The 47,600-nt window shown below is 53.0% G+C and carries 34 protein-coding genes and 2 pseudogenes; 12 read left to right on the top strand and 24 right to left on the bottom strand.

Features of this window, described 5'->3' with window-relative positions; genetic code table 11:
* Positions 1-73: 73 nt before the first annotated feature.
* From ACSZPU_RS02780 to ACSZPU_RS02730, 11 genes and pseudogenes are all read right to left on the bottom strand, one after another.
* A pseudogene (locus tag ACSZPU_RS02780) lies at positions 74-850 on the bottom strand (winged helix-turn-helix domain-containing protein); the annotation flags it as partial.
* Positions 851-892: 42 nt separating this feature from the next.
* Complete coding sequence (gene lpxK, locus ACSZPU_RS02775) at positions 893-1,870, bottom strand: tetraacyldisaccharide 4'-kinase (RefSeq protein ID WP_498995244.1); 978 nt, start codon at positions 1,868-1,870, stop codon at positions 893-895.
* Positions 1,867-3,615: a lipid A ABC transporter ATP-binding protein/permease MsbA gene (msbA, locus tag ACSZPU_RS02770; RefSeq protein WP_498995243.1), complete on the bottom strand. Its 1,749-nt coding sequence runs from the start codon at positions 3,613-3,615 to the stop codon at positions 1,867-1,869. Before msbA ends, lpxK begins: the two co-directional genes overlap by 4 nt.
* Before the next feature lie 36 nt (positions 3,616-3,651).
* Entirely contained in the window at positions 3,652-5,934 is a 2,283-nt protein-coding gene (locus ACSZPU_RS02765; RefSeq protein ID WP_498995241.1) for a ComEC family protein, read from the bottom strand.
* Positions 5,935-6,144: 210 nt separating this feature from the next.
* Positions 6,145-6,432, bottom strand: coding sequence for an integration host factor subunit beta (gene ihfB, locus ACSZPU_RS02760; protein WP_296438398.1), 288 nt, complete (start codon positions 6,430-6,432; stop codon positions 6,145-6,147).
* A 217-nt stretch (positions 6,433-6,649) separates the two neighbouring features.
* Positions 6,650-8,323 carry a 30S ribosomal protein S1 gene (gene rpsA / locus ACSZPU_RS02755; protein ID WP_498995238.1) on the bottom strand — a complete coding sequence of 558 codons (1,674 nt, stop codon included), beginning with the start codon at positions 8,321-8,323 and terminating at the stop codon, positions 6,650-6,652.
* 111 nt (positions 8,324-8,434) lie between these two features.
* Positions 8,435-9,118: a (d)CMP kinase gene (gene cmk / locus ACSZPU_RS02750; protein ID WP_498995235.1), complete on the bottom strand. Its 684-nt coding sequence runs from the start codon at positions 9,116-9,118 to the stop codon at positions 8,435-8,437.
* A gap of 172 nt (positions 9,119-9,290) precedes the next feature.
* Complete coding sequence (gene loiP / locus ACSZPU_RS02745) at positions 9,291-10,049, bottom strand: metalloprotease LoiP (RefSeq protein WP_498995246.1); 759 nt, start codon at positions 10,047-10,049, stop codon at positions 9,291-9,293.
* Between the two features lie 154 nt (positions 10,050-10,203).
* A complete protein-coding gene (gene aroA, locus ACSZPU_RS02740; RefSeq protein ID WP_498995233.1) occupies positions 10,204-11,487 on the bottom strand; it encodes a 3-phosphoshikimate 1-carboxyvinyltransferase in 1,284 nt (427 codons plus the stop codon).
* Positions 11,488-11,558: 71 nt separating this feature from the next.
* Positions 11,559-12,647 (bottom strand): 3-phosphoserine/phosphohydroxythreonine transaminase, encoded by a 1,089-nt coding sequence (gene serC / locus ACSZPU_RS02735; protein WP_498995231.1) that lies wholly within the window; start codon positions 12,645-12,647, stop codon positions 11,559-11,561.
* A 162-nt stretch (positions 12,648-12,809) separates the two neighbouring features.
* Complete coding sequence (locus ACSZPU_RS02730) at positions 12,810-13,502, bottom strand: DUF421 domain-containing protein (protein WP_498995230.1); 693 nt, start codon at positions 13,500-13,502, stop codon at positions 12,810-12,812.
* Between the two features lie 140 nt (positions 13,503-13,642).
* Here ACSZPU_RS02730 and ycaO point away from each other — a divergent pair, with 140 nt between their 5' ends.
* The 5 genes from ycaO (at position 13,643) to ACSZPU_RS02705 (ending at position 20,704) form a co-directional block, all read left to right on the top strand.
* Positions 13,643-15,403 (top strand): 30S ribosomal protein S12 methylthiotransferase accessory factor YcaO, encoded by a 1,761-nt coding sequence (gene ycaO, locus ACSZPU_RS02725; protein ID WP_498995228.1) that lies wholly within the window; start codon positions 13,643-13,645, stop codon positions 15,401-15,403.
* 407 nt (positions 15,404-15,810) lie between these two features.
* Complete coding sequence (gene focA / locus ACSZPU_RS02720) at positions 15,811-16,668, top strand: formate transporter FocA (RefSeq protein ID WP_498995225.1); 858 nt, start codon at positions 15,811-15,813, stop codon at positions 16,666-16,668.
* Between the two features lie 55 nt (positions 16,669-16,723).
* The gene (gene pflB, locus ACSZPU_RS02715; protein WP_498995222.1) at positions 16,724-19,006 is read left to right on the top strand and encodes a formate C-acetyltransferase; all 2,283 of its coding nucleotides are present in this window, start codon (positions 16,724-16,726) and stop codon (positions 19,004-19,006) included.
* A gap of 196 nt (positions 19,007-19,202) precedes the next feature.
* Entirely contained in the window at positions 19,203-19,943 is a 741-nt protein-coding gene (gene pflA / locus ACSZPU_RS02710) for a pyruvate formate lyase 1-activating protein (protein WP_498995221.1), read from the top strand.
* A 26-nt stretch (positions 19,944-19,969) separates the two neighbouring features.
* Positions 19,970-20,704, top strand: a complete 735-nt coding sequence (locus ACSZPU_RS02705) for a hypothetical protein (RefSeq protein ID WP_498995219.1) — start codon at positions 19,970-19,972, stop codon at positions 20,702-20,704.
* Between the two features lie 180 nt (positions 20,705-20,884).
* Here ACSZPU_RS02705 and ACSZPU_RS02700 read toward each other — a convergent pair whose 3' ends face one another.
* From ACSZPU_RS02700 to lrp, 9 genes are all read right to left on the bottom strand, one after another.
* Positions 20,885-22,033, bottom strand: a complete 1,149-nt coding sequence (locus ACSZPU_RS02700; RefSeq protein ID WP_498995218.1) for an MFS transporter — start codon at positions 22,031-22,033, stop codon at positions 20,885-20,887.
* A gap of 278 nt (positions 22,034-22,311) precedes the next feature.
* Complete coding sequence (locus ACSZPU_RS02695) at positions 22,312-23,175, bottom strand: dimethyl sulfoxide reductase anchor subunit family protein (RefSeq protein WP_498995216.1); 864 nt, start codon at positions 23,173-23,175, stop codon at positions 22,312-22,314.
* A 1-nt stretch (position 23,176) separates the two neighbouring features.
* Positions 23,177-23,794, bottom strand: a complete 618-nt coding sequence (locus ACSZPU_RS02690; protein WP_498995214.1) for a DMSO/selenate family reductase complex B subunit — start codon at positions 23,792-23,794, stop codon at positions 23,177-23,179.
* A gap of 10 nt (positions 23,795-23,804) precedes the next feature.
* On the bottom strand, positions 23,805-26,246 hold the full coding sequence (dmsA, locus tag ACSZPU_RS02685) for a dimethylsulfoxide reductase subunit A (RefSeq protein ID WP_498995212.1): 2,442 nt from the start codon (positions 26,244-26,246) through the stop codon (positions 23,805-23,807).
* Positions 26,247-26,439: 193 nt separating this feature from the next.
* Entirely contained in the window at positions 26,440-27,732 is a 1,293-nt protein-coding gene (serS, locus tag ACSZPU_RS02680) for a serine--tRNA ligase (RefSeq protein WP_498995211.1), read from the bottom strand.
* A gap of 93 nt (positions 27,733-27,825) precedes the next feature.
* Positions 27,826-29,169 (bottom strand): replication-associated recombination protein RarA, encoded by a 1,344-nt coding sequence (rarA, locus tag ACSZPU_RS02675; RefSeq protein ID WP_498995208.1) that lies wholly within the window; start codon positions 29,167-29,169, stop codon positions 27,826-27,828.
* A 9-nt stretch (positions 29,170-29,178) separates the two neighbouring features.
* Complete coding sequence (lolA, locus tag ACSZPU_RS02670) at positions 29,179-29,790, bottom strand: outer membrane lipoprotein periplasmic chaperone LolA (RefSeq protein ID WP_498995206.1); 612 nt, start codon at positions 29,788-29,790, stop codon at positions 29,179-29,181.
* A gap of 119 nt (positions 29,791-29,909) precedes the next feature.
* Positions 29,910-33,578, bottom strand: a complete 3,669-nt coding sequence (locus tag ACSZPU_RS02665; RefSeq protein WP_498995204.1) for a DNA translocase FtsK 4TM domain-containing protein — start codon at positions 33,576-33,578, stop codon at positions 29,910-29,912.
* A gap of 110 nt (positions 33,579-33,688) precedes the next feature.
* Complete coding sequence (gene lrp, locus ACSZPU_RS02660; RefSeq protein WP_000228469.1) at positions 33,689-34,183, bottom strand: leucine-responsive transcriptional regulator Lrp; 495 nt, start codon at positions 34,181-34,183, stop codon at positions 33,689-33,691.
* A 552-nt stretch (positions 34,184-34,735) separates the two neighbouring features.
* On the opposite strand from lrp, the gene trxB reads away from it, so the two are divergent.
* From trxB to infA, 5 genes are all read left to right on the top strand, one after another.
* Positions 34,736-35,701 (top strand): thioredoxin-disulfide reductase, encoded by a 966-nt coding sequence (gene trxB, locus ACSZPU_RS02655; protein WP_498995198.1) that lies wholly within the window; start codon positions 34,736-34,738, stop codon positions 35,699-35,701.
* A 116-nt stretch (positions 35,702-35,817) separates the two neighbouring features.
* On the top strand, positions 35,818-37,584 hold the full coding sequence (gene cydD / locus ACSZPU_RS02650) for a heme ABC transporter permease/ATP-binding protein CydD (protein WP_498995195.1): 1,767 nt from the start codon (positions 35,818-35,820) through the stop codon (positions 37,582-37,584).
* Positions 37,585-39,306, top strand: coding sequence for a heme ABC transporter ATP-binding protein/permease CydC (cydC, locus tag ACSZPU_RS02645; protein ID WP_498995193.1), 1,722 nt, complete (start codon positions 37,585-37,587; stop codon positions 39,304-39,306).
* 113 nt (positions 39,307-39,419) lie between these two features.
* Positions 39,420-40,121 carry a leucyl/phenylalanyl-tRNA--protein transferase gene (aat, locus tag ACSZPU_RS02640; RefSeq protein WP_498995191.1) on the top strand — a complete coding sequence of 234 codons (702 nt, stop codon included), beginning with the start codon at positions 39,420-39,422 and terminating at the stop codon, positions 40,119-40,121.
* A gap of 288 nt (positions 40,122-40,409) precedes the next feature.
* Complete coding sequence (gene infA, locus ACSZPU_RS02635; protein WP_001040187.1) at positions 40,410-40,628, top strand: translation initiation factor IF-1; 219 nt, start codon at positions 40,410-40,412, stop codon at positions 40,626-40,628.
* A 172-nt stretch (positions 40,629-40,800) separates the two neighbouring features.
* Here infA and clpA read toward each other — a convergent pair whose 3' ends face one another.
* Complete coding sequence (clpA, locus tag ACSZPU_RS02630; RefSeq protein WP_498995180.1) at positions 40,801-43,080, bottom strand: ATP-dependent Clp protease ATP-binding subunit ClpA; 2,280 nt, start codon at positions 43,078-43,080, stop codon at positions 40,801-40,803.
* 30 nt (positions 43,081-43,110) lie between these two features.
* Entirely contained in the window at positions 43,111-43,431 is a 321-nt protein-coding gene (clpS, locus tag ACSZPU_RS02625; RefSeq protein WP_498995179.1) for an ATP-dependent Clp protease adapter ClpS, read from the bottom strand.
* 326 nt (positions 43,432-43,757) lie between these two features.
* Here clpS and cspD point away from each other — a divergent pair, with 326 nt between their 5' ends.
* Positions 43,758-43,979, top strand: a complete 222-nt coding sequence (gene cspD / locus ACSZPU_RS02620; protein ID WP_044178000.1) for a cold shock-like protein CspD — start codon at positions 43,758-43,760, stop codon at positions 43,977-43,979.
* A gap of 65 nt (positions 43,980-44,044) precedes the next feature.
* Here cspD and macB read toward each other — a convergent pair whose 3' ends face one another.
* Both macB and macA read right to left on the bottom strand, forming a co-directional pair.
* Positions 44,045-45,988 (bottom strand): macrolide ABC transporter ATP-binding protein/permease MacB, encoded by a 1,944-nt coding sequence (gene macB / locus ACSZPU_RS02615; RefSeq protein WP_498995178.1) that lies wholly within the window; start codon positions 45,986-45,988, stop codon positions 44,045-44,047.
* Entirely contained in the window at positions 45,985-47,100 is a 1,116-nt protein-coding gene (gene macA, locus ACSZPU_RS02610) for a macrolide transporter subunit MacA (protein ID WP_498995176.1), read from the bottom strand. The genes macB and macA overlap by 4 nt, the downstream gene beginning before the upstream one ends.
* Positions 47,101-47,260: 160 nt before the next feature.
* Between macA and ACSZPU_RS02605 the strand changes: the two are divergent.
* Positions 47,261-47,530, top strand: a pseudogene (locus ACSZPU_RS02605) (VirK/YbjX family protein); the annotation flags it as partial.
* Between the last annotated feature and the right edge of the window lie 70 nt (positions 47,531-47,600).

Genomic DNA, 47,600 nt, shown 5'->3' with positions numbered 1-47,600 from the left:
TAGTCATGATAATAGGGCCTTCTGATTAGAAGGCCCTATTATCAATGATTTTTATCCTCGTGACGACACTATCTAGCTGTTCGACGTTTACAGGAACAACCTGCCCCTCTTCCTGCAGGCGCTCAAGCAGCAGAGGCAATGCAGGCTGGCGCAGGCGATAATAATCCGCGAGCCATTCAGCACGAAAGAGGCCCAGGCTGCGCGCACTGTTTGCCAGCATGATGTGTTCAGCCTGCGTCTGTGTCAGTAAATCACGCTCATCATCCCAGTGCGGCATCACCCGATGGGTAAGATCATAAACGCGCTGAAAGTTACGCCGTTCGATGACCATGACTTTACCTGCAGTAAATAGCCCTTCCAGATGACGCTTATGCGGCTTCCATTCCCACCAGCCGCTTGCCCCTTTGCGTGGATGCTCAAAATCTGCGGAACGCACGTGGCCATTTTGCTGAATATGCACAATAAGCGCCTCAATTTCCTCGGCGTGCTCCTGCATCCACTCCTGGCGGTACTTCCACCCCATCTTGTCGGGGGAGAGCATACGGTGGCGAAACAGTGCAAAATCGCTGCGCGGTAGAAAGCAGGCTTCGTGCGCCCAGTACTCCATCAGTTCACCCTATTTCAGCGCATCATCCAGCCAATGCTGGCTATATTTGCCAAGGCGGCTAAACAGCACCAGATAAGGGCTGCGCGCTACAATGTTGATGGTATCAATTTGCAGCAGCGACATGCGCTGAATGGCAGTCAATATGTCACTTGATGTTGCGCGACGAGATGGCTTTCTCAGTAAACCCTGAGCGGCAAGATGGAGGTGACGGGCAGTTTGCAGCGTGATGTGTGGCACAGACATAGGCTTCCCGGTTGTAGAACACGGCGCGCCGTGACAAGAACGTCAGCGCACCAGAATTAACAGCTCCTGCAACAACTTCTCTGCTTGCTCATCCTCAAGATGCGCATCCACAGGCAAATACCACCAGGTTTCTTCCGCGAAGGAACGGCATTTGACGGCATCTTTCTCGGTCATGATAAGGGTCTGACCAGGTTCCAGCAACGCGGCAACATCCGGATGGGTGAGCGCCTGATGATCGGCGAGCGCGACGGTTTTGACCGGCTGCACGCCGCTTTCATGCAGCGTAGCAAAAAAGCGCGGTGGATGACCAATACCCGCCATTGCCACCAGATTTTGTAACGTATTGACATTACATCGCTCACCGGTGACCAGGTTCACCGCCAGCCCAGGCTGCAATCGCATGGCGATTTCACCAGGATGAGCAACACCGCCATTGGTGATGATCGCGTCGACGGTTTTGAGCCGTGACGCCCGCTCTCGCATAGGCCCTGCCGGAAGCCACCAGCCGTTGCCGAAACGCCGTACGCCATCAATCACGACAATTTCTTTATCGCGATGCAGGCGATAGTGCTGCAAGCCGTCATCGGTAACAATTAGCTGAACAGGCGTCTTTGCAAGAAGCGCTTTTACTGCCTCAACTCTGGCGGGAGAAACGGCGACGGGTGCGCCCGTGCGCTGAAAAATAAGCACCGGCTCATCACCCGCCTCTGAAGTAGTGGTGTCAGGGGTGAGGAAGAGCGGATAGCGTGCAGCTTTACCACCGTATCCTCTGGAGACTACCCCCACCCGGATACCGCGCTGCTGTAACTGCTCAACCAGCCAGACCACCACCGGCGTTTTACCATTACCGCCTGCGGTCAGATTACCGACTACGACCACGGGCACCGGTGCGCGCCAGGCCTTCTTCAACCCTAAGCGCCAGCACAGACGAATGATGCCGCTGACCAGGCCATACAGCCATGACAGCGGCAATAGCAGTAGCCACAGCGGTGATTCGCCGGACCAGATGCGGGCAATCATTCGCCAAACTGCATTTTATGTAACTGTGCGTAGACACCGCGGTGCGCCAGAAGCTCACTATGGCTCCCACGCTCGACAATGCGGCCATCTTCCACTACCACGATTTCATCTGCCTGTTCAATCGTCGACAGTCGATGAGCAATCACCAGTGAGGTACGGTTTTTCTGCAACTCATTGAGTGCAGCCTGAATCGCACGTTCCGATTCCGTATCCAGCGCCGATGTTGCTTCATCCAGAATAAGGATTGGGCTGTCACGCAGCAATGCACGGGCAATCGCGATACGCTGACGCTGGCCGCCAGAAAGCAGCACGCCGTTTTCACCGATAATGGTGTCCAGGCCATTGTCCATCTTGTTGATGAAATCCATGGCATAGGCCATTTTCGCCGCCTGCTCGATTTGCTCACGGCTGTACTCTTCGGTACGGGCATAGGCAATGTTATTCGCTACGGTATCGTTGAAGAGGTGCACATTCTGTGAGACCAGCGCGACCTGGTTACGCAGCGAGGTCAGCTTATATTCACGCAGGTCATGACCATCCATCAGGATCTGGCCTTCATCGATATCATAGAAACGCGTGATGAGGCTCGCCATGGTCGATTTACCCGAACCAGAACGCCCAACCAGCGCCACCGTTTTTCCTGCCGGTATGCTCAGGTTGATTTTACGCAGCGCAGGCGTCTCGCGCCCCGGATAGGTAAAGGTGACATCGCGGAACTCAACGTCGCCTTTCGCGCGTTCAATCACCAGGGTGCCTTCGTCTTTTTCCTGTTCGCTATCCAGAATCGCGAACAACGTCTGGCAAGCTGCCATCCCGCGCTGGAACTGGGCATTAACGTTGGTCAGTGATTTCAACGGGCGCATCAGTGCAATCATGGACGAGAAGACCACGGTGATGGTCCCTGCCGTCAGCGTGTCCATCACGCTTGGGAAACTTGCCGCATAAAGCACAAATGCCAGTGCCAGCGAAGCGATAAGCTGGATGATTGGGTCAGAAATCGATGATGCAGAGACCATTTTCATGCCCTGCAGACGCATCTTATTGCTGACTTTCTCAAAGCGGCTGGTCTCGACTTCCTGACCACCAAACATCAACACTTCTTTATGCCCTTTCAGCATCTGCTCAGCACTGGTGGTCACCTGCCCCATCGTGTTTTGCATATTTTTGCTGATATTGCGGAAGCGTTTTGACACAACTCGGATGGCATATGAAACGATAGGCGCAAGCACAATCAGGATCGCGGACAGCTGCCAGCTGTAATAGAACATCATCACAAACAGACCGATGATGGATGCCCCTTCACGTACCACGGTGATCAGTGCACTGGAAGAGGATGACGCAACCTGTTCGGAGTCATAAGTAATGCGAGAAAGAAGTGTTCCGGTAGATTGTTTGTCAAAGAAGGAGACGGGCATCCCCATCATATGACCAAACAGTCGGCGGCGCATGGTCATTACCACTTTGCCGGAAACCCATGAAATACAATAGCTAGAGATATAGCTGGTGATGCCGCGTAAAATCATCAGCCCGATAACCACCAGTGGCATCCACAGCAACACTGAACGGTCCGTTTTACCAAAACCATCATCCAATAATGGTTTGAGGAGCGATAACATGAATGTATCGCTGGCTGCGTTGAGGATTAACGCTACTCCCGACACGATCAAACCCGTTTTGAACGGCGCAATGATGGGCCAAAGTCGGCGGAATGTCTGCCATGTTGAGAGATCTTTGTCGTTATGCATTCAAAAAACCAGCACTTGTTGAAATAGCCGCATATTCTACCCGTTATCTCCAGGTACGCCAAACCACTGATGATACCAACGTGGGAAAATTTGCTCACGTAAGCTCAAGATTTTCCAACCCTGCTGCGAGAATAAGACCGTTATTTGCCCATGATGCGGTGTATCAAACCACTGGTAGGCCTGCTGCCGATACCGTTTTTGCACTTTTGCCGACGGTAAACGCCAGTTGTTGTAACGCGATGCGGACGCCAGAGCTGCTTTCCCATTCACTCTCTGAATAAAGGGGAGCGTGGACGATGTGTTACTGCCGTGATGCGGTACCTGGATAAGTGTAGCCTGGAGATGCTGCCAGTAATGGCGCATCATCGCCAGTTCACCTGCTGTTTCAATATCTCCGGTCAGCAGAATACTCTGTTGCCCGTCATCAACTTTCACCACACACGACCGGTTGTTTCCCTGCCCTGGCGCGTCTCTGAGCGGCCAATGCGCAGTGAAGGTTAGCCCCTGCCATTCCCAGCGTTCACCGCGAAAGCAAGGCTGGTGCCCGACCCAGCCTAATGGGCTTTTAACCCACAATGAGGGCCAGTCGCTAAGAAGCGTATTAAGCCCGCCCCGATGGTCAAGATGATCGTGGCTGAGAATTATGCCCTCCGGTTGCAAGTGATGCCAACGCAGCCAGGGGGTAATCAACTGCTGTGCGCTATCGCCCCCCGGCCAGGCGAGCCCGGTATCGTACAAAATGGCCTTGCCATTGCGCTCAATGACCATTGCCAGCCCCTGCCCTATATCAAGCATATGTGCCGCCCAATCACCGGCACGCTGGTTCTGGCGAAAAGGAAACAGCAACAAAATTGCTGCCGTACAGCCTGCGGCGGGGAACGTGCGCCAGCAACGTAATTTTCCCATGATAAGCAACAGCCACGGCAGCCAGGCTAGCCCAAGCCAGCGCGCATCAACATTAATCCAGCCGTGCGGCAATAAACGCAAAAACCAGAACAAAATCCCCAGAGAACCATCAGCCAGATACCAAAGTAGTGACTCGACGCTTTGTGGGCCGACTAAATGCAATAACATTCCTGACAAAATCAGCGGAACGGTAACAAAGGTCACCAGCGGCACAGCGACTAAATTTGCAATCATCGAACTCAGACTGATGCCGTGAAACGACAAGATCTGCAGTGGCATCAATAACAGAGTCATACCGGCCTGAATATAGAGCAGGTCAATTAACACTCTGCTCCACCAGGGTAGATTCCGTATCCGCAATGGCAGCCATTGGTACCAAAAAATCAGCGCTGCGACGGCAAAAGCAGAAAGCCATAAACTTTGCGACAAGACAGCAACAGGGTCGATAAACAGGATACCAGCAATGCAGCACATCCATACCTGCCAGGGCGTCCAGAGACGTCCCGACAGCCGTAGCGCAGTCCATATTCCAATCGAAATGGCCGTTCGAAAAGCGGGCGGCTGCATTCCCGTTAATCCGGCATAGCCAAAGGCGCAGGCTAAGCCGATAAGTAATGGCAAGCGCCAGTTAATCCGACCTGCGGGGAAAAAACGCTGCACACCTCTGGTCAGCAGCACGCCAAGCATTGCCGTTAGCGCAATATGCAGGCCGGATATCGCCATCAGATGAGCAGTACCCGTCTGACGCAGAATATCTTTGACCTCCCGATCCAGCGCGGAGCGTTCACCAAGCCCCAGAGCCAGAATGACCTCCCGCCAGGAATACGCTTTTAGATGTGTACTCAACGAATCCAGATATCGACCACGCCAGCTACATCCGGCATCCACGATCTGCGCGTTCATGAAGCGGCCGGTCAAGGGTAAATGTGACGATAACGCGTGACGCTGAGTATCAGACCCCCCGTTATTCAGTTGCCCATGTATGGCCCGTGCTCTGATGGTCATTTCCCAGTGCTGACCAACGCAAACGGCCTGCGGCAGATATTCACCATAAAATGTAATACCCGGTGCGGGAATAAGGCGCTTACCGTCCAGATGAGTGATATCGGCATAGTGCGTCGTTGCACGATCGGTTCCGGTAATGACCACTCTTACCTGCCGATTTGCCCCCGACAAATGTTGTGTCGGCCAAATAACCTGCAATGCGGCCAGCAATCCCCAGACGAAAAACAGAACGGAAAAACCGACATACCGGACGTACCGGACGTACCGGACATACAGCTGACGCCGGCTGGCCAGTACGCCACCAACAATCGCTATCATCCAGACATAATGAATTTCAGGTAATACCGGGAGAAATAGCAGCGGCAGCATCCCTAAATTCAGGCAAAACGCTAACACAGGTAATGACATTCCCACCTCCTTGTTGCGGCAAGTGTGAATGGCATTGCGCAAGCCGTCTGGCATGATTTTCTTGTTTTGCGGCGAAGCTGGGCGAATTTAGGCGGGCTTGCATCCGGCAACACGCGTTTTGCGAGCGGCTATCCAGAATGCTGAGAGCAGAAATGAAAAAAGCACCTGTCGGTGCTTTTCACGATGATGAGGTTTTAACGGGGTTAAAACTCAATCTTCATAAATATTGGCGCGGTCACGTAATTCTTTGCCCGGCTTAAAGTGCGGAACGTATTTTCCTTCCAGATCCACTTTATCGCCCGTTTTCGGATTACGTCCGGTGCGAGGTGCACGATAGTGCAGAGAAAAACTGCCGAAACCGCGGATCTCAATACGCTCACCCTGGGCAAGAGTAGAGGCCATATGCTCCAGCATCTCTTTGACCGCATCTTCCACGGCTTTCGCGGGAATGTGCGATTGCTGGCTGGCAAGTCTTTCAATCAATTCTGACTTGGTCATGATTCCTCCGGTTTCCTTCAAGGCAAATTAGCTTAACAACTTGAACAAGGGCGGCCGTAGCCGCCCTTTGTGCTTGATTACAGGACGAAATCTGTAATCTGTCAAGTATACTCGTCATACTTCGCGTGCCTGACACGTTTGCTTCGCAATATCGCTCCGGTAATTTACCAAGGCGATGTACTTACAGACGTCTGGCAGTCCAAAGTATTGCGGAGAATTACTCGCCTTTAGCTGCTTTGAAGGCTTCTGCCATAGCGTTGGAGAAGTTGCCGTCTTCCTGTTTGTTGTTAACAGTAGCGATTGCATCTTTCTCGTCAGCTTCGTCTTTAGCACGAACAGACAGGCTGATTGCACGGTTCTTACGATCAACGCCGGTGAATTTAGCTTCAACGTCGTCGCCTACGCTCAGAACCAGAGTTGCATCTTCAACGCGGTCACGTGAAGCTTCAGAAGCGCGCAGGTAACCTTCAACGCCATCAGCCAGTTCTACGGTTGCGCCTTTAGCGTCAACTGCAGTCACTTTACCGTTTACGATCGCGCCTTTCTTGTTCAGTGCAACCCAGTTGTTGAACGGATCTTCTGCGAGCTGTTTAACGCCCAGAGAGATACGCTCGCGCTCTGCGTCAACCTGCAGAACAACTGCAGCGATTTCGTCGCCTTTTTTGTATTCACGAACTGCTTCTTCGCCTGCAACGTTCCAGGAGATGTCAGACAGGTGAACCAGGCCGTCGATGCCGCCGTCCAGGCCGATGAAGATACCAAAATCAGTGATAGACTTGATTTTACCTTCAACACGGTCGCCCTTGTTGTGGGTTTCCGCAAACTGCTGCCACGGGTTAGATTTGCACTGTTTCAGGCCCAGGGAGATACGACGACGTTCTTCGTCGATATCCAGAACCATAACTTCCACTACGTCGCCAACGTTAACAACTTTGGACGGGTGGATGTTTTTGTTGGTCCAGTCCATTTCGGAAACGTGAACCAGGCCTTCAACGCCTTCTTCGATTTCAACGAAGCAGCCGTAGTCGGTCAGGTTGGTTACGCGACCGGTCAGTTTGGTACCTTCCGGGTAACGTTTAGCGATAGCAACCCACGGATCTTCGCCCAGCTGTTTCAGGCCCAGAGATACACGGGTACGCTCGCGGTCGAACTTCAGCACTTTAACAGTGATTTCGTCGCCCACGTTCACGATTTCGCTCGGATGCTTAACGCGTTTCCAGGCCATGTCAGTGATGTGCAGCAGGCCGTCAACGCCACCCAGATCAACGAACGCACCGTAGTCAGTGAGGTTCTTAACGATACCTTTAACTTCCATGCCTTCCTGCAGGTTTTCCAGCAGTTGATCGCGTTCTGCGCTGTTCTCGGATTCGATAACGGCACGACGGGAAACAACAACGTTGTTACGCTTCTGGTCCAGCTTGATTACTTTGAACTCAAGCTCTTTGCCTTCCAGGTGCAGCGTGTCGCGAACCGGACGAACGTCTACCAGGGAACCCGGCAGGAACGCACGAATACCGTTCAGCTCAACAGTGAAGCCACCCTTGACTTTGCCGTTGATAACACCGGTAACAGTTTCAGCTTCTTCGTACGCTTTTTCCAGCGTGATCCAAGCTTCGTGACGTTTAGCTTTCTCACGGGACAGCAGAGTTTCACCGAAGCCGTCTTCTACTGCATCCAGAGCAACGTCAACTTCGTCACCAACCTGGATTTCCAGTTCGCCCTGGGCGTTTTTGAACTGCTCAGCCGGAATGGCGGACTCAGATTTCAGACCGGCGTCAACCAGTACTACGTCTTTGTCGATAGCAACAACAACACCACGAACGATGGAACCCGGGCGGGTTTCGATTTCTTTTAAGGATTCTTCAAACAGTTGAGCAAAAGATTCAGTCATGTTTAATCTTCAGGTTAATATTAACGTCCACCTGGCTTCATGCCAGATGGGGTTGTTTCACATACCCGCTGTCAATCCATTGCAACGGGGGTACTGCAAATTCGGTCGCACTTAAGCGAGTGCCAATTTTTGGCGCGCGTATTGTAACGCTTTTTCAATCACTTGCTCAATACTTAAACTGGTGGAATCCAGAACTAAAGCATCAGCAGCGGGGACAAGCGGCGCGACGGCTCGGTTACGGTCACGATCGTCACGTTCTTTGATCTCGGCCAAAAGGCGCTCAAAGTTAACACTAAAGCCCTTCTCCTGCAACTGTAGCATACGGCGATGCGCACGCTCCTCAGAGGAGGCGTCAAGGAAAATTTTAACTGGCGCATCAGGGAATACCACCGTGCCCATGTCACGTCCATCGGCGATAAGACCCGGCGCTTCACGAAACGCGCGCTGGCGACGAAGCAGGGCCTCACGCACACGCGGGAAAGCCGCAACCTGAGAAGCCGCATTGGCCACTTCTTGCGTGCGAATTTCTCCACTTACGTCTTCGCCTTCCAGGATAACTTCAAGGTTGCCATCCGTGGAGATGAAACGCACATCAAGATGCGCCGCCAGCGGAACCAGAACCTCTTCGGAGGTGACGTCAACATGGTGATGCAGCGCGGCCAGCGCCAGCACACGATAAATTGCGCCTGAATCCAGCAGATGCCATTGCAACGCTTCCGCCATTGCTTTGCACAGAGTGCCTTTCCCCGCACCGCTTGGGCCATCAATGGTGATTACCGGGGCAATTGCCGTCATCTTTTTCTCCTTCATTAAGGCATACCGTTAACGTGAACGCCGCGCATTATACGCTGCAACGTCAATGACCGTTACTCCCGCGTGCAAATAACGGGATTAATCGTATTGAGTGGAGAAGGTTTGCGCAATTATAGAAGGGCTGGAAGCAGACCAGCCCGAAAGTGACAATTATTTACTTTTTGTCAGCGGCGATACGGTCACGAATATGCTGCGCGCGTTCCGCTGATGGAGGGTGAGAATCGAACATTGATTTTTCTGAACTTCCACTCAGCTTCGCCAGCTTCTCGAAACTGGTCACCAGACCAGATGTTTTGATGCCGCGTTTTTTCAGCAGATCATACGAATAGTCATCGGAATCAGATTCCTGGCTACGGGAGAATGCTGAATTAACAACCCCGTTGGCCAGGTCTCCAAGTTGAGATTTTGACAGCTGAGCTGCAACGCCGCTGGTGGCGGATATCGCATCACGTGCGGCAAGCGTCGCGTATTCAGCCTGCATCGCTTTCTTCGAGTGCCCCAGCGCCACGTGCCCCAGTTCGTGACCAAGAACCGCTTCAACCTCGTTATCCGTCATCAGATCCATCAGACCACTGTAAACACGCACACAGCCATTCGCCATTGCCCACGCGTTCACATCCGACGTCAAATAGACTTTGTAGTTAACGGGCGTGCCATCAGCGCTATTACCCAGTGCATTGGCAATTTTGTTTAAACGCTGAGTGTATTTACTTGATGTGTCTGCCACTTTATTAGTTGCATCCATTTGCTTACAGGCATCATTTGACAGGGCTTTTACATCAGCATCTGACAAGGTAGCCGCTTTGAAGGCGGAGACGCCAGAACTGGCAAGCATATTGGCGTCCATATTTTTACAACCTACCAGCACTACTGCTGCCACGGCTAACGCCAGAAGTTTCTTCGTATTTGTCATGTGAATCATCCGTTGATTAAACATATAAAATATATATAAATCATCAGCTTGATTTAAACTGATGCGCAAAAATAGCATTCAACGGGGAAGTCAACAAGGATGAAAAAACAACAACGCCGACACGATGTCGGCGTCAGATACAGCAGGAGGAGGATCAGGCCAGCGTACTAATACGTGCCAGTTGCTCGAAATAATCAGGGAAGGTTTTGGCCGTACATTTCGGATCCAAAATCGTAACCGGGGTATCCGACAGCGCCACCAGCGAGAAACACATCGCCATACGGTGGTCGTTATAGGTGCCGATTTCCGCATACTGGATGTGTGCAGGTGGGGTTACGCGAATGTAATCTTCGCCCTCTTCCACCTCAGCGCCCACTTTACGCAGTTCGGTTGCCATCGCAAAAAGGCGGTCAGTTTCTTTCACACGCCAGTTGTAGATGTTACGCATTGTGGTGGTACCGCGGGCAAACAACGCCGCCGTCGCAATCGTCATCGCCGCATCCGGAATATGGTTCATATCCATATCAATGGCGTTCAACTCGCCGTGCGTACAAGAGATGAAGTCATCACCCCAGACAACCTGCGCGCCCATTTTTTCCAGCACGTCGGCAAAACGAATATCGCCCTGCACGCTGTTACGCCCGATGCCGGTCACTTTAACCGTACCGCCTTTAATTGCGCCTGCGGCGAGGAAATAGGACGCTGACGACGCATCGCCTTCTACCAGATAGTGCCCCGCAGAGATGTACTGCTGATTGCCGCGCACAACAAAACGCTGATATTGCTGGTTTTCAACCTCAACACCAAAGGTTTTCATCAGGTGCAGCGTAATGTCGATATAGGGTTTGGAAACCAGATCGCCCTTGATGGAGATAACGGTGTCTTGCGTCGCCAGCGGTGCCGTCATCAGCAGCGCGGTTAAAAACTGGCTCGATACGCTACCGTCAACCTCAACGCTACCGCCGCTAAAACCACCGCGCAGACGCAGAGGCGGATAGTTTTCCTGTTCCAGATAGTCTATCTGCGCGCCGCCCTGGCGCAGTGAATCCACCAGATGACCAATCGGACGTTCTTTCATACGCAGTTCGCCAGTCAGCACAATATCATTGCTGCCAAGACACAGGGCTGCCGCCAGCGGGCGCATTGCCGTGCCAGCGTTCCCAAGGAATAATTCCAGCGGTTTGTCTGCTGTCAGCGGTCCGCCGACACCGGTTACTTCACAGCGTGTACGATCCGCAGATAACGTAAAGGAAACTCCCAACGCACTGAGCGCATTGAGCATATGGCGCACATCGTCGCTGTCCAGCAGATTGGTCAGAACGGTGGTGCCCTGTGCGAAGGCGGCCAGCAACAAGGCGCGGTTGGAAACACTTTTTGAACCAGGCAGATTAATGGTGCCATCTACCCGCGCGATGGGTTGTAACGTCAGGGATTCCATGAAACTCAACTCTCAACAAACAGAATAAAAACCCCCGCAGCCAGGCCACGGGGGTACGAGACAAGCTGAAATTAACCGTGGCGACGTTCGAAGTCAGCCATAAAGTCGGTCAGCACTTTTACGCCTTCCAGAGGCATGGCGTTATAGATAGAGGCGCGCATACCACCGACTACACGGTGGCCTTTCAGTGCATGCAGCCCGGCCGCCAGAGATTCTTCGAGGAAAACTTTGTCCAGCGCACTGTCTGCCAGCTGGAACGGGATGTTCATGCGGGAACGGTTGGCTGTAGCAACATCGTTACGGTAGAAATCGCTCTTATCAATCACACCGTACAGCAGATCGGCTTTCTGCTGATTCACGCGGTCCATCGCTGCGACGCCACCGTTGTTTTTCAGCCATTTGAACACCAGACCCGCCAGATACCAGGCAAAGGTCGGCGGCGTGTTAAACATGGAGTCATTTTCCGCCAGAATGGTGTAATCCAGAATTGACGGGCAGGACTGATGCGCTTTACCCAGCAGATCCTCGCGAACGATAACCAGCGTTAAGCCAGCCGGGCCAATATTTTTCTGCGCACCGGCATAAATCACACCGTAGCGGGAAACATCCAACGGAGTAGACAGAATCGTGGAGGAGAGGTCCGCCGTCACAACAACATCGGATGCGAAATTCGGCGTTTCATTGATGGCAATACCGTCAATGGTTTCATTCGGGCAGTAGTGCAAATAGGCGCTATTGTCGCTTAATTGCCACTCGCTCATCGGCTTCACGCCGCGCAGACCCTCTACGGAGATTTTTGCGTCAATGACATTCGGAGAGCAGTATTTTTTGGCTTCTTTAATTGCGCTCGCCGCCCAGTAGCCGGCATCAACATAATCTGCAGTGGTTTTATCACCCAGGATATTCAGCGGGATACCCGCAAACTGACCACGGCCGCCGCCATGGCAGAACAATACTTTGTAATTCGAGGGGATGTTCAGCAGATCGCGAAAATCCTTTTCTGCTTCTTCTGCCACCTGAATAAATTCTTTACCACGGTGGCTGATTTCCATCACCGATGTGCCAAGACCATGCCAGTCACAAAGTTCCTGTTGAGCCTGTTTAAGCACATCTGCCGGTAACATTGCCGGACCTGAACTGAAATTAAAGACCTGAGCCATTTCCCCTCACCACGCTAAAAGCAATAAGTTATAACAGTGGATATCGGTTTTATCATTCAGTGACACGCGCCGCAATGTCTAAAACTTATGACCCGAAAAATGCGGCCGTTGTCACACAAAACATTCTTCCGCCAAAGCGTCATAAAACCGACATAATGGCTATCAGGTCACTCGAATTTCCCGGCTGGCCTTCGACCATTCTGGATTTGCACAGCGTGGACATAATTGATGTTCCCCGGCCTGCATTACCATGATTTTGCTGCAGTGAACACACGCATAATCCCCCGCGTCCGGCACCGTGATAAAACGCGGAGAAAATTCTTCCGGAAGAATACACAAACCGGGTTTCACTTCGTCATCCGGGTAGTAATAGACGCTGAGCTGGCCGTTGGTTTCCAGTAGGGCCAGCCGCACCTGCCCGAGATGCTCCACGCTGCCCTGACGCAGCTCCATAAAGAACTCATATTCCGTGATATTTTCGGCTTCAAGCTTTTCCCACGCCAGTTGACCATTTTCGACTGCCACGACAGGTTTGCCTTCCAGTAAATCTCCCAGTCTTTCACTGTGTGCCATTAACCACATGACCAGCCGATACAGTAGCCCCAGCGTAATGAAGACCACCAGCACAGGTAGCATAGGAACATTATCGTAAAACGCCACGTCACCCGCCGCCGACCCCAACGTCAAAATGATGAGTACTTCAAAGAGTGACATCTGACGTACACCGCGCCGCCCGGTAATTTTCAGAAATAAGAAGACCAAAACGAAGGTATAGAGACAACGAAGCGCGACTTCCCAGAGAAACTCAGGTGGCACCTTATCAAGCGCCATACGATGTAGATCGAAGGCTTTCATTTTTCATGCCTGAACAATCATTTAGATTCATTAATCATAGCCAAAAGTTTTATTTTCGTAGACCGGGCCCCGAAGATAGCGTCAGTCACATAAAACTCGTATGATCGCCCGCTTTACGTACAAAAAAAGTGACTGCTGCTATGACGCAAACCTATATCCCCGGCAAAGACGCCGCACTGGAAGATTCCATCGCTCGCTTCCAGCAAAAACTGCTCGACCTCGGCTTCAATATTGAAGAAGCCTCCTGGCTGAACCCGGTGCCTAACGTCTGGTCCGTGCATATTCGTGATAAAGACAGTGCGCTGTGCTTTACCAACGGCAAAGGTGCCACCAAAAAGGCGGCTCTGGCTTCCGCGCTGGGTGAATATTTTGAGCGTCTGTCCACCAACTATTTCTTTGCGGATTTCTGGCTGGGCGACACCGTTGCGAATGGCCCGTTCGTGCACTATCCAAATGAGAAGTGGTTCCCGCTGACCGAAGACGACGAACTGCCGGAAGGCATTCTGGATCCGCGTCTGCGCGCCTTTTACGACCCGGAAAACGAACTGACGGCAGGCATGCTGGTTGATCTGCAGTCCGGTAATGAAGATCGCGGGATCTGCGCCCTTCCCTTTACCCGCCAGTCAGACGAACAAACCGTCTATATTCCGATGAACATCGTCGGCAACCTGTATGTCTCCAACGGCATGTCCGCTGGCAACACCCGCAATGAAGCGCGCGTGCAGGGGCTGTCGGAAGTATTCGAACGTCACATCAAAAACCGTATCATCAGCGAACGTATTAGCCTGCCTGAAATCCCGGCAGACGTGCTTGCGCGCTACCCGGGCGTGGTGGCCTCCATTGAGAAACTGGAAGCAGAAGGTTTCCCGATTTTCGCCTACGACGGCTCGCTGGGCGGTCAGTATCCGGTGATTTGCGTCGTTCTGTTCAACCCGACTAACGGCACCTGTTTTGCCTCTTTCGGCGCCCACCCGGACTTTGGTGTCGCACTGGAGCGTACCGTCACTGAACTGCTGCAGGGTCGTAGCCTGAAAGATCTGGACGTTTTCACCCCGCCGACGTTCGATGATGAAGAAGTGGCAGAGCACACTAACCTCGAAACCCACTTTATTGATTCCAGCGGTTCGATCTCCTGGGATCTGTTCAAACAGGATGCAGACTACCCGTTTGCTGACTGGAGCTTTGCCGGCACCACCGAAGAAGAGTTCGCCACCCTGATGGCCATCTTCAGCGCCGAAGATAAAGAAGTGTATATTGCCGACTACGAACACCTGGGCGTTTACGCCTGCCGTATCCTGGTGCCGGGTATGTCCGACATCTATCCGGCAGAAGATCTGTGGCTGGCAAATAATGCGATGGGCAGCCATCTGCGCGAAACGATCCTCTCTCTGCCTGGCAGTGAGTGGGAGCAAGAAGATTACTTGAACCTTATCGATCAGCTTGATGATGAAGGCCACGACGATGTAACCCGCGTGCGTGAACTGCTCGGTATCGCCACCGGTAAAGATAATGGCTGGTTTACGCTACGCATTGGCGAGCTGAAATCCATGCTCGCGCTGGCAGGCGGCGATCTTGAGCAGGCGCTTTCCTGGGTTGAGTGGACCATGGAGTTCAACGGTTCCGTCTTCAGCGCTGAACGTGCCAATTATTACCGCTGCCTGCAGACCCTGCTGCTGCTGGCGCAGGAAGAAGAGCGCCAGCCGCTTCAGTATTTGAACGCTTTCGTGCGGATGTACGGTTCAGATGCTGTTGAAGCAGCAAGTGCAGCCTTAAGTGGTGAAGCACCGTTCTATGGCCTGCAGCCTGCGGATGGCACGCTGGAAGCCTTCCCGGCACACCAGGCACTGTTAGCGGCTTACGAAAAATTACAACGTGCTAAACGGACTTTCTGGTCGAAATAACGACAAATAGTACGACAATATGTAGGCTTAATGACAGGTCTACGTTATATTACGGGGCAATTTCATTGCCCCTTTTTATTTATATTTCGGCAATGAGTGCCAATTGTAATAATTAAGTTAAACATGGGTGAATATAATTATATAAACCCAGGGCTTAGTGTTACTTTTTATGGCAATTACCCCATTTTAATTAACTGTTGTTTGGGAGGCCGTATAAAAAAATTCAACACTATTTGCAAATTTTAAAATTTATTTTTATTATTACAATCAATAAATTACCCCGCTTTTGCAGAAAAGCCATGCACTTTGCGGTCCCATAAGCCAGGCGAGATATGATCCATATCAAATTCTCTTCTATAATGCTTTGTTAGTATCTCGTCGCCGACTTAAATAAAGAGAGAGTTAGTGTGAAAGCTGACAACCCTTTTGATCTAATACTTCCAGCTGCGATGGCAAAAGTTGCCGAAGAAGCAGGTGTCTACAAAGCAACTAAGAAACCGCTGACCACGTTCTTTTTGGCGATTACAGCGGGTGTCTTTATCTCCATCGCGTTTGTTTTCTACATTACTGCCACCACAGGGACAGCCTCAATGCCGTACGGCATGGCTAAACTGGTTGGTGGGATATGCTTCTCATTAGGGCTGATCCTTTGCGTCATCTGTGGCGCTGACCTCTTCACGTCAACCGTGTTGATCGTGGTGGCGAAAGCCAGCGGACGTATTACCTGGGGCCAACTGGCTCGCAACTGGATAAACGTCTATATCGGTAACCTGATCGGTGCATTGCTGTTCGTGCTGCTGATGTGGTTGTCCGGGGAGTATATGGTAGCGAATGGCGGCTGGGGCCTGAACGTCCTGCAAACAGCCGACCATAAACTGCACCATACCTTTATTGAAGCTGTTGCACTGGGTATTCTGGCGAACCTGATGGTCTGTCTGGCCGTCTGGATGAGCTACTCAGGTCGCAGCCTGACCGATAAAGCGTTGATTATGGTGCTGCCGGTGGCCATGTTTGTTGCCAGCGGTTTTGAGCACAGTATCGCAAACATGTTTATGATCCCAATGGGTATTGTAATCCGCAACTTTGCGAGCCCGGAGTTCTGGACCGCTATCGGTTCCAGCCCGGAAAGTTTTTCTCACCTGACTATTGCAAATTTCATCACCGATAACCTGATTCCTGTAACAATTGGGAATATCATTGGTGGAGGATTGTTAGTTGGGTTGACATACTGGGTCATTTACCTGCGTGGCGATGATCATCATTGATTGATGGTTGTCTCAGGCAGTAAATAAAAAATCCACTTAAGAAGGTAGGTGTTACATGTCCGAGCTTAATGAAAAGTTAGCCACAGCCTGGGAAGGTTTTGCGAAAGGTGACTGGCAGAAAGAAGTCAACGTACGCGACTTTATCCAGAAAAACTATACCCCTTACGAGGGTGACGAGTCCTTCCTGGCGGGCGCAACTGATGCGACCACCACGCTGTGGGACAAAGTAATGGAAGGCGTTAAACAGGAAAACCGCACTCACGCGCCTGTTGACTTCGACACCTCTGTTGCTTCTACCATCACCTCTCACGACGCTGGCTACATCAACAAAGCGCTGGAGAAAATCGTCGGTCTGCAGACCGAAGCCCCGCTGAAACGTGCGATCATCCCGTTCGGCGGTATTAAAATGGTTGAAGGTTCCTGCAAAGCGTACAACCGCGAGCTGGACCCCGCTCTGAAAAAAATCTTCACTGATTACCGCAAAACTCACAACCAGGGCGTGTTTGATGTTTACACCAAAGACATCCTGAACTGCCGTAAATCTGGTGTGCTGACCGGTCTGCCAGATGCTTACGGTCGTGGCCGTATCATCGGTGACTATCGTCGCGTTGCTCTGTACGGTATCGACTTCCTGTTGAAAGACAAATACGCCCAGTTCCTGTCTCTGCAAGCTGACATGGAAAACGGCGTAAACCTGGAAGCGACTATCCGTCTGCGTGAAGAAATCGCTGACCAGCACCGCGCTCTGGGTCAGATCAAAGAAATGGCAGCGAAATACGGTTGCGATATCTCTGGTCCGGCTACCAGCGCTCAGGAAGCGATTCAGTGGACTTACTTCGGCTACCTGGCTGCAGTGAAATCCCAGAACGGTGCAGCAATGTCCTTCGGTCGTACCGCTACTTTCCTGGACGTGTTCATTGAACGCGACCTGAAAGCAGGCAAAATCACTGAACAAGAAGCGCAGGAAATGGTCGACCACCTGGTCATGAAACTGCGTATGGTCCGCTTCCTGCGTACTCCTGAGTATGATGAACTGTTCTCCGGTGACCCGATCTGGGCAACTGAATCCATCGCCGGTATGGGCGTGGATGGCCGTACTCTGGTTACCAAAAACAGCTTCCGTTTCCTGAACACCCTGTACACCATGGGGCCGTCTCCGGAGCCGAACATCACTATTCTGTGGTCTGAAAAACTGCCACTGAACTTCAAAAAATATGCGGCTAAAGTCTCCATCGATACCTCTTCTCTGCAATATGAGAACGATGATCTGATGCGTCCTGACTTTAACAACGATGACTACGCTATCGCTTGCTGCGTAAGCCCGATGATCGTTGGTAAACAAATGCAGTTCTTCGGTGCTCGCGCTAACCTGGCGAAAACCATGCTGTACGCAATCAACGGCGGCGTTGATGAAAAACTGAAAATCCAAGTTGGTCCGAAAACAGAAGGGATCAAAGGCGACGTTCTGAACTTCGACGAAGTGATGGACCGCATGGATCACTTCATGGACTGGCTGGCTAAACAGTACGTCACCGCGCTGAACGTTATCCACTACATGCACGACAAATACAGCTACGAAGCCTCTCTGATGGCTCTGCATGACCGTGACGTTATCCGCACCATGGCGTGTGGTATCGCAGGTCTGTCTGTTGCGGCTGACTCCCTGTCTGCTATCAAATATGCGAAAGTTAAACCGATTCGTGATGAAGACGGTCTGGCTACTGACTTCGAAATCGAAGGCGAATACCCGCAGTTTGGTAACAACGATGCACGTGTAGATGACCTGGCCGTTGACCTGGTTGAACGTTTCATGAAGAAAATTCAGAAACTGACGACTTACCGCAACGCTATCCCGACTCAGTCTGTTCTGACCATCACCTCTAACGTTGTGTATGGTAAGAAAACCGGTAACACCCCAGACGGTCGTCGTGCAGGTGCTCCGTTCGGACCTGGTGCTAACCCGATGCATGGTCGTGACCAGAAAGGTGCTGTTGCCTCTCTGACCTCCGTTGCTAAACTGCCGTTCGCCTACGCTAAAGATGGTATCTCTTACACCTTCTCTATCGTTCCGAATGCGCTGGGTAAAGACGATGAAGTGCGTAAAACCAACCTTGCGGGTCTGATGGATGGTTACTTCCACCACGAAGCGTCCATCGAAGGTGGTCAGCATCTGAACGTGAACGTCATGAATCGCGAAATGCTGCTCGACGCGATGGAACACCCGGAAAAATATCCGCAGTTGACCATCCGTGTATCTGGCTACGCAGTACGTTTTAACTCCCTGACTAAAGAACAGCAGCAGGACGTTATTACTCGTACCTTCACTCAGACCATGTAATTCCCTGTCTGACTGAAAAGGCGTACAATAAAGGCTCCACGCAAGTGGGGCCTTTTTAACACCCCTTCCCCAGTCTGCTTTGTCAGATATCTATACTAAAACGATGGATATCAGCCAAAATAGACTTAAACACAGCCGGATTGAGCTGTGCATCAATACAGGCCCCGGATGGGCCACATCTGGAGAATACACCGCAATGTCAGTGATTGGTCGCATCCACTCCTTTGAATCCTGTGGCACCGTTGATGGCCCAGGTATCCGCTTTATCACCTTCTTCCAGGGCTGCCTGATGCGCTGCCTGTATTGCCATAACCGCGATACTTGGGACACCCATGGCGGCAAAGAAATTACCGTCGAAGACCTGATGAAAGATGTCGTGACCTATCGTCACTTTATGAATGCGTCCGGCGGCGGCGTCACAGCTTCCGGTGGCGAAGCCATTTTGCAGGCAGAGTTTGTCCGCGACTGGTTCCGCGCCTGCAAAAAAGAAGGTATTCATACCTGTCTCGATACCAACGGCTTTGTCCGCCGTTACGATCCGGTCATTGATGAGCTGCTGGAGGTCACTGACCTGGTGATGCTCGACCTGAAACAGATGAACGATGAAATTCATCAGAATCTGGTGGGCGTGTCAAACCACCGTACGCTGGAGTTCGCGAAGTACCTCTCAAACAAAAATATCAAAGTCTGGATCCGCTACGTTGTGGTACCAGGCTGGTCTGACGATGACGACTCCGCGCACCGCCTTGGTGAATTTACCCGCGATATGGGCAATGTTGAGAAAATCGAGCTGCTGCCCTACCACGAGCTGGGTAAACACAAATGGGTGGCGATGGGCGAAGAGTACAAACTTGATGGCGTTCATCCGCCGAAAAAAGAGACCATGGAGCGCGTGAAAGGTATTCTCGAGCAGTACGGTCATAAAGTGATGTATTGATATTAGTGCATTAAGGGATGCAAAACATGGATGGATTTTTGCGATATGGAATATTCGCGCTTCTTTTTACACTCCACATCACTCCGGCCCGGGCTGGTTCCGGACCGGAGTTTCGTTACTTGTACAGCGATGAAAATACAGAAGAAATGGTCGCCTTCTTCTATGATAATACCTTTGCACGCTGCACTGACTGCAATCCATACAATCAAAGTCATATCGACGCATTACGCTCAGCGCCGCAGAACGTTCGAATGGGCAATACTTATAACGTTGCGAATAATAAAATCTGCACCGACGCAGCAGAGTGTTTCCCCTTGCCCACTAATAGCCCAAAAGAATCGCACTGGAAGATTATTAATTATCGCTGGGTAAGTGACAGGCCAGACTACCAGATAGACAACAGTGCGCTACCAGTGGCGCAAAAGCAGGACATTACACAGGCTAGTTTGATCACTCCCACATTTCAATTAGATCCATCAACCAGTGAAGACGATAATAATGAAATAAGCGCCGATAACGATTATTACATGGCACAAACTGTTAAGGCTCTTGAAAAATATAAGATCCAGATTCTTGATACCGAGAAACGGTACCTGACTTTCCCCCTCGATAATGGACTGAAAATCACGGTCGATATGCGAAAGGGTAATAATGGCTCGCCCATTGATGCCTTGTTATATCGTCCTGGGCGTATACCTATAATCGTTGATTTAACCGACACCGATCAAGTTGCTGCCAGCTTTTACCTGTCAGGCCGTTAAAGGATATGGGGATGCGCTTACTCATCACATCAAAAAGATAGCCAGGGTAAAGCAACCTGGTCACTAAAATACGACGGTCAGCAGTATTCCGTCCCGAAAAAGCTGGTTTCTGTTCAGTAGCTTTTTTACGACATCAGGTAATAGCAAAAAGCCCGCAGTTATACGCTGCGGGCTTTTTTTTCAGGCATGTGCCACTGGCGTTGGATGCTGACCGGCTTTACGCATCAACATCAGCAGATAGATAAACGATACGCTGGCAATCATGATAAACAGCAGGCTATCGGAGTAGTTTTGCATCAGCATCGCGGTCAGCGTTGGCCCTAACAGGCTGCCCACCGTATAGCTCAGCAGCAGGGCCTGGTTCATTGCCACCAGCTGATGGTATTCAACCTTTTCGCAGGCCCACGCCATTGCCACCGGGTAGAGCGTAAAACCAGCGGTGCCCAGCACGAACAATGCCGGTGCCATTGATGCATTGCTGAGCATCGCGAGACAGCCCAGAATCACGACAAAGACCTGAACGCGCAGCACCAGCAGCCGTCCAAATCGTTCTGCCAGACGACCAATTGGCCATTGCCCGACAATGCCGGAACTCACCATCAGCGCCATCCAGAATCCAATACCCGCATCACTGATCCCTTTATGGTTCAGATAAAGCGGCATCAATCCATACAGCGAGCCCAGAATAATCCCGGAGATAATGCAGCCGTTAACGCCAAGACGCGCCTGACGCAGACGGAACATTGGCCAGATGGACGGGGTGCCCTGAGGTTCATCGCTCTGCCCCATAATGCGCGTGAAGAGTAATGGCAAAATCCCCGCCAGTATCAGCCCCACGGCCCATGGCAGTACGTTCATCAATTCGGTGGAGAGCTTGCTCACCATTAACTGGCCCAGCACCGTGCCCACGTAATAGACCATCATATAGGCCGCCAGTAAGCGCCCGCGATTACGCGAGGTACCGCTGCACATCAGCGCACTTTCCACGACAACCCAAATCATCGCGCAGCCAACGCCCGCGACAAAACGCCAGATAAGCCAGCTCCAGAACCCTATGTTTAATCCCAGACCGGCACAGCCAACGGCGAAAATGATGGACGCAATATAGTAGCTACGGTTAAACCCCAGTCGCTGGATCAGATGCCCGGTCAACAGCGTACCCAGCAGGTTGCCGGTAAAATAAGAAGAGCCGACCAGGCCAACCTGCCAGGTAGGCATGTTTTCATGGGCGAGCCAAAGTGGGACGAGTGTGTTCAGCACTGCAATCGCCAACGTTAACAGCAACAGGCCACAGAGCAGTAAAAGCACTGGGCGGGTATAAGTGGGCATGGGTATAAAACCGTGAGGAAGTTCAAGATTCGTGCGCATCATGCCACTGGCAAAAACATTGTCAATCTGCCACTTTTCGCCAGCGGCTCGTTTTGCACCTGGACGATATATAAAACTAATCCAGCGTTCTTGCTACACGGTTAAAACTTTAGCTACATGATTGATTAGAATCATTTATGTTGGAAATATGTCGGCAAGGTTCAGTTGAAAAAATTCATGATGATTTCCTGCGAAAACAACCCTGAAAAGCCGGGGCATCCACCCCGGCTGTTACAACATTACCCCGCCACCGCCATACCCACGGTCATATGCAAACCGTAGAATACGCCGCGACCAATCATTTCTCCCACCAGCACCAGCACAAACGCCAGACTCAGTAACGGGATAGCGGGTTGCTGGCCTTTCAGTTGCGGTGCCACCCAGCATCCTAAAGCCAGCACCAGAGCAACAACACGCCACGCCATCAATGCGCCGTAATCCGGTACCAGCGCGGAAGCCTGCTGCACAGAACTGTGGATGAAGGCAAGTTCACCTCCCTGCATCAGCGTGACCACCGTACTGACCACCAGGGCCAGAAGGGTAATGACCGGTAGCAGGCGCATTGCCCAACCTTCAACGCCAGATACTCGCAGCAGCAGATAACCGAGCAGTGGGCCGCCAATAAATAGCGTCAGGAAGAAACTGAGCGGCGTCCAGACCGTATACCAGGTCGGTACCGTATCAATAGTGTTGTAGACCCGCACCATCATCCAGACGAATACCAGCCCCAATATTACCGTCACGATGAGCCAAAGTTGACGCAGGCTCTGCGACAGTTTCCCCGCCACCGCCAGCAACCAGCCAATTCCGCCAACGGCAAAAAACAGCGATCCCGAGGCGATTTCATTGCTCAGCGCCGAAGAGCCAACCCGATTAAGGGAATTCAGCGCCCGCATCGGCGACCCCAAATGCAGCATCGACGCAATAAAGCCGATGCCCATCAGCACCCACAGGCCAAACATCACGCGTGCAATACGTTGTTGCGTCTCTGGCCGGGTGCCGCCTTTTAACAGCGCCACCGCCAGCACGATGAAACCGCCCACCACGCATTGCCCAAGGACGGTGAAGATCATCAGCGGCCATTCATGCCATCCGTTACCCATTTCACACCTCCAGCGGATTTGCCAGATAGCCGCTGGTATCCCCAGTCGGGCGGCTGTTGGCATTAGGTTTAATCACGATGCACGGCTTCGTAAAGTGCGACGCCGGCAGCGGGGCAACCGCCGCCAGCTCACCGTGTTTTTTGCGTAGCTCTTCAATCGGGCCGAAGTCCAGCGCGCGCAGCGGGCAGGATTCCACGCAAATCGGCTTGTGGCCGTCGGCGACGCGGCTGTAGCAGCCATCGCACTTGGTCATATGGCCTTTTTCGGCGTTAAACTGCGGCGCGCCGTACGGGCAGGCCATATGGCAGTAGCGGCAACCGATGCAGATAGCCTCGTTCACCACCACAAAGCCGTCTTCGCGTTTGTGCATCGCCCCGCTGGGGCAGACTTTGGTACAGGCCGGGTCTTCGCAGTGGTTACAGGCGATGGAAAGGTAGTAGGCGAAAACGTTCTGGTGCCAGACGCCGTTATCTTCCTGCCAGTCGCCGCCCGCGTATTCATAAATGCGGCGGAAGCTGACATCCGGGGTTAAGTTCTTGTAATCCTTACACGCAAGCTCACAGGTTTTGCAGCCGGTGCAGCGCGCGGAGTCGATAAAAAATCCATATTGCGTAGCCATCAGTTACTCCTTACGCCTTCTCGACCTGAACAAGGTTGGTGTGCGACGGGTTACCTTTCGCCAGCGGTGAAGGTCGCTGGGTTGTCAGGACGTTGATACAGCCAGCCTGGTCAATACCTTTCGCATCCGGCGCATACCAGGCTCCTTCGCTGAGCGCGACAACGCCTGGCATCATGCGTGGCGTGACTTTCGCTTCAATGTGCACTTCACCGCGATCGTTAAAGATACGTACGCGATCGCCATTGCCGATCTCGCGTTTGCGTGCATCAATTGGGTTGATCCACATCTCCTGCCGACAGGCGGCTTTCAGCACATCAACGTTGCCGTAGGTCGAGTGCGTACGGGACTTGTAGTGGAAACCGGTAAGCTGTAAAGGGAAGGTTTTGATCAGAGGATCGTTGTAGTTCTCAAACCCAGGGGTATAAATCGGCAGCGGATCGATAACATCCCCCTCCGGTAATTCCCAGGTCGCGGCGATCGTTGCCAGCGCTTCGGAATAGATCTCGATCTTGCCTGAGGGTGTGGTCAGCGGATTAGCCTGTGGGTCGTCACGGAAGCCTTTGTAAGCGACATAGTGCCCATCCGGATCGCGCTGTTTGAACATCCCCTGCTGGCGGAACGTGTCGAAATCTGGCAAATCCGGGATCGCCTTGCGCGAGAGCGTGTGCAGATGGCACATCCACTCTTCCTGCGTGCGACCTTCGGTAAACTGCGCCTCCACGCCCAGCCGTTTTGCCAGCCCTGACATCATGTCGTAGATGGTTTTGCATTCGAACCGGGGTTTAATGACCTGGTCATTAAAAATGACGTACGACATATTGCCGCAGGAGGCATCCAGCGCGAAGTCCATCTGTTCCGATGCGGTACAGTCAGGCAGGATAATGTCGGCATATTTCGCCGATGACGTCATGTGGCAATCAATCACCACAATCAGCTCGCATTTTTTATCATCCTGCAGGATATCGTGCGTGCGGTTGATATCAGAATGCTGGTTGATGATGCAGTTACCGGCATAGTTCCAGATCATCTTGATCGGCACGTCCAGCTTGTCTTTACCGCGAACACCGTCACGCAGCGCCGTCATCTCCGGCCCACGCTCAATGGCGTCCGTCCACAGGAACATGGAAATACTGGTCTGTACCGGATTGTCCAGCGTCGGCATGCGTTCAAATGGCAGGTCGTATGAACCTTCACGCGCGCCTGTATTACCACCATGAATTCCGACGTTGCCCGTGAGGATAGCGAGCATCGAAATCGCACGGGTCGCAATCTCACCATTTGCGTGGCGCTGAGGCCCCCATCCCTGGCTGATAAATGCCGGTTTCGCGCTGCCGATTTCTCGCGCCAGCTTCACAATACGGCCTGCCGGAACACCGGTAATTGTCGAGGCCCACTCAGGCGTTTTGGCGGTACCGTCTTTCCCCTGCCCCAGGATATAGGCTTTATAGTGGCCGTTGGCAGGCGCACTGGCAGGCAATGTTTTTTCGTCGTAACCCACGCAGTACTTATCGAGGAAAGGCTGATCAACGAGGTTTTCCGTAATCAGCACCCAGGCAATGCCGTTGACCAGCGCGGCATCAGTGCCAGGACGAATCGGGATCCATTCATCTTCACGCCCGGCCCCGGTGTCGGTATAGCGCGGATCAACGATGATCAGCCGGGCATTCGATTTTGCCCGCGCCTGTTCAAGGTAATAGGTCACCCCGCCGCCGCTCATCCGCGTTTCGCCAGGGTTATTACCAAAAAGCACCACAAGTTTACTGTTTTCGATATCTGACGGACTATTCCCATCTGCCCAACCGCCGTAGGTGTAATTAAGCCCCGCAGCAATTTGTGCCGAAGAGTAATCACCGTAGTGGTTAAGGTAACCGCCACAGCAGTTCATCAGGCGTGCCACCAGCGTTTTACCCGGTGGCCAGGAGCGCGTCATCGTGCCCCCCAGCGTACCGGTGCCATAATTCAGATAGATGGATTCGTTACCATAGTCTTTGATAAGCCGCGTCATATTTTGCGCGATGGTGTCGTAAGCTTCTTCCCAGCTGATCCGCTCGAATTTGCCTTCGCCACGTTTGCCGACGCGCTTCATCGGGTATTTCAGACGATCCGGGTTATAGACACGACGGCGCATCGAACGGCCACGCAGGCAGGCACGAACCTGATGTAACCCTTCGTAGTCATCATCACCGGTGTTGTCGGTTTCAACATATTTAATTTCGCCATCCACGACATGCATGCGCAGCGGACACCGGCTACCGCAGTTGACCGTACAGGCACTCCAGACAACTTTTTCAACAGGGGGCGGCGATAGTGCGTCAGCGGCGCTAACAAGTCGGGAAAAAGGTAAAGTGAAGGCGCTTCCTGCCGCCGCGAGCCCGCCAATGGCGGTAGTTCTCATCAGCCCACGTCGACTCACCTCCACACCGAGTAGTGTATCGGGGGTCTTAGTTTTCATATGTACTCACTTTGCTCACAAAATTAAAAATGCGAGATCGTTATATAAATTTTTATATAACGAAAACTCAACTTTCTAGTGTTTTATTCTGGTTTAGCAAGGCGAGTATTACTGCTTTAGGGGTATGTCGTATTGTCGCGAATCAATATGGGCAAAAAAAGCGCCCTCAGGCGCTTTTTATAAGACGAGAAACTTAGCCGATGTACTCAAGGCCACGCATATACGGGCGCAGTACGGCAGGAATTTCAATACGTCCGTCCGCCTGCTGGTAGTTTTCCAGCACGGCAACCAGCGTACGACCCACCGCCAGGCCAGACCCATTCAGGGTGTGTACCAGACGTGTTTTCTTGTCGGACTTGCTGCGACAACGTGCCTGCATACGACGCGCCTGGAAGTCCCAGACGTTAGAGCAGGAGGAGATTTCACGGTAGGTGTTTTGCGCCGGGACCCACACTTCCAGGTCGAAGGTTTTGCAAGCACCAAAGCCCATGTCACCCGTACACAGTGCAACGCGGCGGTACGGCAGGCCGAGCAGTTCCAGTACTTTCTCTGCATGGCCGGTCATCTCTTCCAGCGCGTTCATTGAGTCTTCCGGGCGAACAATCTGTACCATCTCGACTTTGTCGAACTGGTGCATACGGATCAGACCGCGCGTATCACGACCATAAGAACCGGCCTCGGAACGGAAGCACGGTGAATGCGCCGTCAGTTTAATCGGCAGGTCATCTTCGTCGATGATTTCATCACGAACGAGGTTAGTCAGCGGCACTTCTGCTGTCGGAATCAGCGCATAGTTGCTGCTGTCCGCCTCTTCGTCCAGAGGACGCGTATGGAACAGGTCGCCAGCGAATTTCGGCAACTGGCCCGTACCGTACAGCGTATCCTGGTTGACCAGATACGGAACGTAGGTTTCGCTATAACCGTGCTGTTCGGTGTGCAGATCGATCATAAACTGCGCCAGTGCGCGGTGCAGGTGAGCGATCTGACCTTTCATGACCACAAAACGAGAACCGGTCAGTTTAACCGCCGCCGCAAAATCCAGTCCCGCGTGCATTTCACCCAGCGTGACGTGGTCGCGGACTTCAAAGTCGAACTGACGCGGGGTGCCCCAGCGCTTCACTTCAACGTTGTCGTTTTCATCTTTACCAACCGGAACGCTATCGTCCGGGGTATTCGGGATGGCCAGCGCGATATCACGGATTTCAGCCAGCAGCGTTTCCAGCTCGGCTTTAGCCGCGTCCAGCTCTTCACCCAGTTTGTTCACTTCCAGGCGTAATGGCTCAATGTCTTCCCCGCGCGCTTTCGCCTGGCCGATGGATTTCGATCGCGAGTTACGCTCTGCCTGCAGATTTTCGGTGTTCACCTGCAAAACTTTGCGGCGTTCTTCAAGAGCGCGCAATTTATCTACATCCAGCTTAAAGCCCCGGCGTGCCAGTTTTTCTGCGACTGCGTCTGGCTCGGTACGCAGCAGATTGGGATCGAGCATGCTTATCCTGTGCTTATCGAATTGAAATAATGAGAAAGTGACCGCAGCCTGCGGCCACAGAGATAGAGCGACAACATTACCGCAAGGTCACTCTCAACGGTAGCGTTTTATGGGGCTTTTATGATCCTGTTCAGCCAGCCAGGCGAGCTTTTCGCCAATCTTAGCCTCAAGGCCCCGGTTTGTCGGATAGTAATAGCGCGTTTGTGCTATTTCCTCGGGGAAGAAGACCTCTCCAGCCGCATAGGCATTGGGTTCGTCATGGGCGTAGCGGTACTCCTGGCCATAGCCCATCTCTTTCATCAGTTTGGTCGGCGCATTGCGCAAATGGACGGGAACATCATAATCCGGGCGTTCACGCGCATCGGCCATGGCGGCTTTAAACGCGGTATAGACGGCATTACTTTTCGGTGCACAGGCCAGGTAAACAATCGCCTGTGCAATGGCTCGCTCACCCTCCGCAGGCCCGACGCGGGTAAAACAGTCCCACGCCGAAATAGCAACCTGCATCGCGCGCGGATCGGCATTACCGACATCCTCAGAAGCAATCGCCAGGCAGCGGCGTGCAACATACAACGGGTCACCACCGGCGCTGATAATACGGGCATACCAGTACAGTGCCGCATCCGGTGCACTGCCGCGCACCGACTTATGCAGCGCAGAGATCAAATCGTAGAAACGGTCACCTTTATTATCAAAACGTGCACTGCGCTCGCCGGCAATCTCTGTCAGAAGCGACGACTGCAGGACGCGCTTGCCGGAATCATCCAGCTCGGCCATGTCCGCCATCATTTCGAGGGTATTAAGCGCACGACGCGCGTCACCGTTGACCAGTTCCGCAATGGCGCGACGGGTTTCATCCGGCAGAGAAATATCCTGCCCACCGTAGCCTCGCGCCTTATCTTCCATCGCTTGCGTCAGAACCTGTTCGATATCTTCCGTTGTCAACGATTTCAGCAAATAGACGCGCGCACGCGAGAGTAACGCGGAATTCAGTTCAAACGAGGGATTTTCGGTCGTCGCACCGATGAAGGTGATAGTGCCGTCTTCAATATGGGGTAAAAAGGCATCCTGCTGGCTTTTGTTGAACCGATGCACTTCGTCGACAAACAGGATCGTGCGGCGCCCCGCATTGCAGTTTTGCCGCGCGCGCTCAATGGCCTCACGAATCTCTTTCACGCCAGAGGTAACCGCAGAGATGCGTTCAACATCGGCACTGGCGTAGCGAGCAATCACTTCCGCCAGCGTCGTTTTTCCCGTGCCGGGCGGCCCCCACAAAATCATCGAATGCAGATGACCGGCTTCAATCGCGCGAGGCAGGGGCTTACCCGGGGCCAGCAAATGCTGCTGGCCAATGTATTGCGCTAAATTTTCTGGCCGCATACGGGCGGCCAGAGGTTGAAACGCATTATCGGAAAAATCGAGCGAAAGATTGCTCACGCACGCCTCTTACTTACGTTGATCGTCGACCATTACGCCCTTCGGCGGGGTGAAGGTAAACTTCGCAGCGTCAATAGCGCCATTTTGCTGGGCTTTCAACTGATAGCTACTCTTCTGGTCATCCTGCTCAATCGCGCTGAACTGGTGAATAGTACCATCGCGACCCACGTTGATCGTGAACTGTTTGAGGTTGCCGTTGCTACCTTTTGGCGTCAGCACGAAGTCATCGCCATTCTGCTGAATATTGTACTGCTGCCAGTCGCTGCTCTGGTTACGGGCAATCAGCATAAACGGTGTATTGCTGGTAGCATCTTTCAGCCAGGTTGCCGTTGCCTGCTCAACAAAGGGGTTAAAGAACCACAATGTTTTGCCATCGGAAACGAGCACGCTTTCGTCCGGCTGCGTCATGTGCCAGTTAAACAGGTTCGGACGTTTTACCCACAAATCGCCCTGACCTTCCTGCACCGCGGCACCGCTTCCGTCGGTCACTTTTTGGGTAAAACTGGCATGGAAGCTGTTCACTTTGTCGAGACGACTTTTCAGGTCACTGGAGGCATCCGCCCATACGCTGCTAACCATAAAGCTGCCAAGTAACGCACAGGTTATCGCGATTTTTTTCATTGTATTTCCTCAAAAACGTCGCTCCCGATACGGGAGAACACTTCTGTCACTCTAAAAGAGCATTGCCACGAGTGACAGAAGAAAAGACTGAATTTTTACGGCTTTACCGATCTTTGCAATCACTCAAACGGCGGGGGCGCTAACACCTCACGGTTGCCATTGTGCCCCTGCTCGCTGACGATGCCTTGTGCTTCCATCTGCTCAATAATACGCGCCGCACGGTTATAACCGATACGGAACTGACGCTGTACGCCTGAGATAGAAGCTTTACGTTTTTCGGTGACGAAATTAACCGCCTGGTCGAATAACGGATCCAGCTCTTCGCCACCGTCAAAACCACCGCCACCACCGCCTTCGCTGTCGCTATCGGAGGTAATGCCATCAACATATTGCGGACGACCACGTGCTTTCCAGTCCTGCACCACAGCATGTACTTCCTGGTCACGGACAAACGCACCGTGGACACGCACCGGAATTGTCGAGTTCGGCCCCGAGTAAAGCATATCCCCCATCCCCAGCAGCGATTCTGCGCCTCCCTGGTCAAGAATGGTACGGGAGTCGATTTTGCTCGACACGGTAAAGGCAATACGGGTCGGGATGTTGGCTTTAATCAGACCGGTGATAACGTCAACGGACGGGCGCTGCGTCGCCAGTACCAGGTGAATACCTGCAGCACGCGCTTTCTGCGCCAGGCGGGCAATCAGCTCTTCCACCTTTTTGCCTACCGTCATCATCAGGTCAGCAAATTCATCCACCAGCACAACGATGTACGGCAGTTTTTCCAGAACCGGATGTTCAATCGCCATGCTGTCGCCCGGTTTCCAGTATGGATCCGGAATTGGGCGCCCCATTTTCGCCGCCTCGGCGATTTTCTCGTTATAGCCCGCGAGATTACGCACACCAAGCGCCGACATCAGTTTGTAGCGACGCTCCATTTCATTGACGCTCCAGCGCAGTGCGTTGGCGGCATCTTTCATGTCGGTGACCACTTCGGTCAGCAGATGTGGGATCCCTTCATACACTGAAAGCTCCAGCATTTTCGGGTCGATCATGATGAATTTCACGTCTTCCGGCTGTGCTTTGTAGAGCATGCTGAGGATCATGGCGTTAACCCCTACTGATTTACCGGAACCGGTGGTCCCCGCAACCAGCAAGTGCGGCATTTTCGCCAAATCAGCAGTCACCGGCTCACCGGCAATGTCTTTCCCGAGGACAACAGTCAGTGGCGACGGGTTGTCGCGGAAACTCGCACAATCCAGCACTTCGCGCAGGTACACGGTCTGACGTTTTTTGTTCGGTAATTCTAACCCTACGTAAGGTTTGCCCGGAATAACTTCAACCACACGAACGGCTGCAGTCGACAAGGAACGCGCCAGGTCACGTGACAGGTTAGAAATTCGTGCAGCCTTCACGCCCGGTGCCAGGTTCAGTTCGAAACGGGTAATCACCGGACCTGGAGAGTAGTTCACCACGTCAGCTTTAATGCGGAAATCGGCCAGACGCGCTTCCACCAGACGCGCCATCTGCTCCAGCGCGAAGGTATCCACTGGTTCAACCTCCGCCGGAGGTGGCGTCAGCAGATCCAGTGAAGGCAACAGCGTGGTTGGTTTCGGCAGTGGGCGACTATCGCCATTACGCATCAACAACGGATGAATCAGGCTTTCCTGAGGCGCAGGCGCTTGTGGTCTGCCCGCTGTAGGTTGCGCAGGCGCTGAAGGCTCTGTGGCATAATTTACAGCAGGCTGCTGCGTGGGCTGTTCAGCTTCTGGCATTACACCAGGCGTAAACAGTGGCTCACTTGGGCCATCATCCACCAGTGCCTTAAACGGCGAGAATGCAAAATCGTCGGCCGCAAAGGCATGAGCGCCTGTCGGCTGCTCGCCGGCATAACGCTGCTGCTGGCTGGCGGCAAACTGACGCGCCAGTTCAGCCTCTTCTTCCTCATTTTCATCAAGAATCGAGGCCGTCGCATCATGTTGATACTCATCGCCATAACGGTTCTGCTGGCTGGTCGCGAACTGTTGTGCCAGCTCGTGCTGCTGCATCATGTCGGCATCGTCGTCATCCAGCGCGCCATTTTGCTGGCGCTGTTCTTCACGCGCACGCTCTTCCGCCATGCGCTGCGATGGCAGTTTAATGCCATAAGACGCCAGTTCACGCCGGGTAGGCACACGAACGCGGTTAGGACGCGGTAATTGCGGCCCAATACCTTCTTTCACCTGTGGGCGGGCAAGACCGCCATCCGCAAGACTGAACATTGGCGCAGCCCCCAGTGCGGCTGCCGCTGCGGCATCTTTCACACCAGCAGCAACAGGAGCGACTGCTGGCATAACGTTTGCTTCAACAGGAACCACAGATGCAGCAGGTGCCGAAGGCATCGCTGGTGCAGTCGGGCGAGTCTGTTCTTGTACCGGTTCAGGAATTGGCTGATACCAGGCGGCGAGCTGTTCACGCTCGCGTGCACGCCGGGCCTCAACCTCTTCAAAATAGTAAAGCGGCGGACGCGTTTGCTTCACTTCTTCTACCGCTTCCGGTTCAGGCTCCGGTTCAGGTTCAGGCGCGTACGTGGACGCAGGTGCTTCGTATTGCGGCTCTTCCCATGCCTGATATTCTTGCGGCTGCGGCGCAACGGGTGCTTCTGGCTGCCACTCATTACTCTGCGCAGGCGCGGCATAATGCGAAAGCGGAACCTGTTCTGGTTCAGGCTCGTATTGCGCAGCGTAGTCGGCAGGAGCAGGTTGCCATGATGGCGTTTCCACCGGAGGCTGGACGGCTGGGCTCGCAGGCGCGGCATACGCCTGCGCTACCGTCATGGCTGCCGCTGCGGCCGCAACAGGTTCAGTTGCACGTTGCCCACTCAGAAGCGGATCGTAAGCATCGGCGTCCGGTTGCGTCGCGCGATGGCCAGAGAACAGGACGTCGTCTGCGTCTACGGCAACACCACGGGCGCTGTAGGCAATTTCCTCTTCATCGTCCATCCGTTTTCCGGAGAACAAGGCTGCATCGGTTTTACGCCCCATTGGGTTGGCGAATCGCTCTGCGACACTCTTACGGCGCGCCAGTGCGCCACGCAAAATACGCGCACGACGCGATTCGCGCGGCGCGGCAGGCTCATCGTCGTATTCCTCTTCCTCTTCGTATTCGTCTTCATCCACCCAGGTATCGTCACGGCGTGTGCGATTGCTGGCGATGGTGAGAATACCGAGGATAACACCACCAATTTTTTCCGCGATGGTCACCCAGGACCAGCCGGTAAACAGCGTCAGCCCGGCTGCCCAGACGCATAACAAAGCAATAGTGCCGCCACTGCTGTGCAGTAACGGTTGCAATGTCGTGCTCAACAAGCTGCCGATAACGCCACCAGAGGCGAAGTACCAGATATCGTCGGCGTTGATGGCCGCCAGACCGCAAGAGGTCAGGATCAGCGCCAGCGCACCAATCAGACGTAACGAAACGGCGAAATAATCGATGAAATCTTCATTAGCACGATGTCGATAAGCAAACCAGCAGCCACCAATAATAATGACCGGCAGGGTGTAAGCCATGACGCCGAAAACGAAGAATAACGTATCCGCAAGCCAGGCCCCCGGTGCACCACCCAAATTATGAATGGGTTCATGCCACGCGGTTTGTGACCAGTTGGGATCGGAAGGATTAAAACTAATGAGCGCCGCCATTAACCAGACGGCAAACAGAGAAACGAGGATCAGCAACGCCTCAAGGAGTCGACGCCCGCTGCTTAGCTTGGTTAGTGTGACTTCTTTGTCTTCTGTGTATTCCTGGCTCAAGTAAGGCTCTCCAGCTAAAACGGACAACAGCGCCGGGAAGCCCCGGCACTGTTGCTGTATGGATTAACAGGAGTGTAATCAAAAAAAGCTGATTTTGCACCTGTTCCGTATTAGCGCGTCTTGATAACCAGACGGTTGCTTTGTTTGACTTCTTCCATCACCACATATGTACGGGTGTCATTCACGCCCGGCAGTCGCAGCAGGGTTTCCCCTAACAGTTTGCGATAAGCGGACATATCCGGTACGCGTGTTTTCAACAGGTAGTCGAAATCACCGGACACTAAATGACACTCTTGAATTTCTTCAAGTTTTTGTACTGCGGCGTTAAATTGCTCAAACACATCCGGTGCGCCACGATTCAGAGTAATCTCAACAAATACCAGAAGTGATGCATCCAGATAATGCGGGTTCAGCAGCGCTGTATAGCCCTGAATGAAACCCTGTCTTTCCAGCCTGCGCACGCGCTCAAGGCACGGCGTAGGAGAAAGTCCCACTCGTTTAGAAAGCTCGACGTTTGAAATACGCCCATCTTTTTGCAATTCGTTCAGAATATTACGATCGATGCGGTCGAGATCTTTACCAGGGCGCTTCTTGCTATCTACCATTATTATTGTCTCTCTGTATTCCTTCCCTACTCCTGTCTTGACCCTGTGCACTTCACTGTTCAGAGTCTTTGCCCGTCGCTTTACTCGCGGGTTGAAAACAATAACGCCGCGTGTAATCCTAGGGTCTACATTAAGAAGTCCGTTGCCATACGGCAGCCATCGACATCACGAATGGCGTCTGTCCACGCCATGCGTAGATTTCGCTAGCCCGGTAAAAATGGTATTTACATGCATGAATTTGCATCACGCGTGAAACACTGCTTTTTTCTTCCTTTGATGTTTTCGCAAATGCGCAGGTGATTGTCAAAGCAAAACAACTTTTTTTAGTACAACATGCCAGATATTCATCATCACCCTCGGGCAATACTCATTTAATCACCTTATAACGGACCGATTTTCAGTAGAAATTGTTATATTTTGGATCTCACTCAGCGTTATACGATTGGTGCCATCTATTACACATATCGTTAACAAAACCGCTGCGCCCTTTTTTTACGCCCGTAAATTCCCTACAATCCAGGCCAATGTCTGCCAAACAATAATGAGGATCTCATGGGTACGGCCAAACACAGTAAGCTGCTTATCCTTGGTTCAGGGCCTGCGGGATATACCGCTGCGGTCTATGCTGCACGTGCAAACCTGGAACCGGTGTTAATTACCGGCATGGAGAAAGGCGGTCAGCTCACCACCACCACTGAGGTGGAAAACTGGCCGGGCGACCCGCACGATCTGACCGGGCCACTCCTGATGGAGCGCATGCATGAACATGCGGCAAAATTCGATACTGAAATTCTGTTCGATCATATTAACAAAGTTGATCTGCAAAATCGTCCGTTCCGTCTGATTGGCGACAGCGGTGAGTACACCTGTGACGCGTTGATCATCGCCACTGGCGCTTCCGCACGTTATCTGGGCCTGCCGTCAGAAGAAGCGTTTAAGGGTCGCGGTGTGTCTGCCTGCGCCACCTGTGACGGTTTCTTCTATCGCAATCAGAAAGTCGCGGTCATCGGTGGGGGTAACACCGCCGTTGAAGAAGCACTGTATCTGGCAAATATTGCCTCTGAGGTACATCTGATTCACCGCCGTGATTCGTTCCGCGCGGAGAAAATCCTGATCAAACGGCTGATGGACAAAGTGGCAAGTGGCAACATCGTGCTGCACACCAACCGTACACTGGAAGAAGTGACGGGCGACCAGATGGGCGTTAGTGGTCTGCGTATTCGCGATACCGAAAACACAGATAACGTTGAATCGCTGGAGGTTGCCGGTCTGTTTGTCGCTATCGGCCACAGTCCGAACACCGGCATTTTTGATGGTCAACTGGAACTGGAAAACGGCTACATCAAAGTGCAGTCCGGTATTCATGGCAATGCCACCCAGACCAGCATTCCGGGCGTGTTCGCTGCCGGTGACGTGATGGATCATATCTATCGTCAGGCGATTACGTCTGCCGGTACCGGCTGTATGGCCGCGCTGGATGCCGAGCGCTACCTTGATGGTTTAGCGCAAAGCAAATAAACGTTACAACTCAGTAACAAAGGTAAATAAGGCGACTATAAGTCGCCTTTATTTTTGCGCCGATGTAACATTGCGAAGCTAAAAAATTCCGATAACTTCACCTGCAAAAGCGCGCAATGAATAAAACCCGTCAACAAGAATTAACCCGCTGGCTAAAACAGCAAAGTATCATTTCCCGTCGCTGGCTTATGATGTCTCGCCTGCTGGGCGTAGTCAGTGGCGTACTGATCGTTGCTCAGGCCTGGATGCTCGCCAGAATCCTTAATCATATGATTATGGAGAACATCCCGCGTGAAGCATTGCTGCTGCCTTTCACCTTGCTGGTGCTGGTCTTTGTTCTGCGTAGTTGGGTCGTCTGGCTGCGGGAGCGCGTGGGTTTTCATGCTGGTGTACATATTCGTTACGAAATTCGCCGTCAGGTGCTCGACAGGCTGCAGCAAGCCGGTCCGGCCTGGATTCAGGGCAAACCTGCAGGCAGTTGGGCCACGCTGATTCTCGAGCAAATCGACGACATGCATGATTTTTATGCCCGCTATCTGCCGCAGATGGCGCTGGCGGCAAGCGTGCCATTGTTGATTGTGGTAACGCTCTTCCCTATCAACTGGGCCGCAGCCTTGATCCTGTTGGTCACCGCCCCGCTGATTCCGGTTTTTATGGCGATGGTGGGAATGGGTGCTGCCGATGCCAACCGACGCAATTTCAAAGCCCTGGCGCGCCTGAGCGGCCATTTACTTGACCGCTTACGCGGCATGGAGACGCTACGTATCTTCGATCGTGGCGCGGCGGAAACAGAAAACATCCGTCTGGCCTCGCAGGATTTCCGCAGCCGTACGATGGAAGTGCTGCGCATGGCGTTCCTCTCCTCCGGCGTGCTGGAATTTTTCACCTCGCTGTCCATTGCCGTGGTCGCGGTCTATTTTGGTTTCTCTTACCTGGGTGAGCTCAATTTCGGCCACTACGGCGCAGGCGTCACGCTGTTTGCCGGTTTCCTGGCCCTGATTCTGGCTCCGGAATTCTTCCAGCCATTGCGCGACCTGGGGACGTTCTATCATGCCAAAGCGCAGGCCATCGGTGCCGCCGACAGCCTGAAGACCTTTATGGAAGCCCCGCTTGCCCATCCGCAACGTGGCGATATCACCCTGAAACCAGATGAGGCAGTGAGCATTACCGCAGAAGATCTGGTCCTCAAATCACCAGAAGGTAGCGTGCTTGCAGGGCCTCTGAACTTTACGCTGCCAGCCGGGCAGCGCGTGGTGCTGGTAGGGAAAAGTGGCTCCGGTAAAAGCTCGCTAATTAATGCGCTTTCGGGTTTTCTGCCCTATGACGGTTCTTTGCGAGTAAACGGCGTTGAATTGCGTGATTTGAACCCGGAAAGCTGGCGTCAACTGATCAGTTGGGTCGGGCAAAACCCGCAGCTCCCGGCCACCAAGTTGCGGGAAAACATCCTACTGGCTCGTCCGGATGCCAGTGTAGCCGAACTGCAGGCCGTGCTGGATAAAGCCTGGGTGAGCGAATTTTTACCGCTGTTACCGCAAGGGCTGGAAACCGCGCCCGGCGATCAGGGAACGCGGCTATCCGTGGGCCAGGCCCAGCGCGTTGCCGTTGCCCGCGCCCTGCTTAACACATGCCAGTTGCTGATGCTGGATGAACCCGCCGCCAGCCTTGACGCGCACAGCGAGCAGCGCGTAATGCAGGCGCTAAACGATGCCTCTCTGAACCAAACAACCCTGATGGTAACTCACCAGTTAGAAGGGTTGACCGACTGGAGTGCCATTTGGGTCATGGATGACGGCAAAATCATCGAACAGGGGACTTTCGCGGAACTCTCCGCCGCGCAGGGGGCGTTTGCCAACCTCCTTGCCCATCGCCAGGAGGACATTTAAATGCGCGCACTTCTGCCCTATCTCGCTCTGTATAAACGTCACATCTGGTTGCTGTCGCTGGGCGTGATTCTCGCGATCGTCACATTGCTTGCCAGTATCGGTTTGCTGACACTGTCCGGCTGGTTCTTATCCGCCGCTGCGGTAGTGGGCGTCGCCGGGCTTTATAGCTTCAACTACATGCTTCCGGCGGCAGGAGTGCGCGGCGCGGCCATTGTACGTACTGCCGGGCGCTATTTTGAACGTCTGGTCAGCCACGATGCCACATTCCGCGTACTACAACATCTGCGTGTCACCACGTTCAGTAAGCTACTTCCGCTCTCCCCGGCGGGTCTGTCGCGTTTTCGCCAGGGCGAGTTACTTAACCGCGTGGTCGCTGACGTCGATACGCTGGACCACCTCTATCTGCGCGTCATTTCGCCTCTCGTCGGCGCGCTGGTCGTGATTATCGTGGTCACCGTAGGGCTAAGCGTACTGGATATCCCGCTAGCGCTGACGCTGGGTGGCATTATGCTGGCGACGCTGATTATCCTGCCGCCGCTGTTTTATCGTGCCGGGAAACCCACCGGTGAGAAACTGACGCAACTGCGTGGACAGTATAGTCAGCAGTTGACCACCTGGCTACAGGGTCAGGCGGAATTGACGATTTTCGGTGCCAGCCAACGCTACCGTGAGCAGATGGAAAACACAGAGTTGAGCTGGCATGACGCCCAGCGTCGCCAGTCCGATCTGACCGCGGCGTCCCAGGCCGTGATGTTACTCATCGGCGCGATAGCGGTGCTGGCCATGCTGTGGTTGGCCTCCGGCGGCGTGGGTGATAACAGCCAGCCTGGCGCACTGATCGCCTTGTTTGTCTTCTGCGCACTCGCCGCCTTTGAAGCGCTGGCCCCGGTAACGGGTGCCTTCCAGCATATGGGACAAGTTATTGCCTCGGCTGTGCGAATTACGCAAATTACCGACTGGCCGCCGGAAGTGCAGTTCCCGCAATCCTCAGTACCCGCGCCTACTGAGGTCAATGTACGTCTGCAGGGCGTGGCATTTACCTATCCCGATCAGCCGCAAAAAGCGCTGGATGGTGTTTGCCTGTCTGTAACGGCGGGTGAACATGTGGCGGTGCTGGGACGTACCGGTTGCGGTAAATCGACGCTGTTGCAGCTGTTAACGCGCGCCTGGGACCTGCAGCACGGCGAGGTGTCACTCAACGGGATACCGCTTAATCAATACGGTGAATCTGCGCTGCGAGCGAGCATCAGCATGGTGCCGCAACGCGTGCATCTGTTCAGCGCAACGCTGCGCGATAACTTGCTGCTTGCCGCGCCGCAGGCAAGCGATGAAGCACTGGTCGACGTACTTACCCGTACGGGTCTTGAGAAATTACTCGATAATAGCGGCCTGAATGCCTGGCTGGGTGAAGGTGGTCGCCAGTTGTCCGGTGGTGAGCTGCGCCGTCTGGCTATCGCCCGGGCGTTATTGCACGATGCGCCGCTGGTATTACTGGATGAACCGACCGAAGGTCTGGACGCGGCAACCGAGAGCCAAATCCTTGAGTTACTTGCAGAAGTGATGAAGGAAAAAACCGTGCTGATGGTGACGCATCGCCTGCGCGGATTGGGTCGATTTGATCAGATAATTGTGATGGACAACGGGCAAATAATTGAGCAAGGTAATCACGCAGCGTTAATGGCAAAACAGGGTCGTTACTACCAGTTTAAGCAGCGTCTGTAGTCGATATATTTTGTCATTTTCAGCCCCGCGTTGAGGAGAGAAACTAAAGTGCCGGGCAGAAACTGACGATATATGTGGAGTTATTCCTTGTTGCGTTGTGGAGCGTTGTTGTCATGCGACTGGTCCAGCTGTCTCGTCATACTATTGCTTTCCCTTCACCGGAAGTGGCGTTGCGTGAACCCAATGGCTTGTTGGCACTGGGCGGGGATCTCAGCCCCGCCCGCCTATTGATGGCATATCAGCGCGGCATCTTTCCATGGTTTTCGCCTGGCGATCCTATTCTCTGGTGGTCGCCCGATCCGCGCGCCGTACTCTGGCCCGCCGAATTTCACGTCAGTCGCAGCATGAAGCGTTTTCATAAGTCATCCCCCTATCGCATTACGATCAATCATGCTTTCGGCAAGGTGATCGACGGCTGTACGCAAGATCGCGACGAAGGCACCTGGATCACCCCGGATGTGGTACTGGCCTATCACCGCCTGCATGAACTGGGGCACGCCCATTCGATTGAAGTCTGGGAAGGCGACGAACTGGTAGGTGGCATGTACGGCGTGTCACAAGGCGCATTGTTTTGCGGCGAATCGATGTTCAGTCGCCGTGTTAATGCCTCCAAAACGGCGCTGATGGTGTTCAGCCATGCCTTCACGCAAGATGGCGGTAAGATGATTGACTGCCAGGTGCTGAACTCGCATACCGCATCGCTGGGCGCGGTGGAAATCCCCCGGCGCGAGTATCTTGAATGGCTGGGAGAACTTCGCCAGCAAAAGCTCTCCTCCCATTTTTGGGTCCCCAGAGAACTGTTTTTGCCCGCCTGATGAATGTTTTCGGCACATTTTTTATCAGGGTGTTATAATGGACGCTCAGAGCAGCTTCTGCCTGTTACCCCGCCACCATTCGGGAAAGCTTGTATCAGGGACGCCCTTCATTTCCTTCATCGTTCCCCTTTACACGTTGCGCATTTTGCGTGCCGTGAGTGTGGCGTGAGGGTAATGCGCAAAAGCCGCTTTGCTGCGTTTTATCGCACAAATCTTTACTTAACAGACGAATTTCGGCATTATCTTGCCGGTTCAAAAAAATATGGTAGTGATACCCCCGAGGATTAGATGGCCAAAGAAGACAATATTGAAATGCAGGGCACCGTTCTGGAAACGTTGCCTAATACTATGTTCCGCGTAGAACTGGAAAACGGTCACGTGGTCACTGCGCATATCTCCGGTAAAATGCGTAAAAACTACATCCGCATTCTGACGGGCGACAAAGTGACAGTTGAGCTGACCCCGTACGACCTGAGCAAAGGCCGCATTGTCTTCCGTAGCCGTTAATTATTGAAGCACGCACGTGCAAGAATTTGAGAGCCGGACGCGCAGTCCGGCTTTTTTCGTTTTTGAATACGGTGCGCCCCGCGTTACGGGATGTGTAGCCAACATGAATGTCAGTATGTTGCGCATAAAAAAAACCGGAATTTCGTCCGGTTTTTTATTTCAGGCGGTGAGATTAATGTGCCACTTCCGGTTTGTGCTTCTGTGCACTCTGGAAGTCATATCTCAGCTCATTTTTCTCTTTATCCAGCGTTACCGTCACCTGGCCGCCATCAACCAGCGAACCGAACAGCAGCTCGTTGGCGAGCGGTTTTTTCAGGTTGTCCTGAATAACACGCGTCATTGGACGAGCGCCCATGGCACGATCGTAGCCTTTCTCTGCCAGCCAGTCACGAGCATCCTGACTGACTTCCAGCGACACGCCTTTCTGATCCAACTGTACCTGGAGTTCGACGATAAATTTGTCGACCACCTGATGGATCACCTCAGTAGACAAGTGATCGAACCAGATGATGTTGTCAAGACGGTTGCGGAATTCCGGCGTAAAGATCTTTTTGATCTCTTCCATCGCATCGGTGCTGTTATCCTGGTGGATAAGACCTATCGATTTACGCTCAGTTTCACGCACACCGGCGTTGGTAGTCATCACCAACACCACGTTACGGAAGTCTGCTTTACGGCCGTTGTTATCGGTCAGCGTACCGTTATCCATCACCTGCAGCAGCAGGTTAAAGACATCCGGATGCGCTTTCTCGATTTCATCAAGCAGCAGGACCGCGTGAGGATGCTTGATAACCGCATCCGTCAGCAACCCGCCCTGATCGAAGCCGACATATCCCGGAGGCGCACCAATCAAACGGCTGACGGTATGACGTTCCATATATTCGGACATATCAAAACGCAGCAGATCGATGCCCAACGCTTTGGAAAGCTGGACCGTAACCTCAGTTTTCCCGACCCCGGTCGGACCGGCGAACAGGAAGGAACCTACAGGCTTGTGATCGTGGCCCAGACCCGCACGGCTCATCTTGATGGCTTCGGTTAATGCCTCAATGGCTTTATCCTGACCAAAGACCAGCATTTTCAGGCGGTCGCCGAGATTTTTCAGGGTATCGCGATCGCTTTGCGACACACTCTTCTCAGGAATACGCGCGATGCGCGCTACCACCGATTCGATATCCGCCACATTGATGGTTTTTTTACGCTTGCTGACGGGCATCAGTCGTGCACGCGCGCCTGCTTCGTCAATCACATCAATCGCTTTATCCGGCAGATGACGATCATTGATGTATTTCACCGCCAGCTCCACCGCCGCACGCACCGCTTTCGCAGTATAACGTACGTCATGGTGTGCTTCGTATTTCGGTTTCAGGCCATTGATAATCTGTACGGTCTCTTCAACAGAGGGTTCAGTGATATCAATTTTCTGGAAACGACGCGCCAGCGCACGGTCTTTCTCAAAAATGTTGCTAAATTCCTGATAAGTTGTCGAACCCATCACGCGAATCTTACCGCTGGAGAGTAGCGGTTTGATCAGGTTAGCGGCATCCACCTGCCCACCTGACGCGGCACCCGCACCGATGATAGTGTGGATTTCGTCGATAAACAGAATGCTGTTGCTGTCCTGTTCAAGCTGTTTGAGCAACGCTTTAAAACGCTTCTCAAAGTCACCGCGGTATTTGGTCCCTGCCAGTAGAGAACCAATATCCAGCGAATAGACGGTGCAGTCAGCCATGATTTCAGGCACATCGCCCTGCACAATACGCCATGCCAGACCTTCGGCAATCGCGGTTTTACCGACACCGGATTCGCCCACCAGCAGCGGGTTGTTTTTACGGCGACGGCAGAGTACCTGTACGGTACGCTCAAGCTCTTTATCGCGGCCAATCAGCGGGTCAATGCCGCCGACCCGAGCAAGCTGATTAAGGTTGGTGGTGAAGTTTTCCATACGTTCCTCCCCGCCTGCTTGCTCTTCATTGTTCGCCTGACTGTTTGACTCAGAAGAGGATTGTCCCGGCTCGTCTTTACGCGTGCCGTGAGAGATGAAGTTAACCACGTCAAGGCGGCTCACTTCATGTTTGCGCAGCAGATAAGCCGCTTGCGACTCCTGCTCGCTGAAAATGGCAACCAGCACGTTCGCCCCGGAGACTTCGCTGCGGCCGGAGGATTGAACGTGAAACACCGCGCGCTGTAAGACACGCTGGAAGCTGAGCGTCGGTTGGGTATCGCGCTCCTCTTCACTCATCGGCAGTACGGGTGTGGTTTGTTCGATGAAGGCTTCGAGTTCCTGTCGCAACGCCACCAGGTCCACAGAACACGCTTCAAGCGCTTCGCGGGCCGAGGGGTTACTGAGCAACGCCAGTAACAGGTGTTCGACGGTCATAAACTCATGTCGGTGCTCACGCGCTCTGGCGAAAGCCATGTTTAAACTGAGTTCCAGTTCTTGATTGAGCATTGGCACCTCCCCCAAGTTTTATGCCTGCATTCAGGCTCTTTCCAGCGTACACAACAACGGATGCTCATTCTCCCTAGCATACTGATTTACCATCGCCACCTTCGTTTCCGCGACTTCTGCGGTGAAAACACCGCAAATTGCCTTTCCACGATAGTGCACAGTAAGCATCAATTGCGTTGCACGTTCTACATCATAAGAAAAGAACTTTTGTAGCACGTCAATAACAAATTCCATCGGCGTGTAATCATCGTTCATTAACATAACTTTATACATCGATGGCGGCTTTAGCGCGTCACGCAGTTTCTCATCCGCCAGGTGGTCAAAATCCAGCCAGTTATTGGTCTTGCCCATCGTCAGTTTTCATCTTAGGTTACAGTTCCCGACCCAAATCAATCGGCCGATTACATGAGTCTAGATGTATTTTCAATCTACATCAGGTGTTAGATAACTATCATCTATTGTTGTCATCCGCGACGTCTGTCACAAACCCTTCCAATAGCGTTAACTGCTTCAAAATTTTGATTGATGAACCCCACAGAACCCCTGCCAAACGCTTGACGCGATACCCGATTTCTCTAAATTGTACAGGCGAGAGTTGGCGAGGTTTTGAACAACCCACACTCTGCCACCGGTTCATTCCATCTTACTTAAATAAGATTTACGAAGGATGTCGAAGCATGGAAACGGGTACTGTTAAGTGGTTCAACAATGCCAAAGGGTTTGGTTTCATTTGCCCCGAAGGCGGTGGCGAAGATATCTTCGCACATTACTCCACCATTCAGATGGATGGTTACAGAACGTTAAAAGCCGGGCAAACCGTCCGGTTTGATGTACACCAGGGCCCTAAAGGCAATCATGCCAGTCTCATCGTGCCCGTCGAAGTTGAAGCCGTCGCCTGACGGCGCTTTCTTCATTGTGTACATGCCGCAGTTAAAATGCCAGTCCAGTCGACTGGCATTTTTATTTACTCGCGAGCCAGTGCATCTACCGGGTCCAGACGCGCCGCGCTACGTGCTGGCAACCAGCCGAACAGCACGCCCGTAAAGGTTGAGCAGATAAACGCCATCAACAACGCAACCGGCGAAAAGCCAATCTCCCACCCCGGCAGGAACAGTTGCAGCGTAAAAGCGATAGCCATTGATAGCGCTACGCCCAGCGCGCCGCCCACCAGACACACCAGAACGGCTTCAATCAGAAACTGCGCCAGGACATCACTCGCCCTTGCACCCACCGCCATGCGGATACCGATCTCGCGCGTTCGTTCCGTAACGGATACCAGCATAATATTCATTACGCCAATACCACCAACCAAAAGTGAGATGACCGCAACCAATGTTAAAAACAGCTGAAGAGTACGTGTGGTCTTTTCTGCCGTTTTCAATACGCCGTCCATATTCCAGGTGAAGAAATCTTTTTTCCCATGGCGTAACGACAGCAATCGCGCCAGCTGCTGTTCTGCCTGTTCGCTGCTGTAACCCTCATTAACACGTACAGTGATGGAGTTCAGCCAGGACTGGCCCAGCACGCGCGCCGAGAGCGTGGGATAAGGCAACCAGACGCGCAGAATCTTACTGCTGCCAAACATTGACTGTTTCTCTTCCGCCACGCCGATCACCGTCGCGGGCATATTCCCCACCAGAATCACTTCACCGACAACCTGCGCTTTGTGCGGGAATAGCTGCCGACGAGTATTGCTGTCGAGTGCCACAACTTGCGCCCGCCCTTTTTCCTGCTCATTGTTGAATGTATTCCCTTCGCTAAAGGTCATGCCATAGACGTTGAAATACTGGCCGCCGACGCCATTGGCGCTTGCCGCCACATCAATATTCCCGCTACGCAGGCGCAGGTTTTGCGAGACAGAAGGTGTTGCCGAGCTTACCCACGGCTGCTTTTGAATGGCAATCAGGTCATCGTATTTCAGCGCCTGCTGGTACTGCGGATCGTCATCGCCAAAATCCTTGCCGGGATAGACATCAATGGTGTTGGTGCCGATAGCGCGAATATCGGCCAGTACCAGCTGTTTGGCGGCATCGCCGACCACCACAATAGACACCACCGAGGCAATCCCAATAATGATGCCGAGCATCGTGAGCAAGGTGCGCATCTTATTTGCCGCCATCGCCCGCCACGCCATCATCAGCGCTTCCCGAAAACGCCCGGAGAATTGCCCCCAACTAGCAGCATCCGTCCCCGCGCGTATCGCATCAGGCGTCTTGCCCTGCTTTACGGAAGGTGGATTATTGATGATCTCACCATCGCGGATCTCAATAACCCGCTCGGCCTGGGCGGCAATTTCCGCGTCGTGGGTAACGATAATGACCGTATGCCCGCGATCGCGCAACTGATGCAGGATAGCCATCACCTCTTCGCCCGAATGGCTATCCAACGCACCTGTTGGTTCGTCGGCAAGGATAACCTGCCCACCATTCATCAGGGCACGCGCGATACTGACGCGCTGCTGCTGGCCGCCGGAGAGCTGCGACGGTGGATACTCCATCCGTTCGCCCAGGCCCAGCCGTTCCAGTAGTTCCTTTGCCCGCACCAGCCGCGCCTTGCGTTCAACGCCCGCATATACGGCAGGCACTTCTACGTTTTGAGCGGCGGTAAGGTGCGATAACAGGTGATAACGCTGAAAGATAAAGCCGAAGTGTTCGCGACGCAGCCTGGCCAGCGCATCGCTGTTGAGGGTCGCAATATCAATCCCGGCAACCCGATAGCTGCCACTGGTCGGTTTATCCAGGCAGCCGAGGATATTCATTAATGTCGATTTACCGGAACCGGAAGCCCCGACAATCGCCACCATCTCACCGGCATAGATATCGAGGGAGATGCCTTTGAGTACTTCGACCTGCCCGTCACCGGAAGGATAACTACGGCGAATACTTTTAAGTTCGAGCAGCGCCGTCATTGACTGGCCCCGGGTTTGATTTCCGAGATAACCACTTCTTCTCCGGCATCCAGACCTTTCGTGACCTCAGCATCGGTGTCGTTACGCGCGCCCAGCGTCACTTCGCGGTCGCGGACTTCGCCATTACGTAACACTTTCACTTTATAGCGATTGTCACCCACCGGATCGCCGAGGGCAGCAAGCGGCACGGTCAGGACATTTTTCACGCCCGCCAACTGGATATGAACCTGTGCCGTCATCTCCAGGCGCAGAACGCCTTGTGGGTTAGGCACCTCAAATCGCGCATAGTAAAAAATGGCGTCATTCACTTTCTGCGGCGTGGGAAGAATATCTTTGAGTTTGCCCTCATAGCGTGTGTCCGGGTCACCCAGCACGGTAAACCAGGCCTTCTGCCCCGGCTTGAGGTGAATAACATCCGCTTCGGATACCTGCGCTTTCACCAGCATGGTGCTCATGTCTGCCAGCGTCAAAATATTCGGTGCCTGCTGGGCGGCGATAACCGTCTGGCCCTGCAAGGTGGTGATTTCCGTCACCTCACCCGCCATCGGCGCAACAATACGGGTGTAATCAAAATTGGCTTTCGCCGTATCGAGCGTGGCCTGATTGCGCTGGATTTGCGCATCGATGGTCCCAATCTGCGCCTCTTTTACCGCCAGATCGGTGCTCGCCGTGTCCAGATCCTGGCGCGAGATCAAATGCGTTTTCGCCAACTGCTGCTGACGCTCAAGCGTGACCGACGCCAGTTTACGCTCTGCCAGCGCCTGCCGACGCTGAGCATGTAGCTCCATCAGGGTCGCTTCCACCTCTTTAATCTGGTTTGTGGCCTGTTCCGGATCGATAACACCGAGCAACTGATCTTTTTTGACCTTGTCGCCAATATTCACTGAAAGCGTTTTAAGCTGACCGCTGACCTGCGCACCAACGTCAACTTTGCGCAAGGCATCCAGTTTACCGGTCGCCAGCACGCTCCGTTGCAACTCACCCGGACGAACGATCAATGTCTGATAGTGGGGCACCGGCGCATTCAGCTGCTTAAAGAGCCACACTGCCGTCAGAACAACCAACACAATTAGTACCAGCCAGATTTTTCGACTTCTTCCCTTCAAATTCATAACGATTCCAGATATCCAAACTGACTCTATTGATGCCAGTATTCATTAAACGTTACCTTAACGAAACTTAATCTTCTCTTTTCTCCCATAATTCATTTATCCGGCGTTGAGACATGCTCTGTTGAAATATTGACACTCCTTTACAATCCGAGCATGTGTCATGTCCACCATCGCTGGAATCGCTGCACCAGTACTCTGTGTTAAAACAGGCTGGCAACTTTTTTGCCATCTCGCCAGTGGCAAATTAACCCCTGGGCTTGCCTGGAAAAATCCGTCTTATCGGCGAAAATTTCTGCTGCGCTCCTTATTCAAGCCGTTGGGTACTGCCAAATTGTTATCCAGCCTGGCGCAGCATCCGGATATCTTGCTCATGCTCCATGCACAGCCGGGCTTACCCTGTCGCTTACACCGCCCATGGCTGTCACTAGATAGTGTCGTCACAAGATTTTAGCCCAGAGAGCGATGCATCTGATCTGGACGGCAGCGAGAAATGAGGCCGT

It is taken from the genome of Phytobacter sp. V69 (assembly GCF_965644215.1).
Taxonomy (GTDB): Bacteria; Pseudomonadota; Gammaproteobacteria; order Enterobacterales; family Enterobacteriaceae; genus Phytobacter.
Note: the sequence above shows the minus strand (reverse complement) of the source record. Positions and strands in the feature narration are given on the sequence as shown.

What these genes read in the sequence shown, in the direction of transcription:
- ACSZPU_RS02690 (WP_498995214.1), bottom strand. Translation starts at nt 23,794, where the DNA reads ATGGCTACGCAATATGGATTTTTTATCGACTCCGCGCGCTGCACCGGC.
- cydD (WP_498995195.1), top strand. Translation starts at nt 35,818, where the DNA reads ATGAATAAAACCCGTCAACAAGAATTAACCCGCTGGCTAAAACAGCAA.
- cspD (WP_044178000.1), top strand. Translation starts at nt 43,758, where the DNA reads ATGGAAACGGGTACTGTTAAGTGGTTCAACAATGCCAAAGGGTTTGGT.
- macA (WP_498995176.1), bottom strand. Translation starts at nt 47,100, where the DNA reads ATGAATTTGAAGGGAAGAAGTCGAAAAATCTGGCTGGTACTAATTGTG.
- pflA (WP_498995221.1), top strand. Translation starts at nt 19,203, where the DNA reads ATGTCAGTGATTGGTCGCATCCACTCCTTTGAATCCTGTGGCACCGTT.
- trxB (WP_498995198.1), top strand. Translation starts at nt 34,736, where the DNA reads ATGGGTACGGCCAAACACAGTAAGCTGCTTATCCTTGGTTCAGGGCCT.
- rpsA (WP_498995238.1), bottom strand. Translation starts at nt 8,323, where the DNA reads ATGACTGAATCTTTTGCTCAACTGTTTGAAGAATCCTTAAAAGAAATC.
- aat (WP_498995191.1), top strand. Translation starts at nt 39,420, where the DNA reads ATGCGACTGGTCCAGCTGTCTCGTCATACTATTGCTTTCCCTTCACCG.
- serC (WP_498995231.1), bottom strand. Translation starts at nt 12,647, where the DNA reads ATGGCTCAGGTCTTTAATTTCAGTTCAGGTCCGGCAATGTTACCGGCA.
- ACSZPU_RS02705 (WP_498995219.1), top strand. Translation starts at nt 19,970, where the DNA reads ATGGATGGATTTTTGCGATATGGAATATTCGCGCTTCTTTTTACACTC.
- lrp (WP_000228469.1), bottom strand. Translation starts at nt 34,183, where the DNA reads ATGGTAGATAGCAAGAAGCGCCCTGGTAAAGATCTCGACCGCATCGAT.
- pflB (WP_498995222.1), top strand. Translation starts at nt 16,724, where the DNA reads ATGTCCGAGCTTAATGAAAAGTTAGCCACAGCCTGGGAAGGTTTTGCG.
- aroA (WP_498995233.1), bottom strand. Translation starts at nt 11,487, where the DNA reads ATGGAATCCCTGACGTTACAACCCATCGCGCGGGTAGATGGCACCATT.
- serS (WP_498995211.1), bottom strand. Translation starts at nt 27,732, where the DNA reads ATGCTCGATCCCAATCTGCTGCGTACCGAGCCAGACGCAGTCGCAGAA.
- ACSZPU_RS02730 (WP_498995230.1), bottom strand. Translation starts at nt 13,502, where the DNA reads ATGAAAGCCTTCGATCTACATCGTATGGCGCTTGATAAGGTGCCACCT.
- ACSZPU_RS02765 (WP_498995241.1), bottom strand. Translation starts at nt 5,934, where the DNA reads ATGTCATTACCTGTGTTAGCGTTTTGCCTGAATTTAGGGATGCTGCCG.
- cydC (WP_498995193.1), top strand. Translation starts at nt 37,585, where the DNA reads ATGCGCGCACTTCTGCCCTATCTCGCTCTGTATAAACGTCACATCTGG.
- ihfB (WP_296438398.1), bottom strand. Translation starts at nt 6,432, where the DNA reads ATGACCAAGTCAGAATTGATTGAAAGACTTGCCAGCCAGCAATCGCAC.
- lpxK (WP_498995244.1), bottom strand. Translation starts at nt 1,870, where the DNA reads ATGATTGCCCGCATCTGGTCCGGCGAATCACCGCTGTGGCTACTGCTA.
- cmk (WP_498995235.1), bottom strand. Translation starts at nt 9,118, where the DNA reads ATGACGGCAATTGCCCCGGTAATCACCATTGATGGCCCAAGCGGTGCG.
- ACSZPU_RS02695 (WP_498995216.1), bottom strand. Translation starts at nt 23,175, where the DNA reads ATGGGTAACGGATGGCATGAATGGCCGCTGATGATCTTCACCGTCCTT.
- msbA (WP_498995243.1), bottom strand. Translation starts at nt 3,615, where the DNA reads ATGCATAACGACAAAGATCTCTCAACATGGCAGACATTCCGCCGACTT.
- clpA (WP_498995180.1), bottom strand. Translation starts at nt 43,080, where the DNA reads ATGCTCAATCAAGAACTGGAACTCAGTTTAAACATGGCTTTCGCCAGA.
- macB (WP_498995178.1), bottom strand. Translation starts at nt 45,988, where the DNA reads ATGACGGCGCTGCTCGAACTTAAAAGTATTCGCCGTAGTTATCCTTCC.
- lolA (WP_498995206.1), bottom strand. Translation starts at nt 29,790, where the DNA reads ATGAAAAAAATCGCGATAACCTGTGCGTTACTTGGCAGCTTTATGGTT.
- dmsA (WP_498995212.1), bottom strand. Translation starts at nt 26,246, where the DNA reads ATGAAAACTAAGACCCCCGATACACTACTCGGTGTGGAGGTGAGTCGA.
- loiP (WP_498995246.1), bottom strand. Translation starts at nt 10,049, where the DNA reads ATGACAAATACGAAGAAACTTCTGGCGTTAGCCGTGGCAGCAGTAGTG.
- ACSZPU_RS02700 (WP_498995218.1), bottom strand. Translation starts at nt 22,033, where the DNA reads ATGCCCACTTATACCCGCCCAGTGCTTTTACTGCTCTGTGGCCTGTTG.
- infA (WP_001040187.1), top strand. Translation starts at nt 40,410, where the DNA reads ATGGCCAAAGAAGACAATATTGAAATGCAGGGCACCGTTCTGGAAACG.
- ycaO (WP_498995228.1), top strand. Translation starts at nt 13,643, where the DNA reads ATGACGCAAACCTATATCCCCGGCAAAGACGCCGCACTGGAAGATTCC.
- clpS (WP_498995179.1), bottom strand. Translation starts at nt 43,431, where the DNA reads ATGGGCAAGACCAATAACTGGCTGGATTTTGACCACCTGGCGGATGAG.